This is a genomic window from Shinella zoogloeoides, from assembly GCF_033705735.1.
Classification (GTDB): Bacteria; Pseudomonadota; Alphaproteobacteria; order Rhizobiales; family Rhizobiaceae; genus Shinella; species Shinella zoogloeoides_A.
Genome location: NZ_CP131131.1, coordinates 1 through 55,292, shown reverse-complemented (window position 1 = coordinate 55,292; position 55,292 = coordinate 1). Strand labels below are relative to the sequence as shown.

52 protein-coding genes and 2 riboswitches are annotated in these 55,292 nt (G+C 64.8%); of the genes, 15 read left to right on the top strand and 37 right to left on the bottom strand.

Translation table 11 applies throughout. From position 1 onward, the window contains the following. Nucleotides 1-42 precede the first annotated feature (42 nt). Both rhaI and ShzoTeo12_RS17715 read right to left on the bottom strand, forming a co-directional pair. Nucleotides 43-1,335 carry an L-rhamnose catabolism isomerase gene (rhaI, locus tag ShzoTeo12_RS17720; protein WP_318913258.1) on the bottom strand — a complete coding sequence of 431 codons (1,293 nt, stop codon included), beginning with the start codon at nucleotides 1,333-1,335 and terminating at the stop codon, nucleotides 43-45. Nucleotides 1,336-1,359: 24 nt separating this feature from the next. Next, the gene (locus tag ShzoTeo12_RS17715; RefSeq protein ID WP_318913256.1) at nucleotides 1,360-3,456 is read right to left on the bottom strand and encodes a bifunctional rhamnulose-1-phosphate aldolase/short-chain dehydrogenase; all 2,097 of its coding nucleotides are present in this window, start codon (nucleotides 3,454-3,456) and stop codon (nucleotides 1,360-1,362) included. 202 nt (nucleotides 3,457-3,658) lie between these two features. Between ShzoTeo12_RS17715 and ShzoTeo12_RS17710 the strand changes: the two genes are divergently transcribed. The 7 genes from ShzoTeo12_RS17710 to ShzoTeo12_RS17680 all read left to right on the top strand — a co-directional run bounded on the left by ShzoTeo12_RS17710 (nucleotide 3,659) and on the right by ShzoTeo12_RS17680 (nucleotide 10,798). Beyond that, nucleotides 3,659-4,471 carry a DeoR/GlpR family DNA-binding transcription regulator gene (locus ShzoTeo12_RS17710; protein WP_119254323.1) on the top strand — a complete coding sequence of 271 codons (813 nt, stop codon included), beginning with the start codon at nucleotides 3,659-3,661 and terminating at the stop codon, nucleotides 4,469-4,471. Nucleotides 4,472-4,521: 50 nt separating this feature from the next. Beyond that, nucleotides 4,522-5,517 (top strand): rhamnose ABC transporter substrate-binding protein, encoded by a 996-nt coding sequence (rhaS, locus tag ShzoTeo12_RS17705; protein WP_119254322.1) that lies wholly within the window; start codon nucleotides 4,522-4,524, stop codon nucleotides 5,515-5,517. A gap of 64 nt (nucleotides 5,518-5,581) precedes the next feature. Beyond that, complete coding sequence (locus ShzoTeo12_RS17700) at nucleotides 5,582-7,117, top strand: sugar ABC transporter ATP-binding protein (protein ID WP_318913253.1); 1,536 nt, start codon at nucleotides 5,582-5,584, stop codon at nucleotides 7,115-7,117. A 12-nt stretch (nucleotides 7,118-7,129) separates the two neighbouring features. Beyond that, nucleotides 7,130-8,119 (top strand): ABC transporter permease, encoded by a 990-nt coding sequence (locus tag ShzoTeo12_RS17695; RefSeq protein ID WP_318913252.1) that lies wholly within the window; start codon nucleotides 7,130-7,132, stop codon nucleotides 8,117-8,119. Continuing rightward, nucleotides 8,116-9,120, top strand: a complete 1,005-nt coding sequence (locus ShzoTeo12_RS17690; protein WP_318913251.1) for an ABC transporter permease — start codon at nucleotides 8,116-8,118, stop codon at nucleotides 9,118-9,120. Before ShzoTeo12_RS17695 ends, ShzoTeo12_RS17690 begins: the two co-directional genes overlap by 4 nt. Next, a complete protein-coding gene (gene rhaM / locus ShzoTeo12_RS17685; protein WP_119254319.1) occupies nucleotides 9,120-9,434 on the top strand; it encodes an L-rhamnose mutarotase in 315 nt (104 codons plus the stop codon). Before ShzoTeo12_RS17690 ends, rhaM begins: the two co-directional genes overlap by 1 nt. Then, on the top strand, nucleotides 9,431-10,798 hold the full coding sequence (locus tag ShzoTeo12_RS17680; RefSeq protein ID WP_318913250.1) for an FGGY-family carbohydrate kinase: 1,368 nt from the start codon (nucleotides 9,431-9,433) through the stop codon (nucleotides 10,796-10,798). The genes rhaM and ShzoTeo12_RS17680 overlap by 4 nt, the downstream gene beginning before the upstream one ends. Before the next feature lie 3 nt (nucleotides 10,799-10,801). Here ShzoTeo12_RS17680 and ShzoTeo12_RS17675 read toward each other — a convergent pair whose 3' ends face one another. From ShzoTeo12_RS17675 to ShzoTeo12_RS17665, 3 genes are all read right to left on the bottom strand, one after another. Beyond that, the gene (locus tag ShzoTeo12_RS17675) at nucleotides 10,802-12,745 is read right to left on the bottom strand and encodes a MacB family efflux pump subunit (RefSeq protein ID WP_318913249.1); all 1,944 of its coding nucleotides are present in this window, start codon (nucleotides 12,743-12,745) and stop codon (nucleotides 10,802-10,804) included. A 9-nt stretch (nucleotides 12,746-12,754) separates the two neighbouring features. Beyond that, on the bottom strand, nucleotides 12,755-14,032 hold the full coding sequence (locus ShzoTeo12_RS17670; RefSeq protein ID WP_318913248.1) for an efflux RND transporter periplasmic adaptor subunit: 1,278 nt from the start codon (nucleotides 14,030-14,032) through the stop codon (nucleotides 12,755-12,757). A gap of 124 nt (nucleotides 14,033-14,156) precedes the next feature. Beyond that, entirely contained in the window at nucleotides 14,157-14,966 is an 810-nt protein-coding gene (locus ShzoTeo12_RS17665) for a pseudouridine synthase (protein ID WP_318913246.1), read from the bottom strand. A gap of 88 nt (nucleotides 14,967-15,054) precedes the next feature. Between ShzoTeo12_RS17665 and prmB the strand changes: the two genes are divergently transcribed. Continuing rightward, nucleotides 15,055-15,978 carry a 50S ribosomal protein L3 N(5)-glutamine methyltransferase gene (gene prmB / locus ShzoTeo12_RS17660; RefSeq protein WP_245424694.1) on the top strand — a complete coding sequence of 308 codons (924 nt, stop codon included), beginning with the start codon at nucleotides 15,055-15,057 and terminating at the stop codon, nucleotides 15,976-15,978. Here the strand turns inward: prmB and ShzoTeo12_RS17655 are convergent. Genes ShzoTeo12_RS17655 through ShzoTeo12_RS17645 form a run of 3 tightly spaced genes read right to left on the bottom strand, consistent with a single transcriptional unit; the run spans nucleotide 15,965 to nucleotide 17,585 of the window. Beyond that, nucleotides 15,965-16,597, bottom strand: a complete 633-nt coding sequence (locus ShzoTeo12_RS17655) for a hypothetical protein (protein WP_318913244.1) — start codon at nucleotides 16,595-16,597, stop codon at nucleotides 15,965-15,967. The genes prmB and ShzoTeo12_RS17655 overlap by 14 nt on opposite strands. Nucleotides 16,598-16,613: 16 nt before the next feature. Beyond that, nucleotides 16,614-17,366, bottom strand: a complete 753-nt coding sequence (locus tag ShzoTeo12_RS17650) for a CbtA family protein (protein ID WP_318913242.1) — start codon at nucleotides 17,364-17,366, stop codon at nucleotides 16,614-16,616. A 9-nt stretch (nucleotides 17,367-17,375) separates the two neighbouring features. Further along, nucleotides 17,376-17,585, bottom strand: coding sequence for a CbtB domain-containing protein (locus tag ShzoTeo12_RS17645; RefSeq protein WP_119254312.1), 210 nt, complete (start codon nucleotides 17,583-17,585; stop codon nucleotides 17,376-17,378). Between the two features lie 53 nt (nucleotides 17,586-17,638). Continuing rightward, nucleotides 17,639-17,700, bottom strand: a riboswitch (cobalamin riboswitch). Nucleotides 17,701-17,792: 92 nt separating this feature from the next. Here ShzoTeo12_RS17645 and ShzoTeo12_RS17640 point away from each other — a divergent pair. Beyond that, nucleotides 17,793-18,416, top strand: coding sequence for a histidine phosphatase family protein (locus tag ShzoTeo12_RS17640; protein WP_318913240.1), 624 nt, complete (start codon nucleotides 17,793-17,795; stop codon nucleotides 18,414-18,416). Between the two features lie 46 nt (nucleotides 18,417-18,462). Here the strand turns inward: ShzoTeo12_RS17640 and fdhA are convergent, their stop codons facing one another. From fdhA to ShzoTeo12_RS17585, 11 genes are all read right to left on the bottom strand, one after another. Next, nucleotides 18,463-19,653, bottom strand: a complete 1,191-nt coding sequence (gene fdhA / locus ShzoTeo12_RS17635; protein ID WP_119254310.1) for a formaldehyde dehydrogenase, glutathione-independent — start codon at nucleotides 19,651-19,653, stop codon at nucleotides 18,463-18,465. 326 nt (nucleotides 19,654-19,979) lie between these two features. Continuing rightward, nucleotides 19,980-20,969, bottom strand: a complete 990-nt coding sequence (gene nrdF, locus ShzoTeo12_RS17630; protein WP_318913238.1) for a class 1b ribonucleoside-diphosphate reductase subunit beta — start codon at nucleotides 20,967-20,969, stop codon at nucleotides 19,980-19,982. Nucleotides 20,970-20,984: 15 nt separating this feature from the next. Then, entirely contained in the window at nucleotides 20,985-23,189 is a 2,205-nt protein-coding gene (gene nrdE, locus ShzoTeo12_RS17625) for a class 1b ribonucleoside-diphosphate reductase subunit alpha (protein ID WP_318913236.1), read from the bottom strand. Continuing rightward, nucleotides 23,186-23,584: a class Ib ribonucleoside-diphosphate reductase assembly flavoprotein NrdI gene (gene nrdI / locus ShzoTeo12_RS17620; protein WP_313192071.1), complete on the bottom strand. Its 399-nt coding sequence runs from the start codon at nucleotides 23,582-23,584 to the stop codon at nucleotides 23,186-23,188. The genes nrdE and nrdI overlap by 4 nt, the downstream gene beginning before the upstream one ends. Before the next feature lie 10 nt (nucleotides 23,585-23,594). After that, nucleotides 23,595-23,816 (bottom strand): glutaredoxin-like protein NrdH, encoded by a 222-nt coding sequence (gene nrdH, locus ShzoTeo12_RS17615; RefSeq protein WP_119254306.1) that lies wholly within the window; start codon nucleotides 23,814-23,816, stop codon nucleotides 23,595-23,597. 244 nt (nucleotides 23,817-24,060) lie between these two features. Beyond that, nucleotides 24,061-24,278, bottom strand: a riboswitch (cobalamin riboswitch). A gap of 138 nt (nucleotides 24,279-24,416) precedes the next feature. Further along, the gene (locus ShzoTeo12_RS17610) at nucleotides 24,417-25,274 is read right to left on the bottom strand and encodes a methylenetetrahydrofolate reductase (protein ID WP_318913231.1); all 858 of its coding nucleotides are present in this window, start codon (nucleotides 25,272-25,274) and stop codon (nucleotides 24,417-24,419) included. A 172-nt stretch (nucleotides 25,275-25,446) separates the two neighbouring features. Further along, nucleotides 25,447-26,676, bottom strand: coding sequence for an aromatic ring-hydroxylating dioxygenase subunit alpha (locus tag ShzoTeo12_RS17605; RefSeq protein ID WP_318913229.1), 1,230 nt, complete (start codon nucleotides 26,674-26,676; stop codon nucleotides 25,447-25,449). Between the two features lie 116 nt (nucleotides 26,677-26,792). Beyond that, entirely contained in the window at nucleotides 26,793-27,827 is a 1,035-nt protein-coding gene (locus tag ShzoTeo12_RS17600; RefSeq protein WP_318914385.1) for a PLP-dependent cysteine synthase family protein, read from the bottom strand. Nucleotides 27,828-27,917: 90 nt separating this feature from the next. Beyond that, a complete protein-coding gene (locus ShzoTeo12_RS17595; protein WP_318912777.1) occupies nucleotides 27,918-28,331 on the bottom strand; it encodes a Rid family detoxifying hydrolase in 414 nt (137 codons plus the stop codon). A 131-nt stretch (nucleotides 28,332-28,462) separates the two neighbouring features. After that, on the bottom strand, nucleotides 28,463-29,359 hold the full coding sequence (locus ShzoTeo12_RS17590) for a CHAD domain-containing protein (RefSeq protein WP_318913225.1): 897 nt from the start codon (nucleotides 29,357-29,359) through the stop codon (nucleotides 28,463-28,465). A 106-nt stretch (nucleotides 29,360-29,465) separates the two neighbouring features. After that, nucleotides 29,466-30,197 (bottom strand): GntR family transcriptional regulator, encoded by a 732-nt coding sequence (locus ShzoTeo12_RS17585; protein ID WP_119255433.1) that lies wholly within the window; start codon nucleotides 30,195-30,197, stop codon nucleotides 29,466-29,468. 196 nt (nucleotides 30,198-30,393) lie between these two features. Between ShzoTeo12_RS17585 and ShzoTeo12_RS17580 the strand changes: the two genes are divergently transcribed. After that, a complete protein-coding gene (locus ShzoTeo12_RS17580) occupies nucleotides 30,394-31,407 on the top strand; it encodes an SIS domain-containing protein (protein ID WP_318913224.1) in 1,014 nt (337 codons plus the stop codon). 139 nt (nucleotides 31,408-31,546) lie between these two features. Next, nucleotides 31,547-32,374, top strand: coding sequence for a PfkB family carbohydrate kinase (locus tag ShzoTeo12_RS17575; RefSeq protein WP_318913222.1), 828 nt, complete (start codon nucleotides 31,547-31,549; stop codon nucleotides 32,372-32,374). Between the two features lie 3 nt (nucleotides 32,375-32,377). On the opposite strand, the gene ShzoTeo12_RS17570 is transcribed toward ShzoTeo12_RS17575, so the two are convergent. The 4 genes from ShzoTeo12_RS17570 to ShzoTeo12_RS17555 form a co-directional block, all read right to left on the bottom strand. Beyond that, entirely contained in the window at nucleotides 32,378-33,265 is an 888-nt protein-coding gene (locus tag ShzoTeo12_RS17570; RefSeq protein WP_318913221.1) for a DMT family transporter, read from the bottom strand. After that, nucleotides 33,255-34,226, bottom strand: a complete 972-nt coding sequence (locus tag ShzoTeo12_RS17565) for an amino acid ABC transporter permease (RefSeq protein WP_119255429.1) — start codon at nucleotides 34,224-34,226, stop codon at nucleotides 33,255-33,257. Before ShzoTeo12_RS17565 ends, ShzoTeo12_RS17570 begins: the two co-directional genes overlap by 11 nt. A gap of 52 nt (nucleotides 34,227-34,278) precedes the next feature. Then, on the bottom strand, nucleotides 34,279-35,559 hold the full coding sequence (locus ShzoTeo12_RS17560; RefSeq protein ID WP_318913219.1) for an FAD-binding oxidoreductase: 1,281 nt from the start codon (nucleotides 35,557-35,559) through the stop codon (nucleotides 34,279-34,281). 65 nt (nucleotides 35,560-35,624) lie between these two features. Further along, nucleotides 35,625-36,452 (bottom strand): transporter substrate-binding domain-containing protein, encoded by an 828-nt coding sequence (locus tag ShzoTeo12_RS17555; RefSeq protein WP_318913218.1) that lies wholly within the window; start codon nucleotides 36,450-36,452, stop codon nucleotides 35,625-35,627. 277 nt (nucleotides 36,453-36,729) lie between these two features. Here ShzoTeo12_RS17555 and recX point away from each other — a divergent pair, with 277 nt between their 5' ends. Next, nucleotides 36,730-37,290, top strand: coding sequence for a recombination regulator RecX (gene recX / locus ShzoTeo12_RS17550; protein ID WP_318913217.1), 561 nt, complete (start codon nucleotides 36,730-36,732; stop codon nucleotides 37,288-37,290). Nucleotides 37,291-37,311: 21 nt separating this feature from the next. Here recX and ShzoTeo12_RS17545 read toward each other — a convergent pair whose 3' ends face one another. From ShzoTeo12_RS17545 to ShzoTeo12_RS17520, 6 genes are all read right to left on the bottom strand, one after another. Continuing rightward, the gene (locus ShzoTeo12_RS17545; protein WP_119255425.1) at nucleotides 37,312-37,635 is read right to left on the bottom strand and encodes a hypothetical protein; all 324 of its coding nucleotides are present in this window, start codon (nucleotides 37,633-37,635) and stop codon (nucleotides 37,312-37,314) included. Nucleotides 37,636-37,714: 79 nt separating this feature from the next. Next, on the bottom strand, nucleotides 37,715-39,313 hold the full coding sequence (locus ShzoTeo12_RS17540; protein ID WP_318913216.1) for a copper resistance CopC/CopD family protein: 1,599 nt from the start codon (nucleotides 39,311-39,313) through the stop codon (nucleotides 37,715-37,717). 57 nt (nucleotides 39,314-39,370) lie between these two features. Continuing rightward, nucleotides 39,371-39,901, bottom strand: coding sequence for a YcnI family protein (locus ShzoTeo12_RS17535; RefSeq protein WP_318913214.1), 531 nt, complete (start codon nucleotides 39,899-39,901; stop codon nucleotides 39,371-39,373). Nucleotides 39,902-40,084: 183 nt separating this feature from the next. After that, nucleotides 40,085-40,444, bottom strand: a complete 360-nt coding sequence (locus tag ShzoTeo12_RS17530) for a hypothetical protein (protein WP_318913212.1) — start codon at nucleotides 40,442-40,444, stop codon at nucleotides 40,085-40,087. A 317-nt stretch (nucleotides 40,445-40,761) separates the two neighbouring features. Then, complete coding sequence (locus ShzoTeo12_RS17525) at nucleotides 40,762-41,784, bottom strand: ornithine cyclodeaminase family protein (protein WP_318913211.1); 1,023 nt, start codon at nucleotides 41,782-41,784, stop codon at nucleotides 40,762-40,764. Between the two features lie 399 nt (nucleotides 41,785-42,183). Beyond that, the gene (locus ShzoTeo12_RS17520) at nucleotides 42,184-42,927 is read right to left on the bottom strand and encodes an SDR family oxidoreductase (RefSeq protein ID WP_318913209.1); all 744 of its coding nucleotides are present in this window, start codon (nucleotides 42,925-42,927) and stop codon (nucleotides 42,184-42,186) included. 120 nt (nucleotides 42,928-43,047) lie between these two features. On the opposite strand from ShzoTeo12_RS17520, the gene ShzoTeo12_RS17515 reads away from it, so the two are divergent. Continuing rightward, nucleotides 43,048-43,938: a LysR family transcriptional regulator gene (locus tag ShzoTeo12_RS17515; RefSeq protein ID WP_318913208.1), complete on the top strand. Its 891-nt coding sequence runs from the start codon at nucleotides 43,048-43,050 to the stop codon at nucleotides 43,936-43,938. 113 nt (nucleotides 43,939-44,051) lie between these two features. Here the strand turns inward: ShzoTeo12_RS17515 and ShzoTeo12_RS17510 are convergent, their stop codons facing one another. The 3 genes from ShzoTeo12_RS17510 to ShzoTeo12_RS17500 all read right to left on the bottom strand — a co-directional run bounded on the left by ShzoTeo12_RS17510 (nucleotide 44,052) and on the right by ShzoTeo12_RS17500 (nucleotide 48,973). Continuing rightward, a complete protein-coding gene (locus ShzoTeo12_RS17510; RefSeq protein ID WP_318913206.1) occupies nucleotides 44,052-45,179 on the bottom strand; it encodes an RHE_PE00001 family protein in 1,128 nt (375 codons plus the stop codon). A gap of 447 nt (nucleotides 45,180-45,626) precedes the next feature. Then, nucleotides 45,627-48,068 (bottom strand): FAD-dependent oxidoreductase, encoded by a 2,442-nt coding sequence (locus tag ShzoTeo12_RS17505; RefSeq protein ID WP_318914384.1) that lies wholly within the window; start codon nucleotides 48,066-48,068, stop codon nucleotides 45,627-45,629. Next, complete coding sequence (locus ShzoTeo12_RS17500; RefSeq protein WP_318913205.1) at nucleotides 48,065-48,973, bottom strand: phosphotransferase; 909 nt, start codon at nucleotides 48,971-48,973, stop codon at nucleotides 48,065-48,067. Before ShzoTeo12_RS17500 ends, ShzoTeo12_RS17505 begins: the two co-directional genes overlap by 4 nt. A 228-nt stretch (nucleotides 48,974-49,201) precedes the next feature. On the opposite strand from ShzoTeo12_RS17500, the gene ShzoTeo12_RS17495 reads away from it, so the two are divergent. After that, nucleotides 49,202-49,963: a DeoR/GlpR family DNA-binding transcription regulator gene (locus ShzoTeo12_RS17495; RefSeq protein ID WP_318913203.1), complete on the top strand. Its 762-nt coding sequence runs from the start codon at nucleotides 49,202-49,204 to the stop codon at nucleotides 49,961-49,963. 22 nt (nucleotides 49,964-49,985) lie between these two features. On the opposite strand, the gene ShzoTeo12_RS17490 is transcribed toward ShzoTeo12_RS17495, so the two are convergent. After that, nucleotides 49,986-50,486, bottom strand: a complete 501-nt coding sequence (locus ShzoTeo12_RS17490; protein WP_318913202.1) for a heme-degrading domain-containing protein — start codon at nucleotides 50,484-50,486, stop codon at nucleotides 49,986-49,988. A 131-nt stretch (nucleotides 50,487-50,617) separates the two neighbouring features. On the opposite strand from ShzoTeo12_RS17490, the gene ShzoTeo12_RS17485 reads away from it, so the two are divergent. Next, the gene (locus tag ShzoTeo12_RS17485; RefSeq protein WP_318913201.1) at nucleotides 50,618-51,199 is read left to right on the top strand and encodes a LysE family translocator; all 582 of its coding nucleotides are present in this window, start codon (nucleotides 50,618-50,620) and stop codon (nucleotides 51,197-51,199) included. On the opposite strand, the gene ShzoTeo12_RS17480 is transcribed toward ShzoTeo12_RS17485, so the two are convergent. From ShzoTeo12_RS17480 to repA, 4 genes are all read right to left on the bottom strand, one after another. Beyond that, nucleotides 51,200-51,487, bottom strand: coding sequence for a DUF6074 family protein (locus tag ShzoTeo12_RS17480; protein WP_318913199.1), 288 nt, complete (start codon nucleotides 51,485-51,487; stop codon nucleotides 51,200-51,202). It lies immediately after the preceding gene. Between the two features lie 89 nt (nucleotides 51,488-51,576). Continuing rightward, entirely contained in the window at nucleotides 51,577-52,899 is a 1,323-nt protein-coding gene (repC, locus tag ShzoTeo12_RS17475; protein ID WP_318913198.1) for a plasmid replication protein RepC, read from the bottom strand. 156 nt (nucleotides 52,900-53,055) lie between these two features. Beyond that, a complete protein-coding gene (gene repB, locus ShzoTeo12_RS17470) occupies nucleotides 53,056-54,081 on the bottom strand; it encodes a plasmid partitioning protein RepB (protein ID WP_318913196.1) in 1,026 nt (341 codons plus the stop codon). Between the two features lie 2 nt (nucleotides 54,082-54,083). Then, nucleotides 54,084-55,292, bottom strand: coding sequence for a plasmid partitioning protein RepA (gene repA / locus ShzoTeo12_RS17465; protein WP_119255412.1), 1,209 nt, complete (start codon nucleotides 55,290-55,292; stop codon nucleotides 54,084-54,086).

Genomic DNA, 55,292 nt, shown 5'->3' with positions numbered 1-55,292 from the left:
ACATTCGCCGGGGTCGAGAGGACGGAAGGAAGCTTGCAGACCTCAGATGATGCCGCCACCGCCTGCGACGGAAGCGGGGCGCTCGGCGGCCACCTTGGCGCGATAGCCGCTGGCCCGATAGGTCGCGACGGGGTCGACGGCGCCGCCCGTGCGGCGGCGGGCCTCGGCGAGGATCGGCTCCACGTCGGTGCGGTAGGCGCGCTTGAGCGTCTCCGTCGCCATCAGGGCGTCGTTGTCCTCCTGGTAGCCGGAAAGCGCCGTGCGGTCGACGAGGAGGGCCTGCGCGTAGGCGCGGCGGATTTCGTTCGCGCTGTTGATCAGGCTCTCGATCGGGTCGGTGACGTTGTGCGACTGGTCGATCATGTGGGCAGGATGGAAGCCTTCCACGCCGCGCGCTTCCGCATCCACCAGCTCGTTGAAGACGAGGAAGAGCCGGTAAGGCTCGATGGCGCCGGCATCGAGGTCGTCGTCGCCATATTTGGAATCGTTGAAGTGGAAGCCGCCGAGCTTGCCGAACTGGATGAGCCGGGCGACGACCATCTCGATATTGGTGTTCGGCGCGTGATGGCCGAGGTCGACGAGGCACTGGGCCTTGGGGCCGAGCGTCTGGGCGATCAGGTAATTGGTGCCCCAGTCCTGCACGACCGTCGAATAGAAAGCCGGCTCGTACATCTTGTGCTCGGAGAAGAGCTTCCAGTCATCCGGCAGGCCCTTGTAGATCTCCGCCATAGCGGCAAGGTAGCGCTCGAACGCCTTGGTGAAATTGCTCTGGCCGGGGAAGTTGGAGCCGTCACCGATCCAGACCGTCAGCGCCTTGGAGCCGATGGCCTTGCCGATCGCGATGCATTCCAGATTGTGCTCGACCGCCTGGGCGCGTGTCGCCGCGTCAGTGTGGCTGAGCGAACCGAATTTGTAGGAATGTTTCTGGCCGGGCGCATCGGAGAAGGTGTTGGAGTTCATGGCGTCGAAGCCGAGGCCGAGCGCATCGCCCTTCGCCTTCAGTTCCTTCGGATCGGCCTTGTCCCACGGGATATGCAGCGAGACATTGGGCGTGGCGCGCGTCAGCTGCTGGATGACGGCGCAGTCGTCCAGTTTGTCGAAGATGCCGCGCGGCTCGCCGGTGCCGGGAAAGCGCGCAAAGCGCGTGCCGCCCGTGCCGACGCCCCAGGAGGGGACGGCGACGAAGAACTTTTCGACCTTGGCCGTGACGGCCTCGATGTCGATGCCACGGCGGGCGAGGTTCGCACCGAGCGCCTCGTAGTCTTCCTTCAGCGCCGAGGCGCGCCTGTCGTTTTCCCGCGCGACGACATCCTGCGCGATCCTGAATTCAGCCATTCCATCCTCCCTGATCCACGCGGACTAGCGCGGGAAACTCTGCGCGTTGCCGGCATCCACGTTGATGATGTTGCCCGTCGACTTTGCCGAAAGGTCCGATGCGAGGAAATAGATCGCCTCGGCGATGTCCTCCGGGAAGACGTTGAGCTTGAGCATCGAGCGCTTGCGGTAATGCTCCTCCAGCTCGCTCACCTCGATCTTCGAGGAGGCGGCGCGCTGTTCGCGCCACTCGCCGCCCCAGATCTTCGAGCCGCGCAGCACCGCGTCCGGATTGACCGTGTTGACGCGGATGCCCGCTTCCGCGCCTTCCAGCGCAAGGCAGCGCGCAAGATGGATCTCGGCGGCCTTGGCCGTGCAATAGGCCGAGGCGTTGGGCGAGGAGGCAAGGCCGTTCTTGGAGGCGACGAAGACCACGTTGCCGCCGATATTCTGGCGGCGGAACAGGCGGAACGCCTCGCGGGAGACAAGGAAATAGCCGGTCGCGAGAATATCGATATTCTTGTTCCACATCGAAAGCTCCGTGCTTTCGACGGGCGCGGAAGAGGCGATGCCCGCATTGGAGACGAGGATATCGACGCCGCCGAATTCGACGCAGGCCTCCGCGAAGGAAGAAATGACGCCCGCCTCGTCCGTCACGTTGAGCGTGACGGTGCGCACGACATCGCCGCTATACTTCTTCGCGAAATCCGCACCGACTTCCGCCAGCGCATTGCCATCGATATCGGCCAGCACCACGCAGGCGCCCTCGCCCGCCAGCCGTTCTGCCGTCGCGCGGCCGATGCCGCCGGCGCCGCCCGTCACGAAGGCGACACGGCCGGCAAGGCTCTTCGGCTTCGGCATGCGCTGGAGCTTTGCCTCCTCCAGCAGCCAATATTCGATGTCGAAGGCCTCCTGCTCGGGCAGTCCCTGATATTCGGAAACCGTGGAGGCGCCGCGCATCACGTTGATGGCGTTGACATAGAACTCACCGGCGATGCGCGCCGTCGCCTTGTCCTTGGCGAAGGAGAGCATGCCGACACCGGGAACGAGGAAAATGACCGGGTTCGGATCGCGCATGGCCGGTGAATTGCCGCGCTTGCAGGCTTCATAGTAGCGCGTGTAGTCGGCGCGGTAATCTTCCAGCGCCTTGTCGAGGCCGGCGATCACGGCATCCACGTCGGGCTTTGCCGGATCGAAATCGACGATCAGCGGGCGGATCTTAGTGCGCAGGAAATGGTCCGGGCAGGAAGTGCCGAGCGCGCCAAGCGGCTTCAGGTCCTTCGAATTGACGAATTCCAGTACGGCGGCCTGGTCGTCGAAATGGCCGAGCTTGCGCTCGCCCTTGCCGATGCGGCCGCGGATTTCCGGCATGAGCTTCGCAGCGACGGCACGGCGCCCGGCTTCATCGAGGCTCTTGGCGACGGCGCCGCCGAAGATCGTCTTGCCTTCCGTCTCCCTGCCGAACCATTCGATCGCCCGGTTGATGATGTCGAGCGTCAGCAGGTAGCAATCCCTAGCGTCGTCCGCCCAGGTGAAGAGCCCGTGGCTTTCGAGCACGACGCCCTTGGCCTTGGGATTCGCCTTGACGAAGGCTTCGAGGTCGAGGCCGAGCTGGAAGCCGGGGCGGCGCCAGGGCAGCCAGCCGATCTCCTCGCCGAAGATCTGCGCCGTCAGCGCCTTCGAATTCTTCGCGGCGGCGATGGCGATGATCGCGTCCGGGTGCATGTGGTCGACATGCACATGGGGCACGAAGCCGTGCAGGGGCGTATCGATGGAGGCGGCGCGCGGGTTGAGGTTGAAGGTGCAGTGCGGCAGGAAGCCGACCATGCGGTCCTCGTCCTCGACGCCCCTGTAGATGCCCTTCAGCGCTTCCAGCTTCTCCATGTAGAGCGTGGCGAAACCGTCGAGCTTGATCGTGCCGACGTCGCCGCCGGAGCCCTTCACCCACAGAACGCGGACCTTTTCGCCCGTCAGCGGATCGGTTTCCTCCACCTTGGCCGAGGTATTCCCGCCGCCATAGTTGGTGATGCGCTTGTCGGCGCCGAGGAGATTGGAGCGGTAGAGCAGCTTGCCGGGCTCGTCGAGCCTCGCGGCATAGGCGTCGTCCCAACGGTTTTCGAGAAGGCGGGGCTGGCCCGTCATGACATCCTCCCTGGTCTGTCCAATCACGGGATGCCGGCGCGGCTTCCCGTCTCCTTTGCCAGAGCTATGGCGCACCTTGCCTCGCAATGTCAATCATTTTTGATCATTAAAGATCATTGTGCAGTGCAATATGCTCTTTTTTGATCGTTTCTGATTGACAAGATAAATTGAATGCGAATAAATCATACTGAGGAGGAGCCCCATGCACGAACGCGAACGCCATCGCATCATTTTGAGCGCGATCCAGGAAAAGCCCGTCGTGACGGTGCAGGATATCGCCGAACTGACCGAGGCATCCGAAGCCACGATCCGCCGCGACATCGCCGCGCTGCATGTGCAAGGCAAGCTGCGCCGCGTGCGCGGCGGCGCCGAGGCCGTGCATCCGCCGCAGCTCGGCAATCTGGCAGCGCGTCCGTTCAAGGTCTCCGAATCGATCAACATCGATCGCAAGCGCGCAATCGCCCGCCGCGCGGTGGAGCTCTGCGAGGAAGGCGACTCGATCATCATCAACGGCGGCACCACGACGTTCCAGATGGTGCATTTCATGTCGGCCCGCCGCCTGCAGGTCATGACCAATTCCTTCGCCATCGCCGAGCATCTGGTGAAGCATTCCAAATGCACGGTGAGCGTTCCCGGCGGCGCGATCTACCGCGACCAGAGCCTCATCCTCTCACCCTTCGACAATGACGCGATCCGCAATTTCTATGCGCGGCGCATGTTCATCGGCGCACAGGGCGTCAATGCACTCGGCATCATGGAGGCGGACGCGCTGGTCATCCAGAGCGAGCAGAAGCTGATGCGGCAGGCGGAAGAGCTGATCGTCATGGTCGATTCCAGCAAGTTCGAGCGGCGCTCCAGCCTCATTCTGTGCCCGCTGGAGAATGTCACCACGATCATCACCGACGACAGGATTTCGGACGAGGCGGCCGCCATGGTCGCCCATGCCGGCATAAGGCTCATCACGGTGAAGCCCATGGCTTCGACCGAGAAGGAGGATTCCACCTCGGCGGCCTGACAAGGCGGGCGGCCGGGAGGATCGAACGTTTCAACACTGGGAGGAAAACCATGAAACTGACCACCAAACTGCTCGCCGGCGCGGCGCTCGCGCTTGCCGCCATGGTATCCACGGCCAATGCCGCGGACATGAAGATCGCCCTTCTCGTCAAGTCGCTCGGCAACGGCTTCTTCGAAGCCGCCAACAAGGGCGCGGAGGAAGCCGCCAAGGAACTCGGCGGCGTCGAGATCATCTATACCGGCCCGACCACGACGACGGCCGAAGGCCAGATCGAAGTCATTAACTCGCTGATCGCGCAGGGCGTCGACGCCATCGCAATCTCCGCCAACGACCCGGACGCCGTCGTCCCGGCGCTGAAGAAGGCGCAGCAGCGTGGTATCAAGGTCATCTCCTGGGATTCGGGCGTGGCGCCGGAAGGCCGCATCATGCACCTCAACCCGTCTTCCAACGAGCTGATCGGCAAGATGTGCCTGCAGCTCGCCAAGGACCACCTGCCGGACGGCAAGGGTGACTTCGCGATCCTCTCGGCAACGACGACCTCGACCAACCAGAACACCTGGATCGAGGAGATGAAGAAGCAGATCAAGGACTTCCCGGGTCTCAACCTCGTCACCACCGTCTATGGCGACGACCTGGCCGACAAATCCTACCGCGAGGCCAACGGCCTCCTGACCTCGCAGCCGAACGTCAAGGTCATCGTCGCCCCGACGACGGTCGGCGTCCTCGCCGCCTCGCAGGCCGTCAAGGATGCCGGCAAGATCGGTGAAGTCTACGTGACAGGCCTTGGCCTGCCCTCCGAGATGGCTGGCGCCATCAAGTCGGGCGCGACCAAGGAATTCGCCATCTGGAACCCGATCGACCTCGGCTATTCCGCCACCCAGATCGCCTATCACCTCGTCAAGGGTGACACGGACGGCGCGCCGGGCTCGGAAATCGAAGCCGGCCGCATGGGCAAGATCAAGGTCGGCGACAATGGCGAAGCCGCCATGGCCGATCCCTTCGTCTACGACGCCTCGAACATCGACCAGTTCTCGAAGATCTTCTGATCCTTCGAACCAGCCTCCCGGCGGCTCCGGCCGCCGGGTTTCCTTTCCTTTTCCGGTACAGTCGATGACGAGCGCAGCAGCTTCCATTCCGGTCGCGAGGACCGAGGCGGCGGGAACGCCCATTCTGGAGATGCGCGGCATCTCGCAGATCTTCCCCGGCGTGAAGGCGCTCGACGGCGTCGATATCGCGCTCTATCCCGGCGAGGTGACGGCGCTGATCGGCGAGAACGGCGCGGGCAAATCGACGCTGGTGAAGATCCTCACTGGCATCTACCGCCCGAACGAGGGCGAGATCGTCATGGACGGCCAGCCCGTGACCTTCGCCAACGCGCAGGCCGCCATCGACGCCGGCGTGACGGCGATCCATCAGGAGACCGTGCTTTTCGACGAATTGACGGTCGCCGAGAACATCTTCCTCGGCCACGCGCCGCGCACGCGCTTCGGCCTCATCGACTGGAAAACCATCAACGAGCGCGCCCGCGCGCTGATGCACCAGCTCGAAAGCAATATCGACCCGACGATCAAGCTGAAGGACCTCTCCATTGCCCAGCGGCATCTGGTGGCGATCGCCCGGGCGCTTTCCGTCGAGGCCCGCATCGTCATCATGGACGAGCCGACGGCCGCCCTTTCCCGCAAGGAGATCGACGATCTCTTCCGCATCGTCGAAAACCTGAAGAAACAGGGCAAGGCCATCCTCTTCATCAGCCACAAGTTCGACGAGCTTTACGAGATCGCCGACAGTTACGCCGTCTTCCGCGACGGGCGCATGGTGGGCGCAGGCCGGCTGAAGGAAACGCCGCAGGAGGAGATCGTGCGGCTGATGGTCGGCCGCGACGTGCATGACGTCTTCCCCAAGAGCAAGGTCGCCATCGGCGAGACCGTGTTCAGGGTCGAGGGCTACTGTCACGACACGGAATTCCGCGACATCTCCTTCGACCTCCGGCGCGGCGAGATCCTCGGCGTCTATGGCCTGATCGGCGCGGGACGCTCGGAACTCTGCCAGTCGCTGTTCGGCATGACCGTTCCGGCCTCGGGAAAGACCTTCCTCAACGGGCGCGAGATCGCCATCCGCTCCTCCGCCGACGCCATTGCCGCCGGCATCGTCTATGTGCCGGAAGAGCGCGGCCGCCACGGCCTCGCGCTCGAAATGCCGATCTACCAGAACATGTCGCTGCCCTCGCTCGCCCGCACCTCGACGCGCGGCTTCCTGAAAGCGATCAACGAGTTTTCGCTGGCGCGCAAATATGCCGAGCGGCTGGACCTTCGCGCCGCCGCACTCTCCGTGCCGGTCGGCACGCTTTCGGGCGGCAACCAGCAGAAGGTGGTGATCGGAAAATGGCTCGCCACGAAGCCGAAGGTCATCATCCTCGACGAGCCGACCAAGGGCATCGACATCGGCTCCAAGGCCGCCGTGCATGCCTTCATCTCGGAACTTGCCGGCGAAGGCCTTTCCATCGTCATGATCTCCTCCGAGCTGCCGGAAATCCTCGGCATGTCGGACCGCGTGATGGTGATGCGCGAGGGGCTGATGGCCGGCCTGTACGACCGCGACGGGCTGACGGCGGAAACGCTGGTGCGCGCGGCGACCGGCAACGCATAGGGACGGATGAGCATGCAGCGTCTTCTCAAGAACCGTGAACTCCTGCTGGCCCTGATCATCCTCGTGATGATCGCCGGCTTCGCGACGCGCGCGGCCGGCTTCGCCTCCCCTGTCAATCTCGCCAATATCTTCAACGATACGTCGATCCTGATCATCCTCGCCCTCGGCCAGATGACGGTCATCCTGACCAAGTCGATCGACCTTTCGGTCGCTGCCAACCTTGCCTTCACCGGCATGGCTGTCGCCATGCTGGACGCGGCCTATCCCGGCCTGCCGCTGGCGCTGCTCATCGTGCTTGCCGTCGGCATCGGCGCTGCGCTCGGGGCGATCAACGGCTTCCTCGTCTGGCTGCTGCAGATCCCGCCCATCGTCGTGACGCTCGGCACGCTCACCATCTATCGCGGCATGGCCTTCGTACTTTCGGGCGGCGGCTGGGTGAACGCCCACCAGATGACGCCCGATTTCCTCAACCTGCCGCGCTTTCCCGTCCTCGGCCTGCCGATCCTCTCCTGGCTCGCCATCGTCATCGTGCTGATGATGTGGTTCGTGCTGACGCGCACGCCCTTCGGCCGCGCCGCCTATGCCTCGGGCGGCAACCCCACGGCCGCCGTCTATGCCGGCATCGATGTCGGCCGCTCGCGTTTCCTCGCCTTCGTCCTGTCGGGCGCGCTCGCCGGCCTTTCCGGCTATCTCTGGGTCTCGCGCTATGCGGTGGCCTATGTCGACATCGCCGCCGGTTTCGAGCTGGACAGCGTGGCGGCCTGCGTCATCGGCGGCATTTCCATTGCCGGCGGCATCGGCAGCGTGATCGGCACGGTGCTCGGCGCACTTTTCCTCGGCGTCATCAAGAACGCGCTGCCCGTCATCGGCATCTCGCCCTTCGCACAGATGGCGATCTCGGGCGTCGTCATCATCCTCGCCGTCGTCTTCAACGCCCGCGCCGAGAAGAAGAAAGGCCGCATCATCCTGCGCGACCGCGCCGCCAAGGAGAGGCTGGCATGAATACCGAGACTGCAATCCGCCGCCATATCCCCGACCGGCTCGGCACGCCGATGAAGCGGCTGCTGGCAAGCTGGGAGGTGCTGCTCTTCTGCGTGGCCGTCCTCATCTTCATCGCCAATTCACTGGCCTCGCCCTATTTCCTCGATGCCTGGAACCTCTCGGACGCGACGTTCAACTTCACGGAAAAGGCACTGGTCGCCTTCGCCATGGCGCTGCTGATCATCGCCGGCGAGATCGACCTTTCCGTCGCCGCGATCATCGCGCTCGCCTCCACCGCCATGGGCGCGGCGGTGCAGATGGGCATCGGCACGCCCGGCCTCGTGCTGATCGGCATCGGCACCGGCCTTGTCTGCGGCGCGTTCAACGGTCTGCTCGTCGCCGGCCTCAAGCTGCCGTCCATCGTCGTCACCATCGGCACGATGAGCCTCTTCCGCGGTATCTCCTACATCGTGCTCGGCGACCAGGCCTATGGCAAATATCCCGCCGACTTCGCCTGGTTCGGGCAGGGCTACGTCGTCTGGGTCTTCTCCTTCGAATTCGTGCTCTTCCTCGTCATGGCCGCGGTCTTCGGCGTGCTGTTGCACAAAACGAATTTCGGCCGCCACGTCTATGTCATCGGCAACAATGCCATGGCCGCCCGTTTCTCGGGCATCCCGGTCGACCGGGTGAAGTTCATCCTCTTCCTTTTGACCGGCCTGATGAGCGGCATCGCCGCCGTCTGCCTCACCTCGCGCCTCGGCTCCACCCGGCCCTCCATCGCGCAAGGCTGGGAACTGGAGATCGTGACCATGGTGGTGCTCGGCGGGGTCTCGATCCTCGGCGGGGCGGGCACGATTGCCGGCGTCGTCATCGCCGCCTTCGTGATGGGCCTCGTCACCTTCGGCCTCGGCCTCCTCAACGTGCCCGGCATCGTCATGTCCATCTTCATCGGCCTGCTGCTGATCGTCACCATCGCCTTGCCGATCGTCGCACGCCGGATCAAGCATGCGAGGAGAGCCTGATGGAACGGCACGCATTCAAGATGAAGCTCCATCCCGGCATGGAGGCGGAATACAGGAAGCGCCATGACGAGATCTGGCCCGAACTGGTCGCCCTGCTGCGCGAGGCCGGTGCGTCCGATTACTCCATTTATCTCGACCCGGAGACCAACATCCTCTTCGGCATCCTCACCCGGCCGGGGGACCACACGATGGCGGCTCTGCCCGACCATCCCGTGATGAAGCGCTGGTGGGCGCACATGGCCGATATCATGGAGACCAACCCGGACAATTCCCCCGTCCAGAGCGACCTCGTTCCCGTCTTCCACATGCCATGACCGCTTATCGCCGCATCGCCGTCCTCGATATCGGCAAGACCAACGCCAAGGTCGTCGTCCTCGACGCTGTAACCGGCGCGGAGATCGCAGCCGCGCGAATGGCCAACACCGTTCTGAAGGATGGCCCCTATCCGCATTACGACGTCGAAGCCCTCTGGGCCTTCACACTGGACGCCTTCCGACGCTTTGCGAAGGAACCCGGCTTCGACGCGATCTCCATCACGACGCACGGCGCCTCCGCCGCCCTGCTCGACGCCGATGGCCGGCTCGCCATGCCGGTGCTCGACTACGAGCACGAATATCCGCAGGCGATCCGCGACGCCTATGACGCGCTTCGCCCGTCCTTTGCCGAAACACGCTCGCCGCGCCTGTCGATGGGCCTTAATGTCGGGGCGCAGCTGCATTACCAGAAGACTGTATTTCCGGACGCCTTCGCCAAGGTGACGACCATCGCCACCTACCCGCAATACTGGGCGGCGCGGCTGACCGGCATCGCGGCGAACGAGGTGACCTCGCTCGGCTGCCACACCGATCTCTGGAACCCACAGACGGGCGACTATTCGTCGCTGGTCGACACGCTCGGCATCCGCCCGCTGATGGCACCGATCCGGCCGGCCTTCGACGCCCTCGGCCCCCTCCTGCCGGAGATTGCCGAAGCCATCGACGTCTCCGTGCCGGTCTATTGCGGCATCCACGATTCCAATGCCTCGCTGCTGCCGCATCTGGTGGCGCGGCAGGCGCCCTTCTCGGTCGCCTCGACCGGGACATGGGTGATCAACTTCGCGGTCGGCGGCGATCTGGAGCATCTCGACCCGGCGCGCGACACACTCGCCAATGTCGATGCCTATGGCCGCGCCGTGCCTTCCTCCCGCTTCATGGGCGGGCGGGAATACGAAATACTCTCCGCGGAAATCGGCAGCGTGGCGGATGAAGCTATCCTCGCGGCCCTGCCCGCGGTGGTCGAAAAGAAGCGGATGCTCACGCCGAATGTCGCGCCGGGCTCCGGCCCCTTCCCCGGCCATCAAAGGCGATGGCTGAACGCGGAGGGCGCGAGCCCCGCCGAGCGGCATGCGGCCGCCTGCCTCTACCTCGCCCTGATGAACGAAGCCTGCCTCGGCCTGATCGGGGCAAAAGGACCGACGATCGTCGAGGGACCATTTGCGGCGAACCGGCTCTACCTCACTCTTTTGGCCACATTGACCGGCCGGCCGACCATCGCCGTGCCGGGCTCCACCGGTACCAGCCAGGGCGCCTCGTTGCTCACCGGCATCGCGCCGGTTGCAACACCGGAGACGCGGGTCGAGCCTTCGACTATGCCGGGGCTGGAGGCCTATCGCGCGGCCTGGCTTGCGACGATCGGCTAAGCCTCAATCGGCGCTGAGCGCGACGGCCGGCTGAAGATGCGAGGCGTTGCGCGCCGGCAGGTAGCCGAAGACGAGGCCGGTCAGGAAGGAGCAAGCGAAGGCGAGCGCGACGGGGCCTGCCGTGAAGCTGACGGGCATGCCGAAGGCCTTGGCGAGCCCGCCGATGGAGAGCCCCAGCACCACGCCTATGGCCCCGCCGATCGCCGAGACGACGAGCGCCTCGATCAGAAATTGCAACAGGATATCGCGCCGCCTTGCACCGGTCGCCATGCGCACGCCGATCTCGCGGGTGCGCTCGCGCACGCTCACCAGCATGATGTTCATCACCCCGATGCCGCCGACGAGCAGCGAGATGGCCGCGACGGAGCCGAGGAAGAGCTTCATCGTGTTCGACGTCTCGGTGAAGGCCTCGCGCACCGAGGACATGTTGGTGATCTGCGTATCCTCGGCCTTGTGCCGCTCGTTCAGTAGGGTCTGGATGGCATCCTGCGTCAGGTCGATGGCCGAGGCGTCCTCGACCTGAACGGTGATGGTGCGCACGTTGCGCTGGCCGAAGAGCCGCATGCTGCCGGTGGACAGCGGCACGAGCATCACGTCGTCCTGGTCGTTGCCACCGGCGCTCGCGCCCATCTCGGCCATCACGCCGATCACCTGGAAGGGGATCTTGTTGACCAGCACATACTGGCCGAGCGGATTGCCGCCGGTCGGAAACAACGTCTTCGCCACCGTCTGGCCGAGCACGACGACCGGCGCATAGGTGTCCATGTCGTCCTGGTTGATGAACTCGCCGGAGGCGACGGTCCAGGATTTCGCGCGCGGGAAGGCCGGCACCGTGCCGTTGGCTGTCGTCTGGTAGTCGATATTGCCGTAGCGCACCGTGACGGAGCTCGTCATTTCCGGCACGGCGAAGGCGACATTCGGCAGTTCGAGGATCGCATCGGCATCCGACGGCACGAGGGTGACGGGGAAGCTGCCGCTGCCGCCGCGGAAACTCGCCATGCTGGGGCGCACCAGCAGGAGGTCGGAGCCCATTGCGGAGATGCGATCCAGCACGGAATTCTGTGCCCCCGTGCCGATGGCCAGCATCGCGACCACCGAGCCGACGCCGATGACGATGCCGAGCAGCGTCAGCACCGTGCGGAAGAGATTGGCGTGCAGCGCCCGGAAGGCCATCTTGATCGCCTCCGAAATGTCGGCGATGGCGGCCGAGCCTTCCTTCATCGCCTTCTGCCGGCCGGCAGCGGCTTCGGTGGAAGGACGGGGCTTGCGTGCGCGGTCGGAGATGATCTCGCCGTCGCGGATCTCGATCAGGCGGTCGGCGGCCTCCGCCACCTCGCGCGAATGGGTGATGAGGATGATCGTGTGGCCGTCCTCGTGCATCCGGCGCAGCAGCGCCATCACCTCTTCGCCGCTCTGGCTGTCGAGCGCGCCGGTCGGCTCGTCGGCGAGGATGACGCGGCCGCCGTTCATCAGCGCGCGGGCAATGGAGACGCGCTGCTGCTGGCCGCCGGAAAGCTGGTTCGGCCGGTGGTCGAGCCGGTCGGCGAGTTTCAGCGAGCCGAGCAGCGCTTCCGCCCGCTCCTGCCGGTCGCGCGCCGGAAGGCCGGCATAGATCGCCGGCACCTCGACATTCTCGCGGGCGCTTGCCGTGGGGATGAGGTTGTAGCTCTGGAAGACGAAGCCGAAGGTGCGGCGGCGCAGCGCCGCAAGGTCATCGCTCTCGAAGCCGGCGACCGGCTCGCCGTCGATCAGGTAATCGCCGGAGGTCGGCTGGTCGAGACAGCCGAGGATGTTCATCAGCGTCGACTTGCCCGAGCCGGACTGGCCGATGATCGCCACGAACTCCCCCGCTTCGATATCGAGCGTGATGCCGTGCAGGACCTCAACGGCGAAGTCGCCGTTGTAAAAGGTCTTGGTGACGTCCCTGAGTGAGATGAGCGCCGTCATGGCCGCACCTCAGAACATCGGCGGCATGCGCATGCCGCGCCGCGAGTTCCGGTCGCCGCCCGAGGCATTGCCGCCGCCCGCGCTGACGACCACCTTGTCGCCCTCGGCAAGGCCGCGCTTCACCTCGACGCTGACGCGGTTGCGGATGCCGGTCTCGACCGCGCGCACCTCCTGCTTGCCGGAGGCCGTGACGACCGTCACCTCCGCCTTCGGCTTGCCGCCGCCCTCGGGGCGCTTCATCGACACCGCGCCGGCCGGCACGACCAGCACGTCGCGCGCCGCGGCCTGCACGAAGAAGACCTGCGCGCTCATCGACATCATCAACTCGCCCTCCGGGTTCGGCACGTCGAACAGGGCGTTGTAGAGCACGACATTGTTCTCGACGGTCGGGGACGGCTCGATCTGGCGGAGCTTGCCGGTAAAACGCTTGCCCGGCTGGCCGAGCAGCGTGAAATAGGCCTCCATGCCCACCTTGAGGCGGCCGACATCGGCCTCGGAAACCTCGGCGCGCACGGTCATGGTGGAAAGATCGGCGATGGTGACGATGGTGGGCGCGGTCTGGACCGAGTTCAGCGTCTGGCCTTCCTTCACCGGATTGGCGATGACGGTGCCCGCCATCGGCGCGTAGATCTTGGTGTAGCCGAGATCGACCTCGTCGCCGGCCAGCGTCGCCTGCTGCTTGCGGATCTGCGCCTCGGTGGCGTTGACGTCCGCCTCCGCCGCGGCAAGGTCGGCCACGGCCTGGTCGAGCGCCTGCCTTGCGGCGGCATTGCCGGCCACAAGGCTTTGCTGGCGGGCGATATTGGCCTGCTTGAATTCGAGCTGCGCCTTCTTGGAAACGAGCTGCGCCTGCAGATTGACGAGTTCCGCGCGGTTGATCTCCATGCGGTTCTCGATGGTCGCCGGGTCGATCTCGGCGAGAAGCTGGTCCTTCGTCACGGCATCGCCGATGGCGACATGCAGGGCCTTGAGCTGGCCGGAGACCTGCGCGCCGGCATCGACGGACTTCACCGCCTCCAGCGTGCCGACCGCCGTCACCGCATTCTCGATATCGCCGCGCGTGACGGGCTGCGTGATGATCGCGGCCGTCGTCTCGGCCGGTGCATAGGCGCGCCAGCCGTAGTAGCCGGCACCGGCAAGGATAGCGATGACCGGCAGCCAGACCCAGGCGCGCGAGCGGCGCTTGCGGCGCGCGGGCGGGGTCGCGCCCGGCATGAAGGTGACATTCGTGCGGCCGCCCTCGTCGGCGGCCTTCTCATCCGTCTTCGGTCGTGCGGTCTTGGTCATCGGCATTCCCACATGTCGAGGCCATGCCTCTTAAGTCCCTTTCATCGACATGTGGCACCAGAAGCCCCCGAGGAGAAGCCCTTGGGATCATTATATTTCCGTAATGTTCGCCGAAAGGCTCATGTTATCCGGGCCGGCCGGCCCGCCTTGCCGCGATGCGCCGGCGAAGGCTTGCCACCTCCTCCTCCGTCAGCGTCCGCACCGCTCCCTTCTCCAGATCGCCGAGCGCAAGATCGCCGATGGAGACGCGCAGGAGCCGCAGGCATTCGATGCCCAGCGCCTCCAGCATGCGGCGGATCTGGCGGTTCTTGCCCTCGTCGAGCACCACCTCGATCCAGGAATTTCTCTCGCCTTCGCGCACGGTCCGCACCTTCGTGGCGCGCAGCAGGTCACCGTCATGGCTGACGCCGCGCATCATGGCGTCGAGCACCTCCGGGTCGGCCTTGCGGTCCATCTGGACGTGATAGGCCTTGGCGACATGGGTTTCGGGGTCGAGCAGCGCCTGGGCGAATTCCGTGTCATTGGTGAAGAGCAAAAGCCCCTCGCTCGCCTTGTCGAGGCGGCCGACGGGGGAGAGATGCGCGTGGTCGAGGTGTTTCAGGCAATCGAAGACCGTCGGCCGGCCCTCCGGGTCGTGCCGCGTGGTGACGAGGCCGCGCGGCTTGTTCAGCATCAGGTAGACGCGCTCCTCGGCGGCGACGCGCGTGCCGTCCACCGCGATCACCGCGTCGGAAAGGTCGACCCAGGTCTCGGTATCGGTCGTCACGCGGCCGCCGACCGTCACCCGTCCCTCGCGAACCAGCGCTTCGGCCTGCGTGCGCGAGCAGAAGCCGAGCTTGGAGAGGGCGCGCGGCAGCGTCACCCGCTTTCCGCCTGCGGGCGAGCCGGCCTCACGGCCCGTTTTCGGTTTCTGCGCCTTGCGGGTACCCTTCATCTCGCCGTCCTTGGTTGACCCAAAGGCCCTTGCCATTCTAAAGCCGGGGTCGTCCAGCCAAATCCGCAAAGCCCGAAGTGAGACGCCGTTGACAAAGGACGACATTACCCACGAACTCGTGACGCTGCGCGATTACTGGCGCTATGCGATCTCCCGTTTCAACGCCGCCGACCTCAGCTACGGCCATGGCACGACGACGGCCGGCGACGATGCGGCCTTCCTGCTGCTCGATTCGCTCGACCTGCCGATCGACGCACTCGATCCATTCCTCGACGCCCGCCTGCTGCCGGCCGAGCGCCGGCTTCTCGCCGAGCGCATCGAGGCGCGCGTCACCACCCGCAAGCCCTCCTCCTATCTCACGGGTCGCGCCTATATCCAGGGCGTGCGCTTCCATGTCGACGAGCGGGTCATCGTGCCGCGCTCGCATATCGGCGAGATCCTGTTCAGCGAATATCTCGGCGAACACGGCTCGTCCTTCCTGCCGGACCCGATGGCCGTCGCGAGCGTCGTCGACATCTGCACCGGCTCCGGCTGCCTTGCCGTCCTTGCCGCGAAATTCTTCCCGCAGGCCGAGGTGGATGCGGTGGACCTTTCGGCCGATGCGCTGGAGGTCGCCGAACTGAATGTGGCCGAACACGATGTCGCCGGGCAGGTGAACCTCTTCGAGGGCGACCTTTTCGCGCCGCTCGCCGGCCGCCGCTACGACCTTATCATCACCAATCCACCCTATGTCGACCATGAGGCGCTGGACGGCTATCCGCCGGAATTCCGCGCCGAACCGGAGATGGCGCATGACGGCGGCGAGGACGGGCTCGACCTCGTCCGCCGCATCCTCGTGGACGCGCCCGATTACCTCAACCCCGAGGGCGGCATGATCTGCGAGATCGGCTCGGGCCGGGAAATCCTCGAGGAGGAGTTCCCGCATCTCGATTTCGTCTGGCTCGAAACGGCCGAATCCCAGGATGCCGTCTTCTGGATTTCCGCCGAGGCGCTGGGCGTCAGCGGCGAATGACCCGCCGCCCGGCGACAAGACCCAGCACCGCGAGGACGGGCGACAGGGCCGCGAACAGGGTCGGGCGATGCCCGGCCACGTTCTCCCAATGCGGCGTGATGAAGTCGCCGGTATAAAATGGCTCTTCCGAATAGGCGCATTGGACAAGGGCGCTGCCGCGCTCGACCATTTCGGCATCGATGCGGGACGCCAACTCGCCCGCCGGCGTGGAAACGCTCGGCATGTCGCGCATGTGGAGAAGCAGCATCCGTGCGCCCGACAGATAGGCGTGGGAACACTCGTTGAACGGGCTCTCCTCGTCCGCCACCGCCCTAGGCGCCATTCCCCAGAGACAATAGTAGTTCTGGATGCGGGTATAGTTCTTCAGCTTGCGGAAGACGGGATCGGATTCCTTCGCCCGGTCCGAGAGGGCGAGGATCGCGCCGAAATGATCCTCCAGCACCAGCAGGGCACCATGGGACATGCTCGGAATGGCAAGGCCGGTGATATCGGAAGAGGATGCGCGCCGGCCGTGGGCATGCGCCTCGGCGCCGAGGACGGCCAGGAACAGCAGGAGAAGGAGCGGGCGCAGGGCGGTGGCCTCCCCTCGTCTTGGAGAATGCCGCGGAGGCCGCGGCATTCCCGTGTTCAAACGATCAAAGGCCGGCCGGAACCGCGCGGTAATTGCCCGAGCGCACGAGGCTCTTCTCGGCGAGATAGCCGAAGACCAGCGACAGGACCGTCCAGAGCGTGACCTGCAGGCAGATCGTCGCCAGGCGGAAGTCGTAGAGCGCCGTTGCCGGGAAGTTCTCCGGAACCTCGTTGATCGCCGGAAGCAGGCGGAAGACGATGGTCAGGAACACCACATAGGCGATGCCCGCGACGATCGCGCCGTTCCAGCGGCCCAGATGCTCGCCGAGCCGGCGGGCAAAGGCGACGGCCAGCGCCAGCGCGAAGATCGAGGCGGCGAGCGTGACGAAGAACAGCCCGGTCCTCACGCCAATGGTTTCGGGATCGCCGACGGCCGGCGGGTTCGGCGGATATTTGAGGTCGGGAACGACCACGAGCGCGACGAAGGCGGCAAAGCCGAGCAGCAGCGCCAGCGAACGCGGGCTCAGGCGGCCGACGCGGCCATAGAGACCGGCGAAGACCAGCGAGAAGATCCCGCCCATCGCCACGCTGTAGGTGACGACGCCGGTGAAGAGACCGAGGCCGGCCTGCGTCTCGCGGCTTACCGCTTCGGGTTCCTCGGCAGCGCCATCCGCCGGCGCTTCGGCCGCCGCCATCAGTTCCTCGAACGCGATGGCGCGATCGACCTGGGGTTCACCGTAGATCCGGGCAAAACCGAACGCGACAAGTCCGGCGACGAGGCCGGCGATCATGCCTCGCAGCAAAAGATGACCAGTCATTTCAACACCTCAATGGCAGGGGAAGCCGAGCAGATGGCGCCCGTCATGCACGAATTCGTGGACCTCAAGGCCGGACAGAAGACGGGCTGCGCCTTCCTCGGTGCTGACGAAGTAGAGCGCGAGCAGCATCAGCAGGCCGCCGAAAAGCGCCCATGGAAACAGCTGGCTTGCGGGAATGGGGGTGACGGCCGTGCCGCCGCTCAAGGTGATGTCAGACATGGTCCCTCTCTGAATACGCGTTCGCTTGTGGGCAAGAACTGGGTACACCTCGAGGTCTGGCTTTCGCCGGGGCGATTACAGTGGCGCGACCGCGCCAGAATTTCACTGGCTTCCCAAGGTGGTATAGGATTCTATCAGGGGCGTTTCGCGGGAGTCAACGAAGTTCCGCCCCGCTGGGCTTCATTCTTGCCGAAAGGAACAGCGATCGTGAGCGAGGGAACGGAAGAGGCCGACATCCGGCGCGTGCGGGCAAGCCGTATCACGCTGCTCTGCCGGGGCGCGACCGCCGCCAACCGCCTCGCCCGGTTCTCCGCCGACGAGCCGTTGCTGCCGAAGGAAGCCGGGAAGGCCGGGCGCCTCGCCCGGCGGCTGCCGGCCTATGCGGCGGTGCTCCACGCGCCCGAGATCGCGGCCCGCGAAACGGCCGCGCTCTTTTCCGCCAGGACGGTTCCCTGCGAGGCGCTGCGGGATGTCGATCACGGGCAATGGCGCGGCCGCAGCCTCGAGGATATCGCGGGCGAGGACCCGTCCGGGCTCCAGCACTGGATGGCCGATCCGGCCGCAAAGCCGCATGGCGGGGAAAGCATCGAGGAGGCACGGGCGCGCTGCGCGGCATGGCTCGAGGAACAGCACGGCGCGGGCGGGCATCGCCTCGCCGTCACCCACGCCCTCATTCTCAAGATCGTTCTCGCCCATGTCCTCAGGGCGCCGCTCTCCGCCGTCTGGCGGGCGGATGTCGAGCCGCTCGGCATGATGACGCTCACCAGCGACGGCCGGCGCTGGGCGTTGCGGTTCTTCGGCTCGCCCGCAGGGCCGGAAGGCGATTCATGATGCCGCTTTGCGCCGGCCGGAAGCCGGCCGGCGCGAGGGCCCTGCCTCAGGCGGCCTTCAGGAGGTCGCCGTGCGGGTCGAGGACGAACTTGGTCGCCGCGCCCTGGTCGAAGCTCTCGTAGCCCTGGACGGCGTCGTCAAGCGCGATGATCTTGGCATTGACGATATCGGCGATGGGCAAGCGGTCATGCAGGATGGCCTGCATGAGCTGGCGGTTGTACTTCAGCACCGGCGTCTGGCCCGTGTGGAAGGACTGCGCCTTCGCCCAGCCGAGGCCGAAGCGCAATGACAGGCTGCCCTGCTTGGCGGCATTGTCCACAGCGCCGGGGTCCTCGGTGACGTAGAGGCCCGGAATGCCGATCGAGCCGGCGGCGCGGGTGATCTCCATCATCTGGTTGAGCACGATGGCCGGCTGCTCGCCGCCCGAATGGCCGCGCGCCTCGAAGCCGACGGCGTCGATGGCGCTGTCCACCTCGTTGGTGCCGACGACCTCGGCGATCATGTCGCCAAGCCTGTCGCTCTTGGAAAGGTCGATGGGCTCGAAGCCGACCCTGGCGGCATGCGCCAGGCGATCCTTGTTGAAGTCACCGATCATCACCACGGCCGCGCCGAGGATGCGCGCGGAAGCGGCGGCCGCAAGGCCGACCGGGCCGGCACCCGCCACATAGACCGTCGAGCCGACGCCGACGCCCGCGCGCACCGCGCCGTGGAAGCCGGTGGGCAGGATGTCGGAGAGCATGGTGAGGTCGCGGATCTTCGACATCGCCTTGTCGCGGTCGGGGAACTTCAGGAGATTGAAGTCGGCATAGGGGATCGTGACGTAGCGGGCCTGCCCGCCGATCCAGCCGCCCATGTCGACATAGCCGTAGGCGCCGCCGGCGCGCGACGGGTTCACCGTGAGGCAGACGCCGGTATCCTGCGACTTGCAGCAGCGGCAGCGGCCACAGGCGACGTTGAAGGGCACGGAAACGATGTCGCCGATCTGCAGCATCTCGACGTCGATGCCCTTCTCGATGACCTCGCCGGTGATCTCGTGGCCGAGGACGAGGCCCGGCATCGCCGTCGTGCGGCCGCGCACCATGTGCTGGTCGGAGCCGCAGATATTCGTGGAAATCACCTTGAGGATCACGCCGTGCTCGATGCGGCGGCCATCCGGGGCCTCCAGCTTGGGATCGTCGATGTCGCGGACCTCGACCTTGCCGGGGCGCATGTAGACGACGCCTCTGTTCCTGCTCATATCATCTCCTCCTTTTCGTTAAACGCCGGTACCGGCCCGCTCCTCCGCGGGCAGGATGTGCTCTGGACGCCGCGCAGCCGGACCATCGGCCGGGCCTCACGCTTCAAGGCGGGTGCGGGATTTCCGACGATCGGCCCCGGCATGGGCGGGACGGCACCTTGAACACATGCAGCAAACCACTTGGCAGGCGAAATGACGCTCGGGAATACGACATAAGCGGTGTCCGCAACGACACGCCGCCGCGGCGGCTTCAATGTCCCGAAAACGGAAACGGCCCCGCAAAGGCGAGGCCGTTTCGATCGCGCGGGAAAAGGCTCCCGGAAGGCTCAGAAATCCCAGTCCTCGTCCTCGGTCGCGACCGCCTTGCCGATGACATAGGACGAGCCGGAGCCGGAGAAGAAGTCGTGGTTCTCGTCGGCATTCGGCGAAAGGGCCGAGAGGATGGCCGGGTTCACCTTGCAGGCTTCCGGCGGGAAGAGCGCCTCGTAGCCGAGGTTCATCAGCGCCTTGTTGGCATTGTAGTGCAGGAACTTCTTGACGTCCTCGGTGAGGCCGACGCCGTCGTAGAGTTCCTCGGTATAGCGCGTCTCGTTGTCGTAGAGCTCCAGCAGCAGATCGAAGGCGAAATCCTTGATCTCCTGCTGCTTCTCCGCGCCAAGCCGCTCTATCGCCCGCTGGAACTTGTAGCCGATGTAGTAGCCGTGCACGGCCTCGTCGCGGATGATGAGGCGGATCATGTCGGCGGTGTTGGTGAGCTTGGCGCGGCTCGACCAGTACATCGGCAGGTAGAAGCCGGAATAGAACAGGAAGCTTTCGAGGAAGACGGATGCGACCTTCTTCTTCAACGGATCGCCGGAGGCGTACTGCTCCATGATCAGCGCCGACTTCCTCTGCAGGAACTCGTTCTCCTCCGACCAGCGATAGGCGTCGTCGACGTCCGGCGTCAGGCACAGCGTCGAGAAGATGGAGGAATAGGAGCGCGCATGCACCGCCTCCATGAAGGAGATGTTGGAGAGCACCGCCTCCTCATGCGGCGTGGCGGAATCCTCCATCAGCCTCACCGCGCCGACGCCGTTCTGGATCGTGTCCAGCAGGGTGAGGCCGGTGAAGACGCGGATGGTGAGCTTCTGCTCTTCCGGCTTGAGGGTCGCCCAGGAGGGGATGTCGTTGGAGAGCGGCACCTTTTCCGGCAGCCAGAAATTGCCGGTCAGTCGGTTCCAGACCTCGAGGTCCTTGTCGTCCTCGATGCGGTTCCAGTTGATGGCGCGGATGGCGCTCGCTGCCTTCGGGGTCTTGGTCTTCACTTGGATGTTCATTCTGGTCCCCAAAGGTCAGAGAGCGCAGGAGACGCAGCCCTGCACTTCCGTGCCGGACAGCGCCATCTGGCGAAGGCGGATGTAGTAGATGGTCTTGATGCCCTTCTTCCAGGCGTAGATCTGCGCCCGGTTGATGTCGCGCGTCGTCGCCGTGTCGCGGAAGAACAGCGTCAGCGACAGGCCCTGGTCGACATGCTGCGTCGCCGCCGCATAGGTGTCGATGATCTTCTCCGGTCCGATCTCGTAGGCGTCCTGGTAGTAGTCGAGATTGTCGTTGGTCATGAAGGCGGCCGGGTAGTAGACGCGGCCGATCTTGCCCTCTTTCCGGATCTCGATCTTCGAGACGATCGGGTGGATCGAGGAGGTCGAATGGTTGATGTAGGAGATCGAGCCGGTCGGCGGCACGGCCTGGAGGTTCTGGTTGTAAAGCCCGCCTTCCATGACGGCCGTCTTCAGCTCCAGCCAGTCTTCCTGCGTCGGAATATGGATGCCGGCCTCCTCGAAGATCGCCCTCACCTTCTCCGTCGCCGGCAGCCATTCGGCCTCGGTATATTTGTCGAAATATTCGCCGGAAGCGTATTTCGAATTCTCGAAGCCCTTGAAGCTGACGCCCTTTTCCACCGCCAGCCGGTTGGAGGCGCGGATGGCGTGGTAAGTCACGGTGTAGAAGTAGATATTGGTGAAATCGACGCCCTCTTCCGAACCGTAGAAGATGCGCTCGCGGGCGAGATAGCCATGCAGGTTCATCTGGCCGAGGCCGATGGCGTGGCTGTCGTCATTGCCCTTCTCGACCGAGGGAACCGAGGAGATGTGGCTCATCTCCGAAACGGCGGTCAGCGCGCGGATCGAGGTCTCGATGGTCCGGCCGAAATCGGAGCTGTCCATCGCGGCGGCGATGTTGAGCGAGCCGAGATTGCAGGAAATGTCCTTGCCCATCTTGGCATAGGAGAGGTCGTCGTTGAATTCGCTCGCCTCGCTCACCTGGAGGATTTCCGAGCAGAGATTGCTCATGGTGATGCGGCCTGCAATCGGGTTCGCCCGGTTCACCGTGTCCTCGAACATGATGTAGGGATAGCCGGACTCGAACTGGATCTCGGCGATGATCTGGAAGAAGTCGCGCGCCTTGATCTTCTTCTTCCTGATGCGGCCGTCCTCGACCATCTCGCGATACTTCTCGCTCACCGATATCTCGGTGAAGGGCACGCCGTAGACGCGCTCCACGTCATGCGGCGAGAAGAGGTACATGTCCTCGTTGTTCCTCGCGAGCTCGAAGGTGATGTCCGGGATGACGACGCCGAGCGAGAGCGTCTTGATGCGGATCTTCTCGTCGGCATTCTCGCGCTTGGTGTCGAGGAAGCGCATGATATCCGGGTGGTGGGCGTGAAGGTAGACCGCCCCCGCCCCCTGCCGCGCGCCGAGCTGGTTGGCGTAGGAGAACGAATCCTCCAGCAGCTTCATCACCGGGATGACGCCCGACGACTGGTTCTCGATCTGCTTGATCGGGGCGCCCATCTCGCGAAGGTTCGTCAGCGACAGCGCGACGCCGCCACCGCGCTTGGAAAGCTGCAGGGCCGAATTGATCGAGCGGCCGATGCTTTCCATGTTGTCCTCGACGCGCAGGAGGAAACAGGAGACGAGCTCGCCGCGCTGCTTCTTGCCGGCATTGAGGAAGGTGGGGGTCGCGGGCTGGAAGCGGCCGGAGATGATCTCGTCGACGAGGTCGCGGGCAAGCTGCTCGTTGCCGCGCGCCAAAGCGAGCGCCACCATGCAGACGCGGTCCTCGTAGCGTTCGAGATAGCGCTTTCCGTCGAAGGTCTTCAGCGTATAGGACGTGTAGTACTTGAATGCGCCGAGGAAGGTCGGGAAGCGGAACTTCTTGTCATAGGCGTGGTCGAAGAGGTCGCGCACGAAGTTGAAGGAATACTGGTCCAGCACCTCCTGCTCATAATAGCCCTCGGTCACGAGGTAATCGAGCTTCTCCCTGAGATTATGGAAGAAGACGGTGTTCTGGTTGACGTGCTGGAGGAAATACTGCTTGGCCGCCTGCCGGTCCTTGTCGAGCTGAATCTTCCCCTCCTCGTCGTAGAGGTTCAGCATGGCGTTCAGCGCGTGATAGTCCAGCGCGGTGATCTCCGGGGCCTTCGCCGGCTTATCTCCCGCGGGATGAGAAAAAGCGTGAGGCGGTTTTTCGCTCGCATCCCGCGGCGTCGAAGCGTTCATCGTGTCCAAAATCGTTCCAGTCCCTGTCTGACATTGTCGACGTCCTCATCCGTGCCGAGCAGCTCGAAACGGTAGAGGAACGGCACCGCGCATTTCGCGGAGATGATGTTTCCCGCGACGGCATATCCGGCGCCGAAATTGGTGTTGCCCGCCGCGATGACGCCGCGGATCAGGCTGCGGTTGCGCGGATTGTTGAGGAAGCGGATGACGGGCTTGGGCACCGCCCCCTTCTCCCCGCCCCCGCCATAAGTCGGCGAAACCAGGACGAAGGGCCGGTCGGCCTGCGGGGCTTCCCCGGCCGCGTCGAGCGGCAGGCGCAGGGCCTCGACCCCGAGCTTTTCCACGAAGCGCCGGGTGTTCTCCGACCGGCTGGAAAAATAGACGAGGTCCCCCACCGCCTTCTCCTCAGGCGAGCGCGCTGATCATGTCCGGGCGGAAGCCGGCCCAATGCTGCTCGCCGGCGATGACGACCGGGACCTGGCGGTAGCCGAGACCCTGCACGAGCGCATAGGCATCGGCATCCTCGGAAATGTCGACAACATGATAGTCGATGCCCTGGCGGTCGAGCGCGCGGGTGGTCGCGGTGCACTGGACGCAGGCGGGCTTGGAGTAGACGGTGATGGACATGGCTTTCCTCGTTTTCGATCAGGCATGGGATATCGCCCGGCCATCCGCCGATGGCCGTTCGATGAATTCCCGGTGATAAGGGCGGCCCTCTACGGACGGCCGGACGCGGGGCGCCGCCTACTCGCGCGGATGGACTGGCAACAAAATCGACATGACTTCACCCCGAGACATTTCGCGGGGGATCGGGGGAGACGGCGGGCGGCATCCTGCACAACCCAACGCTCGCCATCCGGACACCCCGCCCGTGGACGTTCATGCTCGAGGCAGGTCTCCTGGCTTGCGGGTCGCGGCATCCGTCCGCCTTCCCAAGGCATTTACGCCCCAGTGGCTCATCGAACGAATGCTCGCCGCTTACAGTTGCGGGGGCAGCTCCGGATTGACGCGGCCATCATGGCCGCCCCGGATTCCCGTCTTAGCCTTCCATCCTTTCGAATCGAAGGAACCTCGAACACAAGATATAGTAGACGAGGTAAAAAATGCGTCAACGGCTATGGTGGATTTTCCACGGTTTCATTGCGCACCAGCGAGCGGGTCCCCGGCAATCGCCTCCACATTCACCGCCATCGACTTGTGGCCGGCACGCATGACCGGTGCCTTTGCCTAGCACCAAGAGCCGCGCTTGCGCAGCCATGCGGCCGACTTGTCCAGCCCGCCGAAGGGGAAGACGTGGATCTGCGTGATGGGGCCCGGCATCGCCGTGCGCCAGCGCTCCTCGACGGGGCCGACGACCGTTTCCGGCGAATAGCCGGCGGCGAGCGCCATGAGCCCGCCGCCGTGCCGGGTCAGGACGGAAAGGGAGTTCCCGATGCCGCACATGGTTCCGTATTTGATGAGCGTCGTGATCTTGGCCGGTCCCGCGACGCCGAGATGGATCGGAACGTCGATGCCAGCGCGCACCAGCCCGTCCGCCCAGGCGATGGCCTTCTGCGCGTCGAAGCCGAACTGCGTGACGATGCGCAGGCGGGCATCCGTCCGCTCGGCGAAATCCAGCTTGCGGCGCAAGGCTTCCAGCGCGACCGCGTCGGTGAAATCCGGGCTGCCCTCGGGATGGCCGGCAATGGCGAAATCCCGGATGCCGAAGCGGTCGAGAACGCCCGTTTCCAGAACGTCGAGCGAGGACGAGAAAGGCCCGGCCGGCGGCGTGATGCCGCCGCCGATCACCAGCACGTCCATGACGCCCGCCTCTTCGGCCAGGCGGCCGACGCGCCGTTCCAGCGCATCCCGCGAGGCGATCCGCCGGGCGGCGAGATGCGGCACCGGCACGCAGCCGGCTTCATGCAGCCGGCGGGCGGCGGCCAGCGTTTCCGCCTCGGTCTCCGGCGCGCCGATATCCGTCAGGTAGACCCGCACGCCCCGCGGCAGCAGCGTGACGAGGTCCGCGACCGGCGGGACCTGTTTCGGCAGGGCTTCCATCGAGGCTGGAAGCCGTCCCGTTTCCGTTCGCACCTGTCCGATCATTCTCACGCTCATGCCCGTTGAAAGTAATGGCCTGCTATGACGCCCTTTTCCGCAAGGCGCAGCATCCAACGCGTCATACGCTTGACGGCTTGCGCAAAAGTATCGTGGAAGGGCGAAACGGCAAGCCCCGCCGAAGAGGCGGGGCCCTGTCGCGTCAAGAAGGCGCAGCCTTTCAGGCCCGGCCGATCTCGTCGAGATACCAGCCGATATAGCGCAGCTCGTTATGCTCCATCGGCGCGATGGGGCCGGGCACGAAATAGTGCGACCGCACGCCGCGCGCCGTGTGCTCGATAATCGCCTTGTCCTCCTCGGTCGTCACCTTCCACAGCCAGGTGAGCTTGGCGAGGTCGTAGTCCCTGCCCGCCTCCGCCTTGCCGTCGACGAGCCAGATCAGCTCCATCTCGCAGCTCTCCGCCGATTTCGGGATGAAGCGGTAGATCATGCCGTGGTCGGGATAGCAGACGAGGAAGGTCGTGCCACCGAGATGGATGGAGGTCACGCCCCCGTCGAAGTCGCTGAAGCGGCCCATCAGCGGGGCGACCGCCTTGCCGTCCTCGCTGCCGCTCTGCACCCCGTCATAGAGCGCATAGCGGAAGGCGTGGATCGCCTCGCGGCCCTCGCGCGAGGTCTGCCAGTGGTTGCCCGAGCCGACCTCGATGCCGAGCGCGCAGGTGCGCGCCTCCATCGCCTCGTTCAGCGCCTCGATCATGTGGAGCGGTTGCTCCAGCGCGTGGGTCTGGGAATATTCCGGATGCGCCGGGCCGCAATGGTAGCATTCGACATAGTTCTCGACCGCCAGCTTCCAGTTGGCGGCGACAGGATAGCTCTCGCGGTGGGCGACGCGGGCGCCCGCCCAGCCATACTGGCCGCAGGTGGCGTGCAGCAGGTTCTCGACCTCGGAAAAATCGAGCGGCGTCTCGGCGAAACAGATGAAGATCAGTCCCTCGACGACGCGGACATGGATCTTGCGCAGGCCATGCTCGCCGCGGTCGAATTCCTTCGGCATCAGGCGCGCCGCCTTGAGGCTGCCGTCGTTGCCGTAGGTCCAGGCATGGTAGGGACAGACGAAGACGCGGGCATTGCCCTTCTGCTTCGTGCAGACCTCCGCGCCGCGATGGCGACAGACATTGAGCATGGCATGGACGGAGCCGTCGGCCGCACGGGCGACGATCACCTGCTCGCTGTCGATGCGGAAGACCTCGAAATCGTTGACGTTCGGGATCACGCTCTCGTGGGCGATGCAGTGCCAGTGGCGGCGGAACACCCGCTCCATGTCGCGCTGGTAGATCTCCGCGTCATGGTAGAACGGGCGGGCGAGCCCGTGCCCCGGCCGGTGCTCCGCAACGAGACGATCGATGCGGTCGGCGTTGACGTCGATGACGGCTTCGGCAATGTGTCCCATACTGGTCGACCCTATCAGGCTGTTCGGTAAACCAGTATTCCGGGGCGCCCTCAGTCCGGCAAGATGGCGGGAAGGCCACGATTAATCGACAAGTTCGATCACGCGGCCTGCCGGCTTCAGGGCGCTTGGAGAACCCCAGTATCGAGGAACGTCTCGATGGCGTTGCACCAGGGGGCGATGTCGATGCCGTTCGCCGCCAGCCAGTCCGCATTGAAATACGTCCCGGAATAGCGGTCGCCGCTGTCGCAGATCAGCGTGACGAGCGAGCCTTCGCGGCCTTCCTTCATCATGCTGTCGGCAATCGAGATGAGGCCGAAGAAGTTCGTGCCCGTCGAGGCGCCGACCCGGCGGAACAGCCGGTCGGACAGCACATGCGCGGCGGCGATGGAGGCCGCGTCCGGCACCTTGATCATGTGATCGATGACCGTCGGGATGAAGGACGGCTCGACGCGCGGCCGGCCGACCCCCTCGATGCGCGACGGCGTCGTGCAGGTCGTTTCCATGTCGCCGCTCTTCCAGGCGTCGTAGAACACCGAGTTCTCGACATCCGTCACGCAAAGCCGCGTCGCGAGGTTGCGGTAGCGGATATAGCGCCCGATGGTCGCCGAGGTGCCGCCGGTCCCCGCCCCCATGATCACCCAGGCCGGCACCGGATGGGCTTCCCGCTCCATCTGGCCGAAGATGCTCTCGGCGATGTTGTTGTTACCGCGCCAGTCGGTGGCGCGCTCGGCATTGGTGAACTGGTCGAGATAATGGCCCTTCGTCTCCGCCGCGATGCGCGCCGCCGTCTCGTAGACCTCGCCCGGCTTGTCGACGAAGGCGCAGCGCCCGCCGAAGCGCTCGATGACGTCGATCTTCGTGCGGCTGGTGCTGCGCGGCATGACGGCGATGAAGGGCAGGCCGAGCAGGTTGGCGAAATAGGCCTCGGAAACCGCCGTCGAGCCCGACGAGGCCTCGACCAGCGTGGTGCCCTTGCAGATGCGGCCGTTGCAGATGCCGTAGAGGAAGAGCGAGCGGGCCAGCCTATGCTTCAGGCTGCCGGTCGGATGGGTGCTCTCGTCCTTGAGATAGACCGAGATGCCCTTCAGCCCCTTGAAGACCGGATTGACGAGGTGGGTGTCGGCCGAGCGGCGGGCATCGCCCTCCAGCATGCCGATGGCCGCGCGCGCCCAGGCGCGGTCGGCGCAATCGAGCGAGGAGACCGGTTCCGGGCCAGGCGAAGTTGCGGCACCGTTCATGCCTCACTCCCCCTTGAGCGCGATGACGGCCTCGATCTCCACCTGCGCGTCTTTCGGCAGGCCGGAGACCTCGAAGGTGGCGCGGGCGGGATAGGGGGCGCAGAAGAACTCGCCATAGGCCGCGTTGATCTCGGCAAAGCGCGAGAGGTCGCGCACGAGCACGGTGGTCTTGACGGTGCGCGCGATATCCGTGCCGGCGGCGCGGGCGATGGCGGCGATGTTGCGCAGGCATTGCCGCGCCTGCTCGACCGGATCGTCGGAGGCGAAGGCGCCGGTCGCCGGATCGATCGGCAGCTGGCCGGAGACGAAGAGCAGGCCGTTCACGGCGATCGCCTGCGAATAGGGGCCGATGGCCGCCGGCGCATCGGCGGCGGTCACGGCGCTGAGGCCTGCCTTGGGGTCGGAAGTGGAAACCATCGTCAGCTCCGTTCTGGTCATTCATGGAAATTCATGCGCGACGCGCAGCCTTCCATAACAGGTTCGCGCCGCGGGCGCATGCCGCGGCCGGGAATATTCGTGTCGCCATGCGACATGCAGCCCGGCTCGCCTCAGCGGGACAGCGTTTCCCAGAGAAGCGCGATGCGGCTCGCATCCTCTTTCGCATTGATGGCGAAGACGCTTTCAGCCTGCTGCAAGGCCGTGCGCTGGAGCGCCTCGCGCCGCTGCGCAATGAGCCGCTGCAGGACGACCTGCTCGATAGGCTCGCCGAAATCCTGCGGGGAGCGCTCCATCAGCAGGGCGAGGCCCGCAAGGTCGTTTTCGCGGCCAAGCGCCGCGATGATCGGGCGCAGCATTTCCTGGCGAGCGATCATCGCCTGCGGCCACAGCGGCCTCAGGAGAATGAGGCAGGCATTGAGGGTCTGGGCGCTCTTGCGCAATTCGTGAAAGCCCTTGCCGCCGTCGGCAGCCGACAGGACCACCCCGTTGCCCCGCGTGAGGATGCGCTTCCAGCCACGCGCCACGATCTTCGCCAGCCTGCGCCGGCCGTCCGGCAGGTCGAAATCCGTAAGGCCACCCCGCACCTTGCGGCAGGCGGCGATGACCTGCGCGACATTGGCCTCGAGCGCGGCATGGTCCATGGCCTCGCGCCGGGCGGCGAGGACGGCGGCCACCCGCTTGAAGAGCACCGCCTCCTGGGGCTTGCGCGCCTCCGTCACCAGCCACTCCCCCGTCTCGGCAAGCGCGGCGACCTCGCGCCCTTCGGCGAGGAGGCGGGCGGCATCGCGCAGGCGCGCATTTTGGTGGCGGAAGAAGGTACGGTCGCCCTCCGCGAAAAGGCGGTGGAAGGCGCGAAGGCGCTTGAGCGCCCGCCGAGCCTCGTGCACGGCATGATGCAGGCCGCCCGGCTGCTCGGTGAGGAGGACGACGATATCGTCCAGCGCCTTTTCAGCGCCGCCACGCAACTGCGCGGCCGACAGCATGGAAGGATCGAGACGAAGGATCATGCGGGCGTCTTTCGGCAAATATCGGTTCGCTTCGCCGATAGCATGTTTCCTGCCGGGATGCTTCCTGAAGTCGAAAGCCGCACGGAACCGGCAAGGGCCTATGGTCTCATTTCCGCGTCAGGCTGAACGAGAAATGGCTGCCGCGGTGATAATCGATGGCATAGTTCACCGGCTCGCCCGCCGCGTTGAAACAGGTCTCGGTGATGAGCAGCGCCGGACCGAAATCGCGCAGGTCGTGGCGCTCGACCACGTCGTCCGGCAACATCACGGAGGAAACGCTCGCCGCCGACATGCGCGGGCGGTTGCCGTGCTCTTCCAGAAGCGCCATCAGCGAGCCGCTCCAGTCGATATCGTAGAGGCGGCCGGCAACGATGCTGCGCGGCACGTAGTCGATGCAGTAGAGGATCGGCTCATCTTCATGCAGGCGGATGCGCTCGATGCGGATCACGCGGTCGGCCGGCCCGAGCCGCAGGCTCTCGGCGACCCGCTTGTCCGGCGCTTCCTCGGCGATGGAGAGCACCTTGTTGAGCGTGCGGTAGCCGTAATGGCGCGCCATGTCGGTGACGCTTTCGAAGACGGTGATCGGCCGGTCGACCTGGACGGCGGCGAGCGCCGAGACGAAGCGGCCGCGGCCATGCTCGACATAGATCACGTCGTCCTGCTCGAGCAGTTTCAGCGCCTCGCGCAGCGCCGGCCGCGAAATGTGGAAGCGCTGGGTGAGCTGCGCCTCGGTCGGCAGCTTGTCTCCCGGCTTCAGCCCCTCCTCGCGGATGAGATCGGCGATCCGGTCCCTGAGCTGGACGGCGAGCGTGCGCGAATCGCGAAGGGGTTCGTCCACCGCATGCCTCGTTGATTGATTGTTCTTCGCTTTTCTTGTCTGACAAATCCTGGGTGGTCAAGCGCTAAGCGCTTCCCGGCATGCCTGCGCAATATGGTGCTCTTCCGGCATTTCCTCTCCGCGACCCGGCTTGACACGATCTCTCCACGATGTCAGTTGTCTTACAACTACATTTCATTCCTATTCGGGGGCAGACATGCTGAATTTTGACGAACAGAGGTTCCTTCGCATCCAGTCGGGCGCCGTCGGGCTGCAGAAGCGACTGGAGACGGTGATCGCGTCCTGCCTTGCCGCGGGTGCGGAGAACATCTTCTTCCTCGGCACCGGCGGCGCGGCGATCCTGATGCAGCCGGCGGCCCAGCTTCTGCAGCGCCGCTCGCGCTTTCCCGCCTTCATCGACATGCCGGCGGAACTCGCCCTCACCGGCTCGGCGAACCTGACGGAAAAGTCGATCGTCGTCATGCCCTCGCTCTCCGGCACGACGAAGGAGAGCGTCGCCCTCCTCGCCATGCTCAAGGAAACCGGCGCGACCGTCCTCACGCTGGTCGGCCATGAGGAAACGCCTCTCGGCAAGGGCGGGGACCATGTCTTCGTGAACTTCGCCGAGGACGACACGTCCTGCGAATCCTTCTACCTGCAATCCCTCTTCATCGCGCTCGCCATCCTGAAGCATCGCGGCGAGATCGAGAACCACGACGAGATCGTCGCCGAGCTCGCCCGCATGCCGGAACTGCTGCTGGAGGTGAAGCGCGCCTACGAGCCGAAGGCCGAAGCCTTCGCGAAGGTGCTGGCCGGCTCCGACTACCACATCGTCACCGGCGCCGGGAATGTCTGGCCGGAAGCCTTCTACTACGGCATGTGCATCCTGGAAGAGATGCAGTGGATCCGCACCCGCCCCGTGCACGCCTCCGATTTCTTCCACGGCACGCTGGAGCTGGTGGAAAAGGGCGTCAGCGTCATCCTCTTCAAGGGCGAGGACGCCCTGCGCCCGCTCGCCGAGCGCGTGCAGAACTTCGCGCCGGGCTATACCGACAAGCTGACCGTGCTCGACACCGCCGAATTCGACCTGCCGGGCATCTCCCCGGAGGTGCGCGGGTTCGTCTCGCCGGTGCTGCTCGCGACCGTGCTCGAGCGCATCAGCGCCCATCTGGAGGTCATGCGCAACCATCCGCTGACCACGCGCCGCTACTACAAGCGCGTCGCCTACTGATATAGCGGCCCGGCGCCCGGCCATCCGAAGCCGCGAATGCAGGACAGCGCATTCGCGGCTTTACCGTCCCTGGCGTTTCCCGTTATCGCGGGAAAGCTTCGGCCGTACCCTCGCTGACATTGCCCTGGAAGAGACCAGCATGACGACCTTCCGCTTCGCCGCCGTCGGCGACAATTGCATCGACCGCTTCCGCCCGTCCGGTCCACAGGCCTCCGGCAGCCAGTCGTTCGTGGGCGGCAATGCGGTGAATGTCGCCGTGCAGCTTGCCCGCCTCGACCGGGTCTCCTTCTATTTCGGTGCAGTCGGGCCGGACGAGGCCGGGCGGCATACGCGGCGCCTTCTTTCGGAACACGGCGTGGACGTCACCCATCTTCAGGTGCGCCCCGGCGTGACGGCCTATACGGATATCGAGACCCTTGCCTCCGGCGACCGCGTCTTCGTCCATGAGGATTTCGGGGTCTGCGCCGGCTACCGGCCGGATGCCGACGACATTGCCGTCCTCAGGACGATGGACCATGTGCATATCGGCTGGATGGACGATGGCGGGGCGCTCCGCCGGACGCTTGCGGAAGCCGGCGTCAGCGTCTCGCAGGATATTTCCGTCAATGCCGATCCGGCCAATCTCGGCACCGGCGGCCTTTCCATCGCCTTCGCCTCGGCAGGTGACGACGATGACATTTGCGAAGCTTTGCTGAAACGCCTTCTCGACGAGGGCCTGCCGCTCGCCGTCGTCACCCGCGGCGGCAAGGGCTCGGTCGCAAGCGACGGCAGGACCCGCGTCGAGGCGGGCATCCGGACGGTCAACGTGGTCGACACGACCGGCGCGGGCGACAGCTTCATCGCCGGTTTTCTTGCCGCGCGCATCGGCGGCCTGCCGCTTGCCGCGTGCCTTGCAGCCGGCCGCGACCGGGCGGCGCTGACCTGCACCCATGTCGGCGGGTTCCCGCAGCAACCGCAGCCGTTCTGACCGTCATTTCAGGACGAGCCAGCCCGAGACGATGATGATCGCCGCGCCGAAGAGCGTGTGCATCTCCACCGGGGTCGCGAAGAGGAATACCCCGTAAAGGCAACCCCAGATGATCTGGCTGTACTGGAACGGCGCGACCACCGAGGCCTCGCCGACGCGAAAGGCACGCACCAGCAGCGCATGGCCGCCCAGCATCATCGCGCCGCCGGCCGCGGCATAAGCGAGAGCCGGACTGCCGACCGCCACCAGGCCGCCGGAGACAAACGCCACGGCGAGGGCGACGGGCGTCATCACCACGAGCACGCTGGCGACGAGCGCCTCGTCCGTCTCGGCCAGCTTGGCGCGGCGCAGCAGGATCAGCGAGAAGGCGAAGAAGACCGCCGAGCCGAAGGCCGCCGCATGGCCGAGATTGAGCGGTGCGACGCCCGGCTTCAGCGCCACCACGACGCCGGCGAAGCCGACCAGCACGCCGACCCAGCCGATGGCGGAGAGCCGTTCGCGCAGCAGGAAGAAACCCAGCACCGCGACGAGGATCGGCGTCAGGAAGGCGATGAGATAGGCTTCCGCCAGCGGCAGGCGCGCGAAGGAATAGTGGATCAGCAGCGTATCGAGCGCGAGCAGGAGCGCCCGCCAGAAGGCGAGCGCCGGCTGGCGCGGCACGAGGCGGCGCGTGCGGCCTGTGGCAAGCGCATGGAGAAGGAGCAGCAGGAGGGCCGCGGCGGTGACGAGGAACGTCACCTGCGGCGCGGGGATCGCCACGGCCATGATCTTCACGATGGCATCGGTCGCCGAGAATATGGCGAAGGCCGCGAGCACGAGCAGCGCGCCGCGGCCGTTCGACGGCACCAGAGGCGCGCCGTCGCCTTCACCCGCGGGAATGTCAACGGACATTGAAGCGGCCGAAGCGTTCCTCGATGCGGGACTGGGCGTATTCCAGGCAGATCGACAGGACCCAGTAGATCATCGAGGCGGTGATCAGCATCTCGATGTGGCGGAACTCGGTCTGGCCCTGGGTGCGGGCGAGATACATGATTTCCCAGACGCCGACGACGGAGACGAGCGAAGAATCCTTCAGCATCGCGATGAACTGGTTGCCGGTCGGCGGAATGATCACCCGCATGGCCTGCGGCAGGATGACGAGCGCCATGGTCTGGCTCGGGCTGAGGCCGAGCGCCGTCGCGCCCTCGGTCTGGCCGCGATTGATGCTCTGGATGCCGGCGCGGAAGATTTCCGTCATATAGGCGCCGTAGCAGAGCGACAGCGCGAGAATGCCGGCCGGCACCGCGCTGATCACATAGCCCACCTGCGGCAGGCCGAGATAGATGATGTAGATCTGCATCAGGAGCGGCAGGCCGCGGAAGAGCGAGGTGTAGAAGGTCGCAAGGCCGTAGATGACGCCGTTGCTCGACAATTTGGCGATGGCGCCCGCCAGCGCGATCACCGTGGCGATGACGATGGAGATCGCGGAAATGTAGAGCGTCGTCGTCACGCCCTGGGTGATGAGGAAGCCGATCTTCTTGGCAATGAAGGCGAAGGAGAGGTCGAAGGAATAGAAGAACAGCATCAGGAGCGCGAAGAGCTCGATCCAGACGCCGATCACCTGCTGGCGCCGGGAGAGCTGACGCAGCGCCTTCCAGTTGGCCGCGACGATGAGCGCGATCAGCAGGGCCGAGACGAGCCGGCCAGCCGTCGGGTTTTCCCCGAGCCAGTTTGCCGAGGACGGCAGGACATGGCCGATCCATGCGGAGCTGATGCCGAGGGAATAGAGCACCGCCACGACGATGGCGAGGATCAGCAGCCCGCCCGCCCTGCGCGAGGCTTCGGGATAGGTAAGTATCAGTCGGCCGATCATGGTCCGCCCTCTCCTGCTTCGTTTTCAGTTCCGCATGTCTGCGCAATCTGCCTCAGGCGGCGCGCTCGCGCCACCAGTCCTGCGCCTGGAGCTTCCAGTAGGTGAGCTGCGCCACCGCCAGGCCCGCGATCCCGCCGGCCCAGACGAGGCCGAAGGGCTCGTAGAGCCGGTAGCGTTCGCTTTCGCCGAGGATGCCCTCGGCGATGACCTTGCCGCCGATCGCCGTCGTGTTGAGGCCGTGCCCGCCGAAGGCGGTGCAATACCAGACGCCGGGGGCCATGCGCCCGATCTGGGGCATGAGGTGGCGCGCATAGGACATGAGACCCGACCAGGCGAGCTCCGTCTTCAGGCCGGCGAGCTGCGGATAGGTGCCGACCATCTCGGCGCGCAGCTCGCGCACGAGGCCGGCCGTCGAAGCCGCATGGGTGGTGATGCGGCCGCCCCACAGCAGCCGGCGGCCGTCGTCGACGACGCGGTAGTAGTCGCCCGCGCGGCGGTTGTCGCCGATGGCATTGGAGGTCGCGATGGCCGAGGCGATCAGCTCCGGGGCCTCCTCGCTGACCATGACATAGGTGGCGATCGGCAGGAAGGAGCGCTTCAGCCGCCCGTTGAGCGCGCCGGTATAGCCGCCCGTCGTGAAGAGCACGTCGCGCGCCTTCACCTCGCCGCCGGCCGTCTTCAGCCGCTTTTCCGCGCCGCCGAGATCGGAGGACGTCACCGGCGACTGCTCGCAGATGCGGCCGCCGAGGCGCTCGATCTCGCGGGCGATGCCGCGCAGATAGTTGAGCGGGTGCATGTGGAAGGCATTGGGATTGCGCAGCGCCTGGAAATAACGTTCCGACTTCAGCACCGCGCGAACTTCGTCGCGGTCCATGTATTCCAGACGGTAGTCGTATTCCTTCAGGGACTGTTCCGCATAAGCCTTGAGGCTGGCGCCGTCGTCATAGCGCAGCACGCTCATGATGCCCGGCTGCGGCTTGGCATCGACGATGCCGAGCGTGCTTATATTGTCGCGGATGAACTCGACGCCTTCCATGGAAAGCAGGTGGAGCTGGCGGGCCTTGTCCTTCCCGGCGACGCGGGCGATTTCCTCGCCGCCCGTGGCATAGCCAGGGCTGACGAAGCCGCCATTGCGGCCGGAGGCGCCGAAGCCGATGCTTTCGGCCTCCAGCACGACGACGCGCTTTCCGGCGCGGGCAAGCTGCAGCGCCGCGGAAAGGCCGGCAAGGCCGCCGCCGACGACCGCGACGTCGCACTCGACCGTGCCCGAAAGGGCCGTCCGCGCCGTCTGGTCCGCCATGGTTCTTTTGTAATAGGTGTCCGGATAGGCCATGATCACGCTCCCCCTCAGGCATGAAGGGCGCGGGCGAAGCCGCCCGCGCCGTCGGTTCAGTTCGCTCAGTCGGCGCTGTAGTCCTTGCCGTACCACTTGGTGGTGAGCGTTCCGAGCGTGCCGTCCTTCTTCATCTCCTCGATGATGCCGCCGACCTTGGCGGTCCATTCCGGATCGACCTTCTCGGCGATCACGACGAGCGGCTCACGGAAGGCATATTCGCCTTCGAGGACCTTGACCGGATAGCCGTTCTTGATGGCGTTCATGGCGGTCTGTTCCGGCGCGATCACCGCATCGAGGCGCACGCCGTTGCCGAGGCGCAGGTCATCGAAGGGCAGCATGGAATCGGCGAAGGTGCGAATCTCGCCCGGCTCGAGCTTGTACTCGATGGGCGGCAGGCCCGGCGCGTCGATCTCGAGGCGGCGGTTGATGAAGTCCTCGGAGGTCGTCGCCGTCTCGACGCCGATGACCTTGCCGTTGAGGTCGGTGACGGTCTTGGCGTCGCTGTCCTTGTGGACGACGTAGACATAGGGGCTGTAGTAGTAGATGCCGACGAAGTCGATCACCTGGGCGCGGGCCTTGGTGGGCGTCACCGAGCCGACGCCGAGATCGTAGCGGCCCTGCCAGCGGCCGCCGGTCAGCGTCTGCCAGTCGGGCGTCTCGAAGCTCACCTCGACGCCGAGGCGCTTGGCGATCTCGCGGGAGACGTCGATGTCGAAGCCGACCATCTCGTTGTTGTCGTCGAGGTAGCTCTGGGGCGGCCAGCCGCTGTTGGTGGCGACGACCATCGCCTTCTTTTCCATCACGCGGTCCAGGGTCTGGCCGGCATGGGCCGAGACGGCGGCTGCGACGAATGCGGCGCCTACGGCCAGTCGCATGAAGAGCTTTTTCATGTGGTCCTCCTTGTGATCCGTCAGCCGGGATCCCCATTTATGTAAGATGTCTGACAACTGAGTGTGACAAGACCTCCTTCCCCGAGTCAAGCGGGCTGAGCGTGCGATCCATGAAATAATCGGATGAAGGCATGTCGGCGAAGGATAACGCTTTGCCAGCGGACAACGGAGATGCCAGCCCTCAGGCTCCACGGGAATTTGCGCGGACGGCTTGCCGAAACGCCCGTCATGTGGTCTTCGAACCGGGTGAACTTCATCCCGGCAGGCAAGGCTGACTTTGCAGGAAGAGACGACCACCGACGACGCGCCGAGCCCGCGCATGCTCTCCTGGGCGCGCAACTCGACGATCTACCGCATCGAGCGACGCATGCACACGGAAAGGCAGCTCTTCGACGCGATCGCCCGCAAGGCGCGCGAGAAGTTCGAGGGCATCAGCGACGGGCAGGTCCGGGCGCTTGCGGATTTCGCGGTGAAATTCGCCTATGACAACAAGGCGCTGGACGACAAGGCCTATGCCGAGGCGGCCAGCCGTTCTGGCATGCGAAGCGGCAGGTCGCGGCGGGCCGTCGCCCGCAAACTTTCCCAGAAGGGCATCGCCGGCGACACCGCGACGGCCGCGGCGGCCGAAATCGACGATCTTCTTGCCGCGCTGGTCCTTGCCCGCAAACGCGCCTTCGGCCCCTTCCGCAAGGTGGAGCTCGACGAGAAGCGGAAAGCCAAGGAATTCTCCGCCTTCACGCGCGGCGGCTTCGGCTTCGACGTCACGCGGCAGGTGCTTTCCATGTCGCGGGACGAGGCCGAGGAAAGGCTGGGCGCGGGCGGCGGCTTCATGGCCTGAGCGGCCGCAGGGCGTTCCGCATCAGATGACCGCATAGGCGAAGAGGACGCCGATGATGACGATGGCGACCAGCCCGATCAAGAAACATTGATCGGCAAAATTCTCGAGGCGACGGCTGAGCGCCTCGTTGTCCTCGTATCGCAGCGAGAGATAGGACGTCACGGCGCTTGCGAGAAAGACCAGCGCCGAAAGGGCGGCATATTCGTCCACATGGCTCATCCCGCCGCGATTCTCGTTCAATTTCACGAGGCCGATCAAGGTCATGCATATGCCGATCATCGTTCCCGAAGTCGGCAGGATATGATGGGAAAGGGAAACGCCGGAGCGCTTGTTGTTTGCAGACATCGCCATCTCCGCGGCTGAGCGACCACCCGGTCGCCCGCGCCTTTAAGACGGCGGCCTGACATTTTGAAGGCAGCGCCCCTTATGGTGCGATCTCGACGACGTCCTGCAGCCGCACCAGTTCGAAATCGCTGATCAGGACATCCACCCGCAGCCGCCATTGCCCCGGCAGCGGCAGGACGGTGGTCTCGGCCCGCCACAGGCCGTCGGGCGACAGGGAGGCCTTGCGCCGCAGCGGCTCAACGCCGGCATTCGGCTTGGAGAAGACGAAGGTCACTTCCTTCGCCTCCATGGGCGAGAAGTCCGGCGCGAGGATCACGGCCGAGACATCGACCGGACCGGCACGCGCCGGATCGATCGTCACTTCCGCCATCGCCTTGGCCGAATGGATGTGGATGGAGACCGGCGGCGCAGCGGCGACGGCAAGCGCGCGCGGCGGCGGCGTGAACCTCCACGTCGCCGCGACCGCGAGGATCGCGAGCACCACCAGCGTTTCCAGCAGGACCATGCGGGACAGCCGGCGCATCGCGCGCGCTTCCCCTGCATGGGCGGGCCCGGTCAGGACCCAGCGATTGACCGCCACGATAGCGAACAGCACCAGCACCAGCGCCAGCTTGACGAGCAGCACCTTGCCATAGGCGGTGGAGAGAAGCGCCGCCGGATGCTCGACCTGCACGACAGCGAGCAGGACGCCCGCGACAACCAACACCGCCACGGCACAGGGAACGAGCCGGGCAAACCGGTCCAGCGCCCTGCGCCCCACATCGGCCCCTTCCCGCAAGGCGCAGACGAGCGGAACGAGAGAGCCGGCCCAGAGGGCGATCGTCAGCGCGTGCAGGAACACGGCGGGACGCATCATCCATTGCGGGCTTGCCGCGCTTGCATGGCCGCTCAGCGCCAGGGCAGCGCTGCCGGCGACGAGCGCGACCGCCGACGCCGTGCGCCCGGCGGCATTCCACCGCAAGCCCGCCAGCGCGACGAGGAAGGCGGCGCTCAGGACGGCGACCGTCCAACCGAAGCTCGTCCCCAGCCCGGCCCGCCAGACGGAGGGGTCGATGATATTCGAAAGCGGCCGGCCGAGGGCGTCGAGGCCCTGCAGGCCGGCGGAGACGAGCGTCGCAACAAGACCGATCGCCATCGCCGCGCCGGCGATCCGCCGTCCGCCCTGCCCCGCCGGGATCAGCCAGCGGATGACAAAGGCGCTGCCGATGCCGAGGAAGAGGCCGATATAGAGCCCCGTCCGTGCCAGCCAGAGCGCTGCGCGGACAAGCCAGTCGACACCATCCCCCGCCGAGGGCGGGGACGCGCTCGGCGTGCCGATCGAGAAGATCGTCGATCCCGAGACGGGATGGCCGTCTTCGGAAACGACGCGCCAGGTGAGGACATAAGTGCCGTTCTCGAGCCCTGCGGGCGGGGTGATCTCCAGGGTACGGTCGCGCAGCGCGAAATCACGGAGCGGCGAGGCAACGCCGCTGGGCAGGACCAGCCGCAGCACGAGCGGGGAGACCGGCTCGCTGAACGACAGCGAGAGCGTCTTCGGCGCGGCATTGAGCACGGCATTGTCAGCCGGCGAGGCGCCCGTCAGGGCGGCATGCGCCATGGCCGCCGCCGTCAGACAGCACCAGAACCAGCCGGCCAGCAGCGCCAGCACGGCGGATCGGCAAAGACTGCGGTTTCGCACGGTCAACCTCCGAATTTCCGGTACGGGCCGGCGCCCGACGGCACCGGCCCGCATCGCTTAATGACCGCCCGCCGCTTCCAGCAGCTTGACCTCGGGGGCCGGCAGTTCCAGGTCGTCGGCCGACTGGCCTTCCGCCGGGATTTCGATCCAGCGCTCGGCAAGGCCATCGCCGCATTCCTGCACGACGGGGAAATAGAGCGTTTCGCCCGCCTTCAAATCCTTCGTCAGATAGACGCGCAGCACGAACTCGTCATATTCGTCGTCGCCGAGGCTGCCGCCGCTCCACACGATCTCCTTCACGCCCTCGCTCGTCGGGGTGCCGTAGTAATCGTAGGACTTGTCATAGGCGCCCTTGACCTTCTCCAGGGTCCATCCTGCCTTGGGCTGCGGCTTCACGGCAATGACCCCTTCGGGAATCTTGACGCGGACGACATGGGTCGGCTTGCCTTCGCAGCCATGCGGCACCTGGAAAATCGCCCGGTAGGTCGAGCCCACCGGCGCTTCCCGCACTTGCAGCGAGACATGCGCAAGGGCGGTGGATGCGCCGAGGACGAGAAGAGCCGTCGCGGCAAGGGTCTGTTTCAACATTTCGGTCTCCGATGCTGCCGGTCACTCTGCCGGCAAGGAATGGAATAAGGATGTTTTCCTGAAAGAACGCGCCGTCTCCGGGCCCGAAGGGCGATGGCCCTCCGCGTGCCGCGCCGATTGCCGACGCTTTCGCGTCGGGCGGAATCGATCATGCGACTGGAGAAGACGGTAGTGGCTCGGCGATCAGGCGGCGAGCGGCGGCGCGCGCGGATTGCCCGGCAGACGATCCAGCATGGACCGCAGATGCAGCACCTTCCTTGCGACGATGCGCTGCGAAGGCTGAATAAGCGGATTGAAAAAGATCGCAGCAGTCCTGCCCGTCGGCACGAAGCCGAGCGCCATCGTGCAGGCGATCGTGCAGCAATCGGGAAGCGGCGAACGGTCCCTGTCCTGCCCCGGCTCGGGTGCATGGCCTTCGGCACCGGTGATGCAGAGCGGGTTTCCGAAGCTGTCCAGCGCAGGCATGGCGCTGTGGGCGGCAAGGGCTGCGGAGCCGAGGAGAGCCTGCAACGCGAGAAGGATGGCGACAGCGACTGCCACCATGCCCGATCTGCCTCGTTGCCCGCGTTTTCTCATCTTGCCCTCACCCCGGCAGTCATATCAGCCTCGCCGGGGCGTGAACAGATACGGGAGCAGGTCCTCGTTGTCGCACCGGGCAAGGGGCGGGAACAATGATGCTGCAGATTCTTTCGCCCGAGAACGAGCCTCCAGGTTCATCGCCTCAACGACGCAATGGACCATCGTGATCTGCAGGGCAGAACTGTCAGAAGATCGGTCAGGTTGTTGGCGGGAAGGCCGAAGTATAGGGAGCGAGCGGTGGAAATCGGCCGGCTCTTTCCCGGAGCGGGCCGATCACGACTTCAGGCCGTAAGGTCGATTTCCATGCCAATGCCCTTTTCGCGGGCTCTTGCGACGATCAGGTCGCCGATCGCCAGATCCTGCACGGCAAGGCCGACGGAATTGAACAGCGTGATCTCTTCGGCCGAAGTCCGGCCCAAAGCAGCACCGGTGATGACGTCGCCGATCTCGGTCGCGGCCTGTTCCGCGGTGATCGCACCGTCGGCGATGGCAAGGAGAAGGTCGCCGGAATCGTGCATCGCCATCGGGACGCTGTCGAGGAAGACGCGGCCCCTCGCCATGCCGGCGGAATCGATCTCGCGATGATCCGGGCGCGGCGGCGCTCCCACGGCATTGATGTGCTGCCCCGGCCTGAACCAGGCGCCCTTCACATGCGGCTCGCGGGAAGGGGTCAGCGTGCAGACGACATCGGCCTCGGCGAAGACATTCTCCGGCGAAGCGGCGCCCTCCAGCACGAGTTCGGGACAATCGCGGCCGACGCGTTCGATGAAGCGGGCGACGGTGGCGGCCGAACGCGACCAGACGACGACGCGCTCGATCCCACGCACCTCCCGGATGGCGCGAACATGCTCGACGGCAAGGTCGCCCGCACCGATCAGCCCGAGCACGCGGCTGTCGGGACGAGACAGGTGGCGCGTGGCGACAGCGCTCGCGGCGGCCGTCCGGATGCGGGTGGGAATCTGGCCATGGAAGATCGCCACCGGCGCGCCGGTCGCCTGCGAGACGAGCAGCGCGACCGAGCGCTGCATGGGAAGGCTGCGGCCCGGATTGTCAGGAATGTCGGCGAGCAGCTTGACCACGGCAAGCCCCTGCCGGTCGGCAAGCGCAGGCATCGCCAGGAAGGCTCCGCTGCTGGAGGGAAGCTTCATCGCGACGGCCGCCGGCTGCGCAGCCTTGCCGCTGGACATGTCGGCGTGAGCCGCTTCCACCGCCTCGATGACCTCCGCCATGGTGACCAGCCCTTCGATCTCGGACCGGGAAAGCACGAGGGTCGTGCGCGGATCGGTTCTGTTAGCGGCTTCCATCGGCGTTCTCGCTGGCTCGGGTGATATCGGGAATTCGTATCATGCAGGAAGGGCTCCTCCGCCCTTCGCGATGACACGCTACGGCCATATTGTATGCAATGTCAATTGTGATTTGATTACATATAAGCCGAAGCTTGATACCAAATTTCTCCGCCGAGAGTGGTTCTGGCAGCGGCAATTCCAGCGAACCAAGGGAGTATGGCCTGCGAAGTTACGGGAGATTCTGAAATGGCAAGAATCCTGAGTCAGACTAGCATGCCCAAAATCATCGTATGCAAAACAAGGATACGTATTAAAGTTACAGTGGTACGCGAGCCTAACGCAAGAAGCCCACGGCATTGACGCCCTCGCAGAAATCGGCGCCGGTGGCGGCCGGCAACGCCAGCCGCCGTGCGACGGTCAGATCATGCCGCCATTGGCGCGGAGTGTCTGGCCGTTGATCCAGCCACCATCTGGCCCGGCGAGGAAGGCGACGGCGGCGGCGATGTCCTCCGGCGTGCCGAGGCGCTCCAACGGGTTCATCTTCGCCATGCGTTCGACCAGCTCGTCCGACTTGCCGTTGAGAAAGAGGTCGGTGGCCGTCGGGCCAGGCGCGATGGCATTGACGGTGATGCCGCGGCCACGCATCTCCTTGGCCATGATCGCGGTCAAGGTTTCCACCGCCGCCTTGGTCGCCGCATAGACACCATAGGTCTCAAGCTTCAGGCCGACGACGCTGGTCGAGAAATTGACGACGCGTCCACCGCTGCGCAGACGCCTTGCCGCCTCGCGCAGCGTGTTGAACGTGCCCTTGAGGTTGACATCGATCTGACGGGTAAAATGGGCATCATCCGCGTCAGCCAGCGGCGAGAGCATCATGACGCCGGCATTGTTCACCAGCACGTCGACACCGCCATAGGCAGCTGCTTCCGCGCTGTCGAAAAGGCGGCGCACGGCCTGCGCATCGGAAACGTCGCCCTGCGCGATGACGGCCTTGCCGCCGGCCTGCTCGATCCTGCGCACGACGCCCTCGGCGGCGCTCGCATTGCCGGCATAGTTGACGATGACGCTGAAGCCGTCCCGGCCGAGCCGCTCGGCAATGGCCGCGCCGATCCCGCGCGATGCCCCGGTGACGAGGGCAACCTTGTTCTGGTTCGTGGACATGCTCTTCTCCTTCGGTTTTCAGCAACGCGTGTGTTCGATGAAGAAGACATTGCCACTTTCTCAAATGCGGATAATCGGCCATTATCCGGCTTCACTTTCCGAAGTAAGAGAACAATGGAAATGGACAAGCTGGAAGCCATGCGGGTCTTCGCCCGCGTCGTCGAGCGCCGCAGCTTCACCCTTGCAGCGGAAGATACGGGACTGCCGCGATCGACGGTGAGCGATGCGGTGAAGGATCTGGAAGCACGCCTCGGCGTTCAGCTCCTCCAGCGCACGACGCGCCATGTCAGTCCGACGCTGGACGGGGAGGCCTATTACCGCCGTTGCCTCGCGATCCTTTCCGATATCGAGGATGCCGAGGGCGCGTTTGCCGGCGCAAAGCCGAAGGGGTTGCTGCGCGTCGATGTCCACGGCACGCTCGCGCGCCACTTCGTCTTGCCGAACCTGCCCGACTTCCTCATCCGATATCCCGACATCGAAATCTATATGAGCGAGGGGGATCGCCTAGTCGATCTCGTCCGCGAAGGCATCGACTGCGTCCTGCGGGTCGGCGCGCCGCAGGATAGCGACATGGTGGGACGAACGGTCGCCATGCTCGACGAGGTCACGCTGGCCGCCCCAGCCTATATCGCCCGCCATGGCACGCCGCAGCATCCCGATGCACTCGACGGCCACCAGATGATCGGCTTTCGCTCCAGCGCCACAGGCGGCGTGCTGCCGCTCGAATTCGTCGTGGGTGGAGACTTGCGGGAGATCGTCCTGCCCGCCACCGTTTCGGTAAATGCGGCCGAAAGCTATGTCGCCGCCGCCAGGCTTGGTCTCGGCCTGATCCAGATCCCCCGCTATCATGCGGAGATGGCGATTACGGCGGGGGATCTCGTAGAAGTGCTTGCGGACTTTCCGCCCACGAGCACGCCGGTCTCGCTCCTCTACCCACGCAACCGGCAGCTTTCGCCGCGCGTGCGCGTGTTTGTTGACTGGATCGTCTCTCTCTTCAAGCAGCGCGGTTGAAAAGGACGCATCACAAATCGTCTCTACCGCGACCACCCGCATGAACGACGGGAGAGCCGGTAACCTCTCTGTCCAGCACCGTATCTGCCGTATCGTGCAATACGGCCGCGCACCTAGACGACACCCCAGGCGCGAAAACGCCCCCTGCCCGTCATCTCGCGCAGCCCGAGTTCGCGGATGATGCGCAAGGCCGCCTGCGGGGTGACGTCGAGCGCCTCGGCGACCATGCCGGCCGAAACCATCGGCCGTGCCAGGACCAGATCGATGAGGCCGGGCAGGTTCGATGAGGCTCGCCGCCCGACGAGCTTGCGCTCCATCATGGTGCGCGCCAGCGTCAACCGGTCATGTTCCTTCAGCCCCAGTTCCGCGGCCGCGCCAAGGGCATGCAGCATGGCCGAGATCCTGATGTCGCGATCGACGTGCCGGCGCCGGTCGACAGGAATGCTCTTCAGGCCGAGATTGAAGGCCGCGAGATGGGGGCCGGTGGTAAGTGCGGCCTGGCGCAATATGCTGCCGGCAAGCTGCCGGCCGAGCCAGGCCCCATGCTGCAGGACGCCGAGAACATTCCACGCATCGAGGGCGAGGACCGCCTGCAGCACCGGCGGCAAATTGCCGATCTCGGCCAGCACGGCGCGCCATTCCTCCAGACGCGCATCCTCATCCCAATCCGCCTCGTAGACGAGCGCTTCCCGCTCGCGCACGCGACCGGAAGCCTTCGTCTCCGCCATCATCGCCTCCGACCGCGCCAGCAAGGCATCGATCGCCGCAAGTTCGCGGGCCAACGGATCCGACATATCCTCGCCGACATCGTCGCTCCCCTGCGCCACCGCCACAGCATCCGCCGCCCCTCCCCCGCCGTCACGGACTGACTGGCCGCCATCAACCCCACCCGCCCTGCAAAGGTTGTTCAGGCCTTGCGCCGACAAGGCCCAATCGGATGGCTGCGCGGCGATACGACGCCGGGTTCTGAGGACGTCGGACGCAATGGTCAATTCATGGGTGGGAGCGCGAACGTCATGCGCCGCATCATGCAGGACGAGATCCTCGAGATGGACGAGCTCACCATCGACCCAGAGCGATGCGCAGGCATCCGTGAAATGCATGCGCTCGATCCATCCCTGACCGACCGGGGAGCGGGCAACTCGCTCATCGAGGCGCGCCAGCGCCACTTCCGCGTCAGAAAGCGGCTGAAGCAGGCGTTGGATAGGCAATTTCGCAGGATCGTAACGCATTGAATTCATGGTAAGCGATTTTCCAAACGAACGCTATGTGGGCGATAACGTTCACCACATGAGGTTTCGATAAGAAGAGGACCAGGAATAATGAGAGGGGATACTCGGATTTCGGCGTGCAGTGGCCGTTCCCGTCGGTGAGACCGCGTAAATTCACACGCTCCGACTCACCTCGTTCCGCTAATGACACCATAGAGACGTTTACGAACGATTGATAGACTTCCCGTCCATACAAGGGTTTGCGAGATCGCCGATACGCCCGGCCATCCGGCACCTCATGGAGCGCTATCGGTTCCCCACCAGAGGCAAAACACTGAATAGCCGAGTCGCTTTCCATAGCAACGGGCACGGATGATCAGCGGTAGCGCTACCACCAACGGATACTGGCCTCCCCTGCTCGTCATGCCACCGGAAAGACAGATCTGGTCGCCTGCAACAAACGGCCATTCATCATCCTCAACTTCTCACCCGAAGGCCCAGAGGATCGTACAGCGGCTCCAAGTGAATGGTCGCAGGTGTGCGCTCCATCGCGACGACGAGCTCGTAAACGCCGTCTTTCAGGAAGGCATCGTCTACGCCCTCCGAGCGGCAGACATAGCCATAACCGATGCCCTTGCCGATCGTGTCGCCATATCCTCCACTCGTGAGATATCCCACCGGCTCACCATTTCGCAGGATCGTCTCGCGGCCGAGAAGGACGATGTTCGGGTCGTCAACCGTAAAGCCGACGAAGGCCTTTCTTTGCGGTTGCCCCTTTGCGGCCTCCAGCGCAGAGCGGCCGAGAAAGTCTCCCTTCTCGCGCAACTTCACCGCCCAGCCGAGACCGGCCTCGAAGGGCGTATCGTTCGGCGTGATATCCGCTCCCCAAGCCCGATATCCCTTTTCGAGACGCAGCGATTCAAGCGCGCGATAGCCGACAGGCCGGATATCGGATGACGTCCCCGTCTTCATCAGCACGTCGAAGACATCGATCAAAGCGTCCATCGGCATGTGTAACTCCCATCCGAGTTCCCCGACATAGGTGATGCGCAATGCGCGGACGGTATGACCGGCTATGGCAATCTCCCGCACATGGCCGAAGGGAAAACCGGCATTGGACACATCCGCATCCGTAACCGCCGCAAGCACCGTCCGCGCCTTCGGCCCCATCAGTGAGAGCACGCCATACTCTTCCGTCACATCATGGAGCGTGACATCGGAGCCTGCTGGAATATGGTCCGCTATCCAGCCAAGATCATGCGTGCGAAAGCCGGTGCCTGTCACGATATAGAATGCATCCTCGGACAGCCGCGCGACCGTCAGGTCCGCGGCAATGCCGCCGCGGCTGTTGAGAAGCTGCGTATAGGTGATGCGGCCTGCCGGCTTTGAAATGTCATTGGCGCAAATCCAGTCGAGGGCCTTCACGGCATCAGGCCCCCTCATCTCATATTTGGCAAAGGACGACTGATCGAAAATACCGACCGCTTCGCGCACGTGCCGATGCTCCGAGTTTACGGCGGTAAACCAATTCTGCCGGACCATGGAATAGACGTCCCTCGCCGCCACTCCCTGCGGCGCAAACCAGTTCGGCCGCTCCCAACCGAGCTTCGAGCCAAAGACCGCCCCCCTTCCCTTCAAGCGATCATAGAGCGGTGAGACGATACGCGGGCGGCCGCTCTCGTATTCCTCATGGGGAAAGGTGATCGCATAGTGCTTCCCATAGGCTTCCAGCGTGCGGTCGAGCACCCATTGACGGTCCCTGTGCAGGTCGCTGAACCGGCGAATATCGACGGACCAGAGATCGAGCGGCGCCTCCCCGTCGATGATCCATTGGGCCAGCACCCACCCTGCCCCGCCGCCGGAGGCGATGCCGAAGGCGTTGAAACCCGCCCCGACGAACATGTTCCGGCATTCCGGAGCAGCGCCGAGAATGAAGTTGCCGTCGGGCGTAAAGCTCTCCGCGCCGTTGATCATCTGCCTGACGCCGACATTCTCCAGTGCCGGCACCCGGGCGATCGCCTCGACCATATGCTGTTCAAAATGATCGTAGTCGTCATCGAACAACCGAAAGGCCCAGTCGGCCGGCACGTCGCCGGTCGTCCAGGCCTGTGGGTTCGGCTCATAGCCGCCCATGACCAGGCCGCCGACTTCCTCCTTGAAATAGGTACGCCGGTCCGGATCGCGCACCGTGGGCGCATCCACGGCGAGCCCCGGAAGCCGCTCGGTGATGATATACTGGTGCTTCACCGGTTGGAGAGGCACATTGACGCCCGCCATCGCCCCGACCTGCCTTGCCCATTGCCCCGCGCAGTTGACCACCGTCTCGCAGGCAATATCCCCCATCGTCGTGCGCACCTTGTGGATTCGCCCATCCTGCAGATCGAAACCGGTGACGCGCACGTGTTCGAAGATCTTCGCGCCATGCATGCGGGCGCCCTTGGCAAGCGACTGCGTGATATCGGATGGGCTCGCCTGCCCGTCCGTCGGCAGGAAGCTTGCACCCACGAGGTCGCCGACCTCCATCAGAGGCCAGAGGGCCTTCACTTCTTCCGGCGACAGCAGATGCATGTCCATGCCGAAGCTTCCCGCCGTCGTGGCAAGGCGGCGGAACTCCGTCCAGCGATCCCGGTTCGTCGCGAGCCGAAGGCAGCCCGCCATCTTCCAGCCGGTCGCAACGCCGGTCTGGTGTTCGAGATCCTTGTAGAGATCGACCGAATATTTCAGCACGCGGGTGATCGAAGCCGACGAGCGCAACTGGCCGACAAGACCGGCGGCATGCCAGGTGGAGCCGGAGGTCAGGGCCTCCTGCTCCAGAAGAATGACATCCGCCTTATGGTCGCGCGCGAGATGAAAGGCCGTCGAGCAGCCGATGATGCCGCCACCAATGATGACGATAGCGGCATGGGAAGGCAGGGTCATTTGAGGCGTTTCCCGTAGGTCGTTCGGTAGTGATCGAGCGCCTCTTCGAGGCGGACAAGATTGCTTGCCGCATGGCCGGCATAATCCGCACCGGGCACGGCAAGATGCAGTTCGGACACCATCGCCCACATGGATTCGCGCAGAAGCGAGGCGCATTGCATGGCAGCATGCGCACGCCGCATTTCGAAGGAAGGCCGAGAGCCGGAATAAACGGTCAGAAAATCCTCGGCGATGTCTGCGGGCAACTCGGCATTGGATGTGACGCCGGCAAGATCGAACATGGCCGTCGAGAAGCCGGCATATTCGAAATCGATCAGCCAAAGCCGCTCCCCGTCATCGAGGATATTGGCGGGAAGCAAGTCGTTGTGGCCAAAGACGATAGGCAGCGGAAGCTGCGCCGCCTCCAGTTCCTCGGCCAGTTCGAGATAGGCCGGTACCTGCCGCAGCATGCGGCTGCCGCCGATGCTCAGCGTTCGGGCATAGTCCCGCACCACATGAAAGGGCCAGAACAGGAAAGCCGCGCCCTCGACCTCCCTTGGCATGGCTATATGAAAGCGACGCAGGAGGTCAGCAATCCGGCGATAGTCACTGGCCACATCACCGGCGCAGAGCGGTCGAGCGCCCAGATAGGCTGAGACCATAACGCCTTGTGCGGAATAGAGAATTTCCGGTCCGAATCCTGCGACGTGCGCTGCCCGCGCCGTCATGAGCTCTCGGTCGCGATAGACATGATGGAACGGATAGTCCCGCCCGAACCGAACGACGTGCCGCCGGGCCTGATCAGCCACCAGATAGCTCTCATTGCTGATGCCGCCGGGAAGGGGCGAAATTTCTATGGATCCGCGCCAGCAGGGCAGGGCGCGAATTCGCTCCTCAACGACGCGGTCGAGCCCGTCGCCTTCCATCGATACTCCTCCCGCGGATCGGCTGGTTGCGAGGCCCCTCTCACCGCGACCGAAGTCCCTTGCCGGCTCTTTCGCCTTATTAGCGCAATGTCATGCTCTCCCTGCGCCGCTGTCAATCGGGGGTATGTGGTTTTTTATGTTTTTATGACTGATTATGCGGCTTTTCTTGCCAGCAGGTCCGTAAAAGCTTATGAAAATAGACGTACTCTTCTGCGGAATCCCACGAATATGAACTACTCCAAGCGTCACAGTGACATTCTTCGCCTTCTCCAGCAGGACGGAACGGTGTCCATTTCCGACTTGGCAAGAAGGCTCGATGTCTCGCTGGAAACCGTTCGCCGCGATATCAAGCCGCTGACAAGCAGCGGAACGGTCGTGAAGATGCACGGCGCCGTCGCGTTGCCCTCCATCCTCGGCGAGGCGCCGTTCGAAAAGCGCATGCGGGAGAACAGCGATGCAAAGAAGGCGATCGCCGTCGCCATGGCCGCGACGATCCGCGACGGCGACTCGATCATGCTCGATACGGGCACGACGACCAGTTACCTCGCCCGCGAACTGCTCGGCCACCGCCGCCTGACCGTCGTGACCAATTCCTCGGATATCGCGCGCACGCTGTCTACCATCAACGACAACCGCGTCTATATGGCGGGCGGCGAGCTGCGGAGCGACAACGGCGCGGCCTTCGGCGTCTCGGCAATCGAGTTCATCAGCCACTTCACCGTGGGCCATGCGGTCATAACGACGGGCGCGATCGATGCGGAAATCGGCGTGATGGATTATGATCTGGAAGAAGCCGAGTTCGCGAGGGCCGTCGTCTCCCGTGGCAAGCGCGCCGTGGTCATTACCGACCACACCAAGTTCGGCCGGCAGGGCTTGGTCCGGGTCTGCGAATTCGGCGCGCTTACCGAGCTCTTCACCGATCGGATACCACCACGCGATATCGGTTCAGCGCTCAAAACGGCCGGCGTCGCCGTGGTTCTCGCGAGCTGAGTTTACCGCCGTAAACGCGAGCTTATTCAGGCAGGCGCGCATCACCCAGATCGATATTCAGGAAGGATGCCATGGCGTCGGCGACGATCGCATGGTCGATGCGCTCCGGCACCCCCGAGACGGTCACCGCTCCGACGCAGCCCAGCTCGGCAACGAAAAGTGGAACGCTGCCGCCGTGGGTGGCGAAATCGGCATAAGAGAGATTGCGCGCCTCGACCTGGTCCCGGCCGGAAAGCGCAAGGCGCCTGCCGACGAGATAGGAAGCGCTCCACAGGCGCAGCACCGTGTTGCGCTTGCGGCGGATCCATTCGGCATTGTCGGTCGTGGTGCCGGGCAGAGCCACATGAAAGAGCGTCCGGTCCCTGAGAGAGATATCGATCGCCACGCCCGCGCCGCGGGCAAGCGCCACCTCGCGCACCCGGTTGCCGAGCGCCCATGCGTCCGCCGGGCCGAAGCTGGTAAAACGCAGCAAGCGTTCCTGTTCCTCCAGCCGCCGGATATCCTCTGCAATCGCTTCGGTCATGACCATCTCCTTCGAATACGCCGACGATTCCTATCGGGAGTTTCCGGCAAGAGGAAGAGGCATTGACGGAGATCAAGCTTGCCTTGCGCGGATACGATAGAGTAGGGGCTAAGCATAGCCATGGAGCCTCCATGCCCGACGGTCTTTTCGTTCCCGCCATCCTCGCGCTGCTCTTCACGCCGGGGCCAACCAATACCCTGCTGACTGTCGGCGCCGCTGCGCGGGGCTGGCGCGCGAGCCTTCCTCTTCTTCTCGGCGAGCTCTGTGGCTATCTTGCTGTCGTCATCCCTTTGACGACTGTTGCCGCGCCTCTTTTCAACGAGCATCCACCGCTCGCTATGGGCCTTCGCGTTCTCGCTGCATGCTGGGTGCTGTTTCTGGCGATCCGGATGTGGCGCGTTTCAGCGGCAAAAGCGCCTGAAGGGCTGACGTCTGCGGTCACGGTTCGCCAGGTCTTCCTGACGACGATGCTCAATCCGAAAGCACCGATCATCGCACTCGCGATCATGCCGACCGGGAACCTCATGGAGATCGCGCCGGCACTCGGTCTCTTCAGCCTGCTCGTCCTATGCGCGGGGGCAAGCTTCCTGGCATTGGGGAGTATCGCCGGACGAGCACCGGTCGTGTCGCCGCGCCTCGTCTATCGCGTGGCGGCCATCTTCCTGGTCGTCTTTTCGGTCGGGCTTGCCGGCAGCGCGTCAGGCATGCTCTGATCAGACATCCTCGGCGTGATGCATGCGGAAGAGTTCCTGCTGCACCTCGTCCTGAAAGGCCAGGACGGCGGTGCGTGCCTGGTTTTCGCTCGAACCGAGCTTGCGCAGTTCTTCCGCCAATTCCCGGCACACCCTTATCCAGTAGAGGCGCGCATCCTCTCCCTGAAGCCCGTCCAGCTCGCCGGCACAATGGCGGATCTGGGCCGTCCGGCGTTCGGCCGGAAACGGAACGACGGTATCGGTGGCGATGGAACGGCGGCGCGGCTGGACCGAGGCGAGTGGCGGCATTGATTCGGGCTTCCTTTTCGTCCACCCATGATTAGGAACCCTATGGTTAACATGCCGTTTCCAAAGTGGATTTACCGCCTCACTCCGTATCAGCCCGCCTGTTTCGCCGGCACTCCGCCCGTTCGCAGAAGGGCCATCAGCATCGGTCCGAGGGAGAACTCCCGCCGTTCCGCCTTACGGGTGAGATCGCGGAGATAGCCGCCAGCCGAGATGATATGGCCCGAGCGCTCGAGGATGCAGGCAATCACGGTCGCCGCATTTTCCGGCCCGAGCGCCTGGCAGGCCTCCTCGTAGGCAGAGGGGCTGACCGCCAGCATCGAGCGCACCACGACGGCGGCCGTCATCAGATCGCGCCAGCTCGAAATGCTGCCACCCGGTCCGAACGGCACGATTTCGGGGCAAGCCTGCAGAACGAGCCCAAGCGGGAAGGGCTTTGGAGGTTGCAACCGCGCAGAATCGCCTGGGAGTGGTGCACGCTGGCTGGTTGGCTGCATCCCCTCGCGGCTGGCTTCCCGCTCGCCGGTTCTTGTCGGCTCTTTCATGCTCGTCTGATGCGACAGCAACGGCTCCACGCCAAGATTTTCCTCCCGCTTCCTTTCAAAGCGATGTTCAGAATCAGAAATAGATTCGGATTGTGAATTCTGTTTGTGCCGCTCAATATGGCCGGCATTGCCGGCCGTATTTTGCAAAATAATCTGCTGTTCCAGATATTTGAGGATTTCCGTCCGCAAGGTTTCGAGTGCGTCGAGGATCGGCTCCAGGATTTCCGTCGTGGCGACGCGCGGCAAGGCGTCCACCTGCCGGCGATATTCCGCTTCGTACTGCGTCCAGTCACCGGCAAGGCCGTCTTCCAGCGCCGTGCCGATCAGCTTCGTGATGTCGCGGCGCACCAGTGTCACGCGCTCGCGCAGACGCTGAAGCAACAGACGCTCGGCGGTGACCTCGGCGGCCAGCGTTTCGATCTCTCTTGCCCGGGCAAGGAGGGGTGCGAGCGAGAAGCCGAATGCTTCGCCGATCATGCCATGCCGGTCGCGGCGGACGTAGCGTTTGCCGTTCGGGCTGTCCCTGCGGGAGAGGAGACCGGCTTCCACGAGCGCGGCAAGATGCCGGCGCAGCGTGGTTTCCGCCATGCCATGCGTGCGCAGCGAGAGCTGGGCATTCGATGGGAACACCACCAGCCCGTCGCTGCCGTTAAGATCGGTCTTCGGATAAAAGCTCATCAGCGCGTTCAGCACCGAAAGCGAACGGTCGCTGATGCCGAGCTTCGGCCGTGCCTCGCAAAGCGAGCGATATAGCTTCCATTTGTCGACGCTGGCTTCCGGCGCGATCTTTTTCGCGATCGCCTGGCTTGCCAACATGCCGAGCGTCATTGTCCGCCGCCCGAAAGGCGTCGTAATGCCGTCCATCTCCATGTCTCTTCACCTTTCAGCAGGCAAAAGAGACCCCATCACCGAAACCGGTGCCGAAAAGGCTTGACTGTGATTCGGGGAAGTGCGATTCTCAGGCTGCTAAACGATGAGAAGGGCTTCCGCGACGGTAACGTTGAGGGGGCCTTTTTCTTTTGCGGATCAATCTCCTGATTTCTGTTTGTTTTCCGTGCGATACGCCTCGTAGAGGCGATCCAGATTACGGGTGATGTAAGCGCCGAAGGCCGCGGCTTCCGCCGCCTTCAGGGCAATCGTGTATTGCCGGCCGTTCGTCTTGATCGAGGCTTCCACAGCGCCATCCTTGCGATGCCAGGTGGCCGGTGCCAGCTTTGCGGCGGCTGGCGTCTCATGGCGCGCGAGATGGCTGTTGAGAAGGTTGAAGCGTTCCTCCGGCGGGCGGGTCCGGATGCGTTCGCGCGCCAGGAACTCCACGGCCTTGTCTTCATTGGCAGGATCGTCGAAACGCGTCGCCAGCTCGTGCCAGCGGTCGCGGCCGATGGAAAGGGCAGGGCCGATGCCGGCGCGCACGCCTTTCGGAATGCGGTTCACGACCGAAAGCATCTTCGAAACGGTCGTCTTGTCGGCGCTGAGAGCCGACATGATCGTCTCGCGATCGAAGCCGCGCGTCTCCAGTTCCCCGGCAAAGGTCGCCCGCTCGAGGAAGGAAAGATCTGCGCGCGCGCTGTTCTCCTGGCCCTGGGCGATGACATGGTCGCGGTCGGTCAGCGACTTGACGATGGCACGCACCGGCCGGCCGAGCAGCCGGGCGGCTTTGGCGCGGCGGTGACCGAAGGCGATCTGGTAGGTGCCGTCCTTCGTGGGATGCGGGCGCACGAGGATCGGCGAATCCTGGCCGCGCACGCGCATCGCCTCGACGAGTTCCTGGAATTCCTGATCGGAATGAACCAGGCGGTCGGAAATGAAGGATTCCTCGATCTGGTCGGGCTCAAGCTCGATGACGACCTCGCCGGCGGCAAGCTTCGCCTCGATTTCCTTTGCCGCATCGGCCTTGGCTGCGAGTGCATCGATGCTCCGCGTGACCGCCCCCAGCGCGCCGATGCCCTTGTAGGTGATCGACGGGCGCTGTTCTTCCTGTCCCGGATTGGACGAATCCGCCGGCTCGGCCGACGGGTTCATCAGGTTGGACAGAACGTTCTTGCGCGCCATGATCAACGCCCCCATGCCTTGTGAATGAGATCGACGATCTCCGAATTGACCGCTTCCATGGATTCAAGAGCCCGGTCGTAAGTGGCCCGTGTGAACTGGCTGCGCTCGACCTCGTAGAGCGTCTGGTTGGTGAGCGCCGCATCGGCGATGGCGACGCTTCGCACCATCGTGCTGGTCAGCACATGCTGCTTGAAAAGCGAGCGCATGAAGGCGACCATCTGCGTCTGCGGGCCATCGGCCGGGTCGTAGCGGGTGACGAGATAGCGCAGCCAGTCGAGGTTCATGTTGCCGCCCGCGCTTTTCAGCGTGTTCAGCACCTCGCCCAGCATCTGCAGGAACTGGCACATGGACATCACGTCGAGCATCTGGGGATGCACGGTGATCAGCACCGCCGTCGCGCCGCAGATCGCGCTCATCGTCAGGAAGCCGAGCTGCGGCGGGCAGTCGATCACCACCACGTCGTAATCGTCGGCGACCGAGGACAGCGCCTCGTCCAGCCGGGCGAAGAAGATGCGACCGTAGTCGCCGCTGTTGCCCTGCGCGAGGATGCGCGGCGTGTCGTGCTCGAACTCCATCAGCTCGAGATTGCCCGGCACGATGTCGAGGCCGGGGAAGTTGGTCTTGCGGATGATCTCCTTCAGCGGCCGGCGCTGGTCGTCGTAGCGGATGGCGCCATAAAGGGTCTCGTTCTCGTCGACGTCGAATTCCGGCTGGAAGCCGTGGATGGCCGAAAGGCTCGCCTGCGGGTCGAGATCGACGGCAAGGACGCGATGGCCGGTCAGGGCGAGATGCTGCGCCAGATGCGCGGTCGTCGTCGTCTTGCCGGAGCCGCCCTTGAAGTTCACCACGGCGATGACCTGCAGATGCTCGGCACCGCGCCGGCGCGGCACGTAGCGCTGGCCACGGCTGTTCTGCTCGAGATATTCGCGCATCTCCTGCAACTGCTGGGCCGTATAGGACCGGCGGCCGGAAGGGGTGACCTGCGGCAGGGGGCCCTTGGATTCCAGCGACAGGTTGCGCAGGTAGCCGCTGGTGACGCCGAGGAAATGCGCAGCCTCGCTCAGCTGGAACTGGCGCAGGCCCTTTCGCGCGACGGGCGGGAACATTTCCAGCCGGTGCTGCTTCAGCTTGTCTGAAAGCTCATGGGCCTGTCCGATGATCAGCTGATCGACCTCGGAAATTGCCTGTCCAAACGTTGCGGCCATATTCAT

Bases quoted from the DNA above. Each gene is read 5' to 3' on its own strand.
- rhaI (WP_318913258.1), bottom strand. From the start codon at position 1,335: ATGGCTGAATTCAGGATCGCGCAGGATGTCGTCGCGCGGGAAAACGAC.
- ShzoTeo12_RS17715 (WP_318913256.1), bottom strand. From the start codon at position 3,456: ATGACGGGCCAGCCCCGCCTTCTCGAAAACCGTTGGGACGACGCCTAT.
- ShzoTeo12_RS17710 (WP_119254323.1), top strand. From the start codon at position 3,659: ATGCACGAACGCGAACGCCATCGCATCATTTTGAGCGCGATCCAGGAA.
- rhaS (WP_119254322.1), top strand. From the start codon at position 4,522: ATGAAACTGACCACCAAACTGCTCGCCGGCGCGGCGCTCGCGCTTGCC.
- ShzoTeo12_RS17700 (WP_318913253.1), top strand. From the start codon at position 5,582: ATGACGAGCGCAGCAGCTTCCATTCCGGTCGCGAGGACCGAGGCGGCG.
- ShzoTeo12_RS17695 (WP_318913252.1), top strand. From the start codon at position 7,130: ATGCAGCGTCTTCTCAAGAACCGTGAACTCCTGCTGGCCCTGATCATC.
- ShzoTeo12_RS17690 (WP_318913251.1), top strand. From the start codon at position 8,116: ATGAATACCGAGACTGCAATCCGCCGCCATATCCCCGACCGGCTCGGC.
- rhaM (WP_119254319.1), top strand. From the start codon at position 9,120: ATGGAACGGCACGCATTCAAGATGAAGCTCCATCCCGGCATGGAGGCG.
- ShzoTeo12_RS17680 (WP_318913250.1), top strand. From the start codon at position 9,431: ATGACCGCTTATCGCCGCATCGCCGTCCTCGATATCGGCAAGACCAAC.
- ShzoTeo12_RS17675 (WP_318913249.1), bottom strand. From the start codon at position 12,745: ATGACGGCGCTCATCTCACTCAGGGACGTCACCAAGACCTTTTACAAC.
- ShzoTeo12_RS17670 (WP_318913248.1), bottom strand. From the start codon at position 14,032: ATGACCAAGACCGCACGACCGAAGACGGATGAGAAGGCCGCCGACGAG.
- ShzoTeo12_RS17665 (WP_318913246.1), bottom strand. From the start codon at position 14,966: ATGAAGGGTACCCGCAAGGCGCAGAAACCGAAAACGGGCCGTGAGGCC.
- ShzoTeo12_RS17655 (WP_318913244.1), bottom strand. From the start codon at position 16,597: ATGCCGCGGCCTCCGCGGCATTCTCCAAGACGAGGGGAGGCCACCGCC.
- ShzoTeo12_RS17650 (WP_318913242.1), bottom strand. From the start codon at position 17,366: ATGACTGGTCATCTTTTGCTGCGAGGCATGATCGCCGGCCTCGTCGCC.
- ShzoTeo12_RS17645 (WP_119254312.1), bottom strand. From the start codon at position 17,585: ATGTCTGACATCACCTTGAGCGGCGGCACGGCCGTCACCCCCATTCCC.
- fdhA (WP_119254310.1), bottom strand. From the start codon at position 19,653: ATGAGCAGGAACAGAGGCGTCGTCTACATGCGCCCCGGCAAGGTCGAG.
- nrdF (WP_318913238.1), bottom strand. From the start codon at position 20,969: ATGAACATCCAAGTGAAGACCAAGACCCCGAAGGCAGCGAGCGCCATC.
- nrdE (WP_318913236.1), bottom strand. From the start codon at position 23,189: ATGAACGCTTCGACGCCGCGGGATGCGAGCGAAAAACCGCCTCACGCT.
- nrdH (WP_119254306.1), bottom strand. From the start codon at position 23,816: ATGTCCATCACCGTCTACTCCAAGCCCGCCTGCGTCCAGTGCACCGCG.
- ShzoTeo12_RS17610 (WP_318913231.1), bottom strand. From the start codon at position 25,274: ATGATCGGACAGGTGCGAACGGAAACGGGACGGCTTCCAGCCTCGATG.
- ShzoTeo12_RS17605 (WP_318913229.1), bottom strand. From the start codon at position 26,676: ATGGGACACATTGCCGAAGCCGTCATCGACGTCAACGCCGACCGCATC.
- ShzoTeo12_RS17600 (WP_318914385.1), bottom strand. From the start codon at position 27,827: ATGCTGGAGGGCGATGCCCGCCGCTCGGCCGACACCCACCTCGTCAAT.
- ShzoTeo12_RS17595 (WP_318912777.1), bottom strand. From the start codon at position 28,331: ATGGTTTCCACTTCCGACCCCAAGGCAGGCCTCAGCGCCGTGACCGCC.
- ShzoTeo12_RS17590 (WP_318913225.1), bottom strand. From the start codon at position 29,359: ATGATCCTTCGTCTCGATCCTTCCATGCTGTCGGCCGCGCAGTTGCGT.
- ShzoTeo12_RS17580 (WP_318913224.1), top strand. From the start codon at position 30,394: ATGCTGAATTTTGACGAACAGAGGTTCCTTCGCATCCAGTCGGGCGCC.
- ShzoTeo12_RS17575 (WP_318913222.1), top strand. From the start codon at position 31,547: ATGACGACCTTCCGCTTCGCCGCCGTCGGCGACAATTGCATCGACCGC.
- ShzoTeo12_RS17570 (WP_318913221.1), bottom strand. From the start codon at position 33,265: ATGTCCGTTGACATTCCCGCGGGTGAAGGCGACGGCGCGCCTCTGGTG.
- ShzoTeo12_RS17565 (WP_119255429.1), bottom strand. From the start codon at position 34,226: ATGATCGGCCGACTGATACTTACCTATCCCGAAGCCTCGCGCAGGGCG.
- ShzoTeo12_RS17560 (WP_318913219.1), bottom strand. From the start codon at position 35,559: ATGGCCTATCCGGACACCTATTACAAAAGAACCATGGCGGACCAGACG.
- ShzoTeo12_RS17555 (WP_318913218.1), bottom strand. From the start codon at position 36,452: ATGAAAAAGCTCTTCATGCGACTGGCCGTAGGCGCCGCATTCGTCGCA.
- ShzoTeo12_RS17545 (WP_119255425.1), bottom strand. From the start codon at position 37,635: ATGTCTGCAAACAACAAGCGCTCCGGCGTTTCCCTTTCCCATCATATC.
- ShzoTeo12_RS17535 (WP_318913214.1), bottom strand. From the start codon at position 39,901: ATGTTGAAACAGACCCTTGCCGCGACGGCTCTTCTCGTCCTCGGCGCA.
- ShzoTeo12_RS17530 (WP_318913212.1), bottom strand. From the start codon at position 40,444: ATGGTGGCAGTCGCTGTCGCCATCCTTCTCGCGTTGCAGGCTCTCCTC.
- ShzoTeo12_RS17525 (WP_318913211.1), bottom strand. From the start codon at position 41,784: ATGGAAGCCGCTAACAGAACCGATCCGCGCACGACCCTCGTGCTTTCC.
- ShzoTeo12_RS17520 (WP_318913209.1), bottom strand. From the start codon at position 42,927: ATGTCCACGAACCAGAACAAGGTTGCCCTCGTCACCGGGGCATCGCGC.
- ShzoTeo12_RS17515 (WP_318913208.1), top strand. From the start codon at position 43,048: ATGGACAAGCTGGAAGCCATGCGGGTCTTCGCCCGCGTCGTCGAGCGC.
- ShzoTeo12_RS17510 (WP_318913206.1), bottom strand. From the start codon at position 45,179: ATGAATTCAATGCGTTACGATCCTGCGAAATTGCCTATCCAACGCCTG.
- ShzoTeo12_RS17505 (WP_318914384.1), bottom strand. From the start codon at position 48,068: ATGACCCTGCCTTCCCATGCCGCTATCGTCATCATTGGTGGCGGCATC.
- ShzoTeo12_RS17500 (WP_318913205.1), bottom strand. From the start codon at position 48,973: ATGGAAGGCGACGGGCTCGACCGCGTCGTTGAGGAGCGAATTCGCGCC.
- ShzoTeo12_RS17495 (WP_318913203.1), top strand. From the start codon at position 49,202: ATGAACTACTCCAAGCGTCACAGTGACATTCTTCGCCTTCTCCAGCAG.
- ShzoTeo12_RS17490 (WP_318913202.1), bottom strand. From the start codon at position 50,486: ATGACCGAAGCGATTGCAGAGGATATCCGGCGGCTGGAGGAACAGGAA.
- ShzoTeo12_RS17485 (WP_318913201.1), top strand. From the start codon at position 50,618: ATGCCCGACGGTCTTTTCGTTCCCGCCATCCTCGCGCTGCTCTTCACG.
- ShzoTeo12_RS17480 (WP_318913199.1), bottom strand. From the start codon at position 51,487: ATGCCGCCACTCGCCTCGGTCCAGCCGCGCCGCCGTTCCATCGCCACC.
- repC (WP_318913198.1), bottom strand. From the start codon at position 52,899: ATGGAGATGGACGGCATTACGACGCCTTTCGGGCGGCGGACAATGACG.
- repB (WP_318913196.1), bottom strand. From the start codon at position 54,081: ATGGCGCGCAAGAACGTTCTGTCCAACCTGATGAACCCGTCGGCCGAG.
- repA (WP_119255412.1), bottom strand. From the start codon at position 55,292: ATGAATATGGCCGCAACGTTTGGACAGGCAATTTCCGAGGTCGATCAG.